Annotated in this window: 68 protein-coding genes and 1 pseudogene; 42 read left to right on the top strand and 27 right to left on the bottom strand. The window is 37.2% G+C overall.

Translation table 11 applies throughout. From position 1 onward, the window contains the following. Positions 1-143 precede the first annotated feature (143 nt). The 6 genes from V7097_RS05145 to V7097_RS05120 all read right to left on the bottom strand — a co-directional run bounded on the left by V7097_RS05145 (position 144) and on the right by V7097_RS05120 (position 2,137). Positions 144-362 (bottom strand): spore germination protein, encoded by a 219-nt coding sequence (locus tag V7097_RS05145; RefSeq protein ID WP_335702530.1) that lies wholly within the window; start codon positions 360-362, stop codon positions 144-146. A gap of 61 nt (positions 363-423) precedes the next feature. After that, entirely contained in the window at positions 424-807 is a 384-nt protein-coding gene (locus tag V7097_RS05140) for a spore germination protein GerPE (RefSeq protein WP_335702529.1), read from the bottom strand. Positions 808-812: 5 nt separating this feature from the next. Further along, on the bottom strand, positions 813-992 hold the full coding sequence (locus V7097_RS05135; protein ID WP_335702528.1) for a spore gernimation protein GerPD: 180 nt from the start codon (positions 990-992) through the stop codon (positions 813-815). A 5-nt stretch (positions 993-997) separates the two neighbouring features. Further along, positions 998-1,615 (bottom strand): spore germination protein GerPC, encoded by a 618-nt coding sequence (gene gerPC / locus V7097_RS05130; RefSeq protein ID WP_335702527.1) that lies wholly within the window; start codon positions 1,613-1,615, stop codon positions 998-1,000. A gap of 67 nt (positions 1,616-1,682) precedes the next feature. Beyond that, positions 1,683-1,901 carry a spore germination protein GerPB gene (locus tag V7097_RS05125; protein WP_335702526.1) on the bottom strand — a complete coding sequence of 73 codons (219 nt, stop codon included), beginning with the start codon at positions 1,899-1,901 and terminating at the stop codon, positions 1,683-1,685. Between the two features lie 14 nt (positions 1,902-1,915). After that, on the bottom strand, positions 1,916-2,137 hold the full coding sequence (locus tag V7097_RS05120) for a spore germination protein (RefSeq protein ID WP_335702525.1): 222 nt from the start codon (positions 2,135-2,137) through the stop codon (positions 1,916-1,918). 209 nt (positions 2,138-2,346) lie between these two features. Here V7097_RS05120 and V7097_RS05115 point away from each other — a divergent pair, with 209 nt between their 5' ends. Continuing rightward, on the top strand, positions 2,347-3,543 hold the full coding sequence (locus tag V7097_RS05115; RefSeq protein WP_335702524.1) for a DUF418 domain-containing protein: 1,197 nt from the start codon (positions 2,347-2,349) through the stop codon (positions 3,541-3,543). Positions 3,544-3,853: 310 nt separating this feature from the next. Here V7097_RS05115 and V7097_RS05110 read toward each other — a convergent pair whose 3' ends face one another. Continuing rightward, positions 3,854-4,021 carry an aspartyl-phosphate phosphatase Spo0E family protein gene (locus V7097_RS05110; RefSeq protein ID WP_335702523.1) on the bottom strand — a complete coding sequence of 56 codons (168 nt, stop codon included), beginning with the start codon at positions 4,019-4,021 and terminating at the stop codon, positions 3,854-3,856. 217 nt (positions 4,022-4,238) lie between these two features. On the opposite strand from V7097_RS05110, the gene V7097_RS05105 reads away from it, so the two are divergent. The 3 genes from V7097_RS05105 to V7097_RS05095 all read left to right on the top strand — a co-directional run bounded on the left by V7097_RS05105 (position 4,239) and on the right by V7097_RS05095 (position 7,337). Further along, positions 4,239-5,144, top strand: a complete 906-nt coding sequence (locus V7097_RS05105) for a fumarylacetoacetate hydrolase family protein (protein ID WP_335702522.1) — start codon at positions 4,239-4,241, stop codon at positions 5,142-5,144. A 260-nt stretch (positions 5,145-5,404) separates the two neighbouring features. Beyond that, a complete protein-coding gene (locus V7097_RS05100) occupies positions 5,405-5,773 on the top strand; it encodes a YisL family protein (RefSeq protein WP_438824199.1) in 369 nt (122 codons plus the stop codon). A 130-nt stretch (positions 5,774-5,903) separates the two neighbouring features. Then, on the top strand, positions 5,904-7,337 hold the full coding sequence (locus V7097_RS05095) for a putative bifunctional diguanylate cyclase/phosphodiesterase (protein WP_335702521.1): 1,434 nt from the start codon (positions 5,904-5,906) through the stop codon (positions 7,335-7,337). Positions 7,338-7,373: 36 nt separating this feature from the next. Here V7097_RS05095 and V7097_RS05090 read toward each other — a convergent pair whose 3' ends face one another. Together V7097_RS05090 and V7097_RS05085 are read right to left on the bottom strand one after the other, a co-directional pair. Next, entirely contained in the window at positions 7,374-7,937 is a 564-nt protein-coding gene (locus V7097_RS05090; RefSeq protein ID WP_335702520.1) for a DUF2777 domain-containing protein, read from the bottom strand. 148 nt (positions 7,938-8,085) lie between these two features. After that, entirely contained in the window at positions 8,086-9,456 is a 1,371-nt protein-coding gene (locus tag V7097_RS05085) for an MATE family efflux transporter (RefSeq protein ID WP_335702519.1), read from the bottom strand. Between the two features lie 333 nt (positions 9,457-9,789). Between V7097_RS05085 and V7097_RS05080 the strand changes: the two genes are divergently transcribed. Then, a complete protein-coding gene (locus V7097_RS05080; protein ID WP_335702518.1) occupies positions 9,790-11,175 on the top strand; it encodes an alpha-amylase family glycosyl hydrolase in 1,386 nt (461 codons plus the stop codon). A gap of 38 nt (positions 11,176-11,213) precedes the next feature. On the opposite strand, the gene V7097_RS05075 is transcribed toward V7097_RS05080, so the two are convergent. After that, complete coding sequence (locus V7097_RS05075; protein ID WP_335702517.1) at positions 11,214-12,080, bottom strand: SDR family oxidoreductase; 867 nt, start codon at positions 12,078-12,080, stop codon at positions 11,214-11,216. 156 nt (positions 12,081-12,236) lie between these two features. Between V7097_RS05075 and V7097_RS05070 the strand changes: the two genes are divergently transcribed. From V7097_RS05070 to V7097_RS05040, 7 genes are all read left to right on the top strand, one after another. Continuing rightward, on the top strand, positions 12,237-12,947 hold the full coding sequence (locus tag V7097_RS05070; protein WP_335702516.1) for a response regulator transcription factor: 711 nt from the start codon (positions 12,237-12,239) through the stop codon (positions 12,945-12,947). Continuing rightward, positions 12,944-14,407, top strand: coding sequence for a HAMP domain-containing sensor histidine kinase (locus tag V7097_RS05065; RefSeq protein ID WP_335702515.1), 1,464 nt, complete (start codon positions 12,944-12,946; stop codon positions 14,405-14,407). The genes V7097_RS05070 and V7097_RS05065 overlap by 4 nt, the downstream gene beginning before the upstream one ends. Before the next feature lie 76 nt (positions 14,408-14,483). Further along, entirely contained in the window at positions 14,484-15,476 is a 993-nt protein-coding gene (locus V7097_RS05060) for a LolA family protein (protein ID WP_335702514.1), read from the top strand. Positions 15,477-15,485: 9 nt separating this feature from the next. Beyond that, positions 15,486-17,201 (top strand): M56 family metallopeptidase, encoded by a 1,716-nt coding sequence (locus V7097_RS05055; RefSeq protein ID WP_335702513.1) that lies wholly within the window; start codon positions 15,486-15,488, stop codon positions 17,199-17,201. Positions 17,202-17,214: 13 nt separating this feature from the next. Continuing rightward, complete coding sequence (locus V7097_RS05050) at positions 17,215-17,361, top strand: hypothetical protein (RefSeq protein ID WP_335702512.1); 147 nt, start codon at positions 17,215-17,217, stop codon at positions 17,359-17,361. A 119-nt stretch (positions 17,362-17,480) separates the two neighbouring features. Beyond that, positions 17,481-17,990: a GNAT family N-acetyltransferase gene (locus V7097_RS05045; RefSeq protein ID WP_335702511.1), complete on the top strand. Its 510-nt coding sequence runs from the start codon at positions 17,481-17,483 to the stop codon at positions 17,988-17,990. A 47-nt stretch (positions 17,991-18,037) separates the two neighbouring features. Further along, a complete protein-coding gene (locus V7097_RS05040) occupies positions 18,038-18,478 on the top strand; it encodes a YtoQ family protein (RefSeq protein WP_335702510.1) in 441 nt (146 codons plus the stop codon). A 36-nt stretch (positions 18,479-18,514) separates the two neighbouring features. Here V7097_RS05040 and V7097_RS05035 read toward each other — a convergent pair whose 3' ends face one another. Then, on the bottom strand, positions 18,515-19,006 hold the full coding sequence (locus V7097_RS05035) for a YajQ family cyclic di-GMP-binding protein (protein ID WP_335702509.1): 492 nt from the start codon (positions 19,004-19,006) through the stop codon (positions 18,515-18,517). Between the two features lie 154 nt (positions 19,007-19,160). Here V7097_RS05035 and V7097_RS05030 point away from each other — a divergent pair, with 154 nt between their 5' ends. Beyond that, positions 19,161-20,021 (top strand): CvfB family protein, encoded by an 861-nt coding sequence (locus tag V7097_RS05030; RefSeq protein ID WP_335702508.1) that lies wholly within the window; start codon positions 19,161-19,163, stop codon positions 20,019-20,021. A 43-nt stretch (positions 20,022-20,064) separates the two neighbouring features. On the opposite strand, the gene V7097_RS05025 is transcribed toward V7097_RS05030, so the two are convergent. Both V7097_RS05025 and V7097_RS05020 read right to left on the bottom strand, forming a co-directional pair. Further along, a complete protein-coding gene (locus tag V7097_RS05025) occupies positions 20,065-20,196 on the bottom strand; it encodes a DUF3941 domain-containing protein (protein ID WP_335702507.1) in 132 nt (43 codons plus the stop codon). Between the two features lie 245 nt (positions 20,197-20,441). After that, complete coding sequence (locus V7097_RS05020; protein ID WP_335702506.1) at positions 20,442-21,305, bottom strand: DegV family protein; 864 nt, start codon at positions 21,303-21,305, stop codon at positions 20,442-20,444. Between the two features lie 159 nt (positions 21,306-21,464). Here V7097_RS05020 and V7097_RS05015 point away from each other — a divergent pair, with 159 nt between their 5' ends. Together V7097_RS05015 and V7097_RS05010 are read left to right on the top strand one after the other, a co-directional pair. Then, positions 21,465-22,307, top strand: coding sequence for a YitT family protein (locus tag V7097_RS05015; RefSeq protein WP_335702505.1), 843 nt, complete (start codon positions 21,465-21,467; stop codon positions 22,305-22,307). Between the two features lie 48 nt (positions 22,308-22,355). Next, complete coding sequence (locus V7097_RS05010; RefSeq protein WP_335702504.1) at positions 22,356-23,231, top strand: BsuPI-related putative proteinase inhibitor; 876 nt, start codon at positions 22,356-22,358, stop codon at positions 23,229-23,231. A gap of 56 nt (positions 23,232-23,287) precedes the next feature. On the opposite strand, the gene V7097_RS05005 is transcribed toward V7097_RS05010, so the two are convergent. The 3 genes from V7097_RS05005 to V7097_RS04995 all read right to left on the bottom strand — a co-directional run bounded on the left by V7097_RS05005 (position 23,288) and on the right by V7097_RS04995 (position 24,647). After that, positions 23,288-23,485: a DUF3813 domain-containing protein gene (locus V7097_RS05005; RefSeq protein WP_335702503.1), complete on the bottom strand. Its 198-nt coding sequence runs from the start codon at positions 23,483-23,485 to the stop codon at positions 23,288-23,290. 1 nt (position 23,486) lies between these two features. Then, entirely contained in the window at positions 23,487-23,636 is a 150-nt protein-coding gene (locus V7097_RS05000) for a competence protein (RefSeq protein ID WP_335702502.1), read from the bottom strand. Positions 23,637-23,825: 189 nt separating this feature from the next. Then, entirely contained in the window at positions 23,826-24,647 is an 822-nt protein-coding gene (locus tag V7097_RS04995) for a Cof-type HAD-IIB family hydrolase (protein ID WP_335702501.1), read from the bottom strand. A 142-nt stretch (positions 24,648-24,789) separates the two neighbouring features. Here V7097_RS04995 and V7097_RS04990 point away from each other — a divergent pair, with 142 nt between their 5' ends. Continuing rightward, a complete protein-coding gene (locus tag V7097_RS04990) occupies positions 24,790-25,557 on the top strand; it encodes a prolyl oligopeptidase family serine peptidase (protein ID WP_335702500.1) in 768 nt (255 codons plus the stop codon). 45 nt (positions 25,558-25,602) lie between these two features. On the opposite strand, the gene V7097_RS04985 is transcribed toward V7097_RS04990, so the two are convergent. The 7 genes from V7097_RS04985 to V7097_RS04955 all read right to left on the bottom strand — a co-directional run bounded on the left by V7097_RS04985 (position 25,603) and on the right by V7097_RS04955 (position 29,267). Beyond that, positions 25,603-25,911: a metal-sulfur cluster assembly factor gene (locus V7097_RS04985; RefSeq protein ID WP_335702499.1), complete on the bottom strand. Its 309-nt coding sequence runs from the start codon at positions 25,909-25,911 to the stop codon at positions 25,603-25,605. Between the two features lie 74 nt (positions 25,912-25,985). Then, positions 25,986-26,285, bottom strand: a complete 300-nt coding sequence (locus V7097_RS04980; RefSeq protein ID WP_335702498.1) for a metal-sulfur cluster assembly factor — start codon at positions 26,283-26,285, stop codon at positions 25,986-25,988. A gap of 14 nt (positions 26,286-26,299) precedes the next feature. After that, positions 26,300-27,541, bottom strand: coding sequence for a hypothetical protein (locus V7097_RS04975; protein ID WP_335702497.1), 1,242 nt, complete (start codon positions 27,539-27,541; stop codon positions 26,300-26,302). 14 nt (positions 27,542-27,555) lie between these two features. Further along, entirely contained in the window at positions 27,556-27,762 is a 207-nt protein-coding gene (locus V7097_RS04970; protein ID WP_335702496.1) for a DUF2249 domain-containing protein, read from the bottom strand. Continuing rightward, the gene (locus V7097_RS04965) at positions 27,762-28,001 is read right to left on the bottom strand and encodes a DUF2249 domain-containing protein (RefSeq protein WP_335702495.1); all 240 of its coding nucleotides are present in this window, start codon (positions 27,999-28,001) and stop codon (positions 27,762-27,764) included. The genes V7097_RS04970 and V7097_RS04965 overlap by 1 nt, the downstream gene beginning before the upstream one ends. Before the next feature lie 132 nt (positions 28,002-28,133). Beyond that, on the bottom strand, positions 28,134-28,823 hold the full coding sequence (locus V7097_RS04960; protein ID WP_335702494.1) for a Crp/Fnr family transcriptional regulator: 690 nt from the start codon (positions 28,821-28,823) through the stop codon (positions 28,134-28,136). A 306-nt stretch (positions 28,824-29,129) separates the two neighbouring features. Next, positions 29,130-29,267, bottom strand: a complete 138-nt coding sequence (locus V7097_RS04955; RefSeq protein ID WP_335702493.1) for a hypothetical protein — start codon at positions 29,265-29,267, stop codon at positions 29,130-29,132. A gap of 202 nt (positions 29,268-29,469) precedes the next feature. Between V7097_RS04955 and V7097_RS04950 the strand changes: the two genes are divergently transcribed. The 4 genes from V7097_RS04950 to V7097_RS04935 all read left to right on the top strand — a co-directional run bounded on the left by V7097_RS04950 (position 29,470) and on the right by V7097_RS04935 (position 32,322). Next, on the top strand, positions 29,470-29,700 hold the full coding sequence (locus V7097_RS04950) for a DUF2249 domain-containing protein (protein WP_335702492.1): 231 nt from the start codon (positions 29,470-29,472) through the stop codon (positions 29,698-29,700). A 148-nt stretch (positions 29,701-29,848) separates the two neighbouring features. Next, positions 29,849-30,454: a molybdenum cofactor guanylyltransferase gene (locus tag V7097_RS04945; RefSeq protein WP_335702491.1), complete on the top strand. Its 606-nt coding sequence runs from the start codon at positions 29,849-29,851 to the stop codon at positions 30,452-30,454. 174 nt (positions 30,455-30,628) lie between these two features. Further along, a complete protein-coding gene (locus V7097_RS04940) occupies positions 30,629-30,922 on the top strand; it encodes a DUF5316 domain-containing protein (protein ID WP_335702490.1) in 294 nt (97 codons plus the stop codon). A 275-nt stretch (positions 30,923-31,197) separates the two neighbouring features. Continuing rightward, positions 31,198-32,322, top strand: a complete 1,125-nt coding sequence (locus tag V7097_RS04935) for a TIGR04053 family radical SAM/SPASM domain-containing protein (RefSeq protein WP_335702489.1) — start codon at positions 31,198-31,200, stop codon at positions 32,320-32,322. Between the two features lie 174 nt (positions 32,323-32,496). Here the strand turns inward: V7097_RS04935 and V7097_RS04930 are convergent, their stop codons facing one another. Beyond that, complete coding sequence (locus V7097_RS04930) at positions 32,497-33,201, bottom strand: Crp/Fnr family transcriptional regulator (RefSeq protein WP_335702488.1); 705 nt, start codon at positions 33,199-33,201, stop codon at positions 32,497-32,499. Positions 33,202-33,535: 334 nt separating this feature from the next. On the opposite strand from V7097_RS04930, the gene V7097_RS04925 reads away from it, so the two are divergent. Genes V7097_RS04925 through V7097_RS04910 form a run of 4 tightly spaced genes read left to right on the top strand, consistent with a single transcriptional unit; the run spans position 33,536 to position 36,809 of the window. Continuing rightward, positions 33,536-34,060, top strand: coding sequence for a cytochrome C oxidase subunit II (locus tag V7097_RS04925; RefSeq protein ID WP_335702487.1), 525 nt, complete (start codon positions 33,536-33,538; stop codon positions 34,058-34,060). A gap of 14 nt (positions 34,061-34,074) precedes the next feature. Further along, positions 34,075-35,556 carry a cbb3-type cytochrome c oxidase subunit I gene (locus V7097_RS04920; RefSeq protein ID WP_335702486.1) on the top strand — a complete coding sequence of 494 codons (1,482 nt, stop codon included), beginning with the start codon at positions 34,075-34,077 and terminating at the stop codon, positions 35,554-35,556. Further along, entirely contained in the window at positions 35,546-36,154 is a 609-nt protein-coding gene (locus V7097_RS04915) for an SCO family protein (RefSeq protein WP_335702485.1), read from the top strand. Before V7097_RS04920 ends, V7097_RS04915 begins: the two co-directional genes overlap by 11 nt. Before the next feature lie 10 nt (positions 36,155-36,164). Continuing rightward, entirely contained in the window at positions 36,165-36,809 is a 645-nt protein-coding gene (locus tag V7097_RS04910) for a hypothetical protein (protein ID WP_335702484.1), read from the top strand. 58 nt (positions 36,810-36,867) lie between these two features. Here the strand turns inward: V7097_RS04910 and ric are convergent, their stop codons facing one another. Beyond that, the gene (ric, locus tag V7097_RS04905) at positions 36,868-37,575 is read right to left on the bottom strand and encodes an iron-sulfur cluster repair di-iron protein (protein ID WP_335702483.1); all 708 of its coding nucleotides are present in this window, start codon (positions 37,573-37,575) and stop codon (positions 36,868-36,870) included. 198 nt (positions 37,576-37,773) lie between these two features. Here ric and V7097_RS04900 point away from each other — a divergent pair, with 198 nt between their 5' ends. The 12 genes and pseudogenes from V7097_RS04900 (at position 37,774) to V7097_RS04845 (ending at position 49,734) form a co-directional block, all read left to right on the top strand. After that, a complete protein-coding gene (locus V7097_RS04900; protein WP_335702482.1) occupies positions 37,774-39,042 on the top strand; it encodes a molybdopterin molybdotransferase MoeA in 1,269 nt (422 codons plus the stop codon). After that, positions 39,027-39,539, top strand: coding sequence for a molybdopterin-guanine dinucleotide biosynthesis protein B (mobB, locus tag V7097_RS04895; RefSeq protein WP_335702481.1), 513 nt, complete (start codon positions 39,027-39,029; stop codon positions 39,537-39,539). The genes V7097_RS04900 and mobB overlap by 16 nt, the downstream gene beginning before the upstream one ends. Positions 39,540-39,704: 165 nt before the next feature. After that, positions 39,705-40,178 carry a molybdenum cofactor biosynthesis protein MoaE gene (locus V7097_RS04890; RefSeq protein WP_335702480.1) on the top strand — a complete coding sequence of 158 codons (474 nt, stop codon included), beginning with the start codon at positions 39,705-39,707 and terminating at the stop codon, positions 40,176-40,178. Beyond that, complete coding sequence (moaD, locus tag V7097_RS04885) at positions 40,175-40,408, top strand: molybdopterin converting factor subunit 1 (protein WP_335702479.1); 234 nt, start codon at positions 40,175-40,177, stop codon at positions 40,406-40,408. The genes V7097_RS04890 and moaD overlap by 4 nt, the downstream gene beginning before the upstream one ends. 137 nt (positions 40,409-40,545) lie before the next feature. Then, positions 40,546-41,586, top strand: coding sequence for an N-acetyl-gamma-glutamyl-phosphate reductase (gene argC, locus V7097_RS04880; RefSeq protein WP_335702478.1), 1,041 nt, complete (start codon positions 40,546-40,548; stop codon positions 41,584-41,586). 28 nt (positions 41,587-41,614) lie between these two features. Next, complete coding sequence (gene argJ, locus V7097_RS04875) at positions 41,615-42,844, top strand: bifunctional ornithine acetyltransferase/N-acetylglutamate synthase (RefSeq protein WP_335702477.1); 1,230 nt, start codon at positions 41,615-41,617, stop codon at positions 42,842-42,844. An 11-nt stretch (positions 42,845-42,855) separates the two neighbouring features. After that, positions 42,856-43,632 (top strand): acetylglutamate kinase, encoded by a 777-nt coding sequence (gene argB / locus V7097_RS04870; RefSeq protein ID WP_335702476.1) that lies wholly within the window; start codon positions 42,856-42,858, stop codon positions 43,630-43,632. Then, positions 43,632-44,783, top strand: a complete 1,152-nt coding sequence (locus V7097_RS04865) for an acetylornithine transaminase (RefSeq protein ID WP_335702475.1) — start codon at positions 43,632-43,634, stop codon at positions 44,781-44,783. Before argB ends, V7097_RS04865 begins: the two co-directional genes overlap by 1 nt. A 94-nt stretch (positions 44,784-44,877) precedes the next feature. Beyond that, positions 44,878-45,273: pseudogene (locus V7097_RS04860) on the top strand (carbamoyl-phosphate synthase domain-containing protein); the annotation flags it as partial. 95 nt (positions 45,274-45,368) lie between these two features. Next, entirely contained in the window at positions 45,369-48,494 is a 3,126-nt protein-coding gene (locus V7097_RS04855) for a carbamoyl phosphate synthase large subunit (RefSeq protein WP_335702474.1), read from the top strand. Continuing rightward, positions 48,491-49,450 (top strand): ornithine carbamoyltransferase, encoded by a 960-nt coding sequence (argF, locus tag V7097_RS04850; protein WP_335702473.1) that lies wholly within the window; start codon positions 48,491-48,493, stop codon positions 49,448-49,450. Before V7097_RS04855 ends, argF begins: the two co-directional genes overlap by 4 nt. 104 nt (positions 49,451-49,554) lie before the next feature. Continuing rightward, complete coding sequence (locus V7097_RS04845) at positions 49,555-49,734, top strand: YjzC family protein (protein WP_335702472.1); 180 nt, start codon at positions 49,555-49,557, stop codon at positions 49,732-49,734. A 36-nt stretch (positions 49,735-49,770) separates the two neighbouring features. On the opposite strand, the gene V7097_RS04840 is transcribed toward V7097_RS04845, so the two are convergent. Next, positions 49,771-49,959 (bottom strand): YjzD family protein, encoded by a 189-nt coding sequence (locus V7097_RS04840; RefSeq protein WP_335702471.1) that lies wholly within the window; start codon positions 49,957-49,959, stop codon positions 49,771-49,773. A 152-nt stretch (positions 49,960-50,111) separates the two neighbouring features. Between V7097_RS04840 and V7097_RS04835 the strand changes: the two genes are divergently transcribed. The 3 genes from V7097_RS04835 (at position 50,112) to V7097_RS04825 (ending at position 52,724) form a co-directional block, all read left to right on the top strand. Beyond that, positions 50,112-50,843, top strand: coding sequence for an alpha/beta hydrolase (locus V7097_RS04835; protein WP_335702470.1), 732 nt, complete (start codon positions 50,112-50,114; stop codon positions 50,841-50,843). Between the two features lie 265 nt (positions 50,844-51,108). Further along, a complete protein-coding gene (locus V7097_RS04830; protein ID WP_335702469.1) occupies positions 51,109-51,669 on the top strand; it encodes a hypothetical protein in 561 nt (186 codons plus the stop codon). A 98-nt stretch (positions 51,670-51,767) separates the two neighbouring features. Further along, positions 51,768-52,724: a BMP family ABC transporter substrate-binding protein gene (locus tag V7097_RS04825; RefSeq protein WP_335702468.1), complete on the top strand. Its 957-nt coding sequence runs from the start codon at positions 51,768-51,770 to the stop codon at positions 52,722-52,724. A gap of 29 nt (positions 52,725-52,753) precedes the next feature. Here V7097_RS04825 and V7097_RS04820 read toward each other — a convergent pair whose 3' ends face one another. Then, on the bottom strand, positions 52,754-53,011 hold the full coding sequence (locus tag V7097_RS04820; RefSeq protein ID WP_335702467.1) for a hypothetical protein: 258 nt from the start codon (positions 53,009-53,011) through the stop codon (positions 52,754-52,756). A gap of 261 nt (positions 53,012-53,272) precedes the next feature. On the opposite strand from V7097_RS04820, the gene V7097_RS04815 reads away from it, so the two are divergent. The 3 genes from V7097_RS04815 to V7097_RS04805 all read left to right on the top strand — a co-directional run bounded on the left by V7097_RS04815 (position 53,273) and on the right by V7097_RS04805 (position 56,381). Next, complete coding sequence (locus V7097_RS04815) at positions 53,273-54,205, top strand: beta-ketoacyl-ACP synthase III (RefSeq protein ID WP_335702466.1); 933 nt, start codon at positions 53,273-53,275, stop codon at positions 54,203-54,205. Positions 54,206-54,283: 78 nt separating this feature from the next. Then, positions 54,284-55,522 carry a beta-ketoacyl-ACP synthase II gene (gene fabF, locus V7097_RS04810; RefSeq protein ID WP_335702465.1) on the top strand — a complete coding sequence of 413 codons (1,239 nt, stop codon included), beginning with the start codon at positions 54,284-54,286 and terminating at the stop codon, positions 55,520-55,522. Positions 55,523-55,742: 220 nt separating this feature from the next. Beyond that, positions 55,743-56,381 (top strand): DUF2268 domain-containing protein, encoded by a 639-nt coding sequence (locus V7097_RS04805; RefSeq protein ID WP_335702464.1) that lies wholly within the window; start codon positions 55,743-55,745, stop codon positions 56,379-56,381. The last annotated feature ends 288 nt before the right edge of the window (positions 56,382-56,669 follow it).

Genomic DNA, 56,669 nt, shown 5'->3' with positions numbered 1-56,669 from the left:
CTCAAGGTTACAGTCAATCCATCGTCCCATTGCGGTATACCATTTATCGTTTAACGAGATGGTGGTATACCCAATAAGCACTTTCTTAGGGATCTAGCCAATCTCATTGGTAGATAAAAAAGCACCTTCTGTTAGTGCTTTTTCTATGCATTCTTCTTTATGAGTTGGTCTGCAAAATCTTCATCATTTGTATTAGTTGCATTCAGGCCATTATTTGTACAGATAAAATCACCTGTATTAAATGAGCCCGACCCAGCATATGTTTTCGCTGAATCCTTTGGAGAAACATAGAAGGAGTCTCCGAAATTTATGACTCCACCACCGACACTGTTTATTTTAATAGGTCCAACTACTGAGGGCATATTTCGTCATCCTTTAAAAATCCATTTTTATATTTATTTTATGAGAAGAATAGGCATTTCGTTACCGATTGAGTTTGGAATTCTCATCAAGCAGCTTTCTGATATGCTTTACTTTAGATTCGGTGTGGATTGTTTCAGTTGAACCAATTTGCATAACGGCGGCCGACGAAACGCCTGTAACCCTTACGGAGTCCACCTTAATAACAGGGTTCTGATTAAATATATTCATATTAACTGTTTCCGTCACTTTCACTTTCGGAAGCTCTCTTGAAAAAATAGGGTATTTTGAAAAATCACCTTCATTTGTAAAAAAGATAGGGACCTCTCTTTGTACCGCAAGAGCCTGAGAAACAGGGGTGATTTTTTGGGAATCCCCAATTTCTAAAATACTACTAAAAGAAACAGAATTGACATAAATAAGATCAACAACAGAAATTCTTTGCATTGGCATCACCCCTGAGGGGCTAATGGAACGTATGGCCCAATAATCAGCGATTCTGGTGGTGTATCAAAGGCAGACGCCATTGATATTGTTTTTGCATCTCCAATAATAAACACAGATGATGTAGATACACCAACTATATCAATATGACCAACATGGATTTCTTTATTTACGACTGTAAAATTCACGTAACCTACCCCTCTTTCATATTTTCTGGAAGATTATTTAGATAAGCTCTTATTGAGTTTTGAATATCCGCTTTAAGTCTATCAACAATGTCTGAAAATATTACATTTTCCCTTGTTGGTTCCTGAAGTTCAGATTGTTTTTGCTCCACGTAATAAATGATTCGTTCATTAATTTGCTTCTGAATATCTTCAACAATAAATTGGACATGCTCGTCTGGAAGTGATTTCCTTTCTTGGGTCAACATAGTTTGAATATTAACGGAACATTCATTGCTTAAGTATGCATCTATATGATCTTGAATTGCGTCAATGAATTTTTTATGTGTCTGTCTAACGTCAGGTACATTCATCTTACTCTGTGAGACTGCAAAATCTTCAATCTGTTCACCGTTCATAGGGTTTAATCCAATGTTTAATGTACCCTCTAACGTCTCAACCTTCAGTTGATCAAATTTATATTCAATCTTTTCAATATGGGTTGTTGGTTTGTTCTTGATTTCTTTAAGCTCTTTTTCGATATTTTGTAGGATTGCCTCTAATTGTGAAATTCGCTGGTTTTGCTGTTGGATATAGTAATGAAGGCTTCGAATATAAGCGGTGATATCATAAGGATATGAGTACAAAGGCATTCACCCTTTCCATAAGCACTGATAATGTACATTATGCAAGTGAATTTAAATGGGTGAATGCCTATGATGGAGAAGGTGCCACTAATGGAACGGCTGGAGCTTCAAGTTTTGATGTTTGACTTCCAATTTGAGGGGCGGCTTCAGTAAATCCCCCTGTATTATGAAGGTGTGCAGATGGCTTGATAAGACCAGCACTACCGATTTGCAAAACAGATGAATTGCTTACACTGCCCACTCGTAAGGTCTGAATACAAATACTTTGATTGATATAAAAGTTCATGTTCATATCCCTCCTTAAGCATTTCCAATAATGACACTGTCAATTTTATCTGTATCATAAGCGTTTGTGACACTTTGATTATTATAGATTCGAAGTCCATCACCTGTATTAAATGAGCCAGCTCCTGCAAATGTCTTGGCTGTACTGGAAGGAGAGATTTGAAAGACATCCCCAATGTTTAGGACACTGCTGTTTCCAACACTATTTACTTTTATTGCTCCTACAATTGCTGGCATACAAAAAACACCCTTTTGCAAAACGATTTTGATGATTTACGAATAGTGATACCAATAGGTTCAATAAGAAACGGTTTTTTTATTCTATGAATAATGCCCAGAAGATGTGATTTATCCACTTTGGTACCAACGAAGTTAAAAATTTCCTAGTGTTTCCAATTTATTTCTCTTATAATCGACAATAGGGAAATTGTTAAGGAGTTGTATAAATGAGTAATAAACAATTAAGTCCAGTAATGGGGACGGAGAGAATTCATTCCATTGATGTTATAAGGGGGCTAGCGATATTTGGTATTTTTTTCGTGAATATGCCTTCATTTTTTTCACCGGTTCTGTATTTAAACCCTCAAGACTGGTGGAGTGGGGAACTCAATCAATGGACATATCGAATCGTCGATATTTTCGCACAAGCCAGCTTTTATACCCTGTTTTCGTTTCTTTTCGGCTTTGGCATGATCCTATTTAAGGAAAGGGCAGTAGCTAAGGGTTATTCATTTTATCCATTAATCACAAGAAGGTTAATTGTGCTTTTAGTGTTTGGATGTATACATGCTTTTTTAGTGTGGCATGGAGATATATTAATTACATATGCTGTTGTCGGGGCAATTTTACTATTATTTCTTAAATCAAAACCGCTCACGTTACTTATTTGGGCATTAGTGCTTATCTTTGTACCCAACCTATTTCTTGGTGGGTTGATGTTTCTAGCCGTGATGTTCGATCCTGGGTTGAGTGCCGTCATGTTTAATGAACAGCTCGCTCAAAAATCTGCTGAGATTTATGCTACAGGCGGATTCTGGGAAATTACCATACAAAGATTTCAAGATTGGTACTATGTAAATAATGCTGCCAGCATCTTTGCATTAGTCGTTACATTGCTGCCGATGTTTCTTCTAGGAGCTTTTATCGCGAAGAAAAAGTGGTTTGAAGGCCGTGATGAGAATATTAAGAAGGTGAAAATCCTTTGGCTGATTTCGCTAGTGATAGGGGTTCCAATGAAATTGCTCCCATACTATACGTCCAAGAATGCTGCAACTGAATATTTACAGGATACGATAGGTGGCCCAGGCACTGCTGTCCTATACGCAACATCAGTTGTCCTGTTAATGAGACTGCCAGTTTGGAAGAAGCTGCTCTCGCCGCTTGCGTTTGTTGGACGCCTTTCATTAAGTAATTATTTGTTCCAATCAATCGTTTGTACGCTGTTGTTTTATGGCTACGGTTTTGGATTGTATGGAAGAGTGGAATTATATACCGGATTCCTTCTCACTATTGCTATTTTCATTGTTCAAATCGTATTAAGCTATTTATGGTTGAAAAAATATAGATTCGGTCCATTCGAATGGATTTGGAGAACATTAACCTATGCCCAAAAGGTGGATATAAGAAAAAAGGCTATTCGCTAGTACGAATAGTCTTTTTAGATGATGTTCAAAAAGTGCGGTGAATATGAAGCATCGAATTTCTGGGAACACTGCGCCAAGTACATGGTGAAAAACTAGGTTATGCGCTTGCGTCTACTAGTTTATTCTCGAAGTCAATTCCTCAGCGCAAGGCTGCAAGGATGTTAACCCAAGCAGTTGCCTCGCTCCGGTACGCAGGAGCTGTACCGCCTTGAAATTTCGACGCACAGGATGTGCAAGTGTCGACAAGACATGCGGCCGTGGCGTTTTTGTCGACGCGGTCCTCTTCATCCACCTTTTTGAACACGTACTATTAGTTCACCATTTTTAATTTTTTCTGTTTGGTTTTTTGATAAATATTCAATAATTGATCTAACTCTTGACTGCACTTTACCGTCTCCCAAGCAGTAAAGCCGTGCCGATCTGCTAAAGCTGTCATTTTACGGCGCTTTAATTCAATTGCAATTTTCAACATGAACATTTTCATTTCTCCATTTTTTTAGTACATTTTCTACATGATCCATTAGACTAAAGTAGTATATACAAGGCTTGTACTTTTATTATACCTGCCTTTACAAAGAATAAAACAAGTTCGCTAAAACCTCTTAAAATGTTACAAAATAATACAAAGTTCTACAACGTGTCGAGGGAGGAAAAATGACAATTAAAATAGAATTAAGATATAAGAGGTGATGATAATGAGGTTTGTAACTGCTGAAAAGAATGGAAAACAATTTATCGGGTTGGTTAACGAAAAGCTAGATCAAGTACTCGATCTAAAAACTGTAGAAATGCAAAAGAACGGGTCATCCATCATACCAGAAACAATGATTGGGGCTATTTCACAAGGTAAGGAATTCCTAGAGAAAGTACGTCATATTAAAGAGTGGGCTTTAAAACATTCAGATGCAGATGGCATATTTCCGATTGGGGATATAACATTAAAAGCACCAATTCCAAAACCAAGTAAAAACATTTTTTGTGTTGGTAAAAACTATGAAGACCATGTGATTGAAATGGGAAGTGCAAAGGATATCCCTGAGCAAGTCATGATGTTCACAAAGGCACCAACGACAGTTATCGGTCCTGATGAACTCGTCATGAATCATAAAAATATTACTGAACAGCTCGATTACGAAGGGGAATTAGCGGTTGTAATCGGTAAAGAAGGTCGTGGTATTAAAGAAAGTGAAGCATTGGAGTATGTATTTGGGTATACGATTGTGAACGATATTACAGCACGTGATATCCAATCAAGACATAAACAATTTTTCCTTGGAAAAAGCTTAGATACCACTTGTCCAATGGGGCCAATGCTTGTGCATAAATCGTTGATTTCAAATCCAAGTCATTTATCTGTTCAAACGAAAGTAAATGGAGAGGTTCGACAGTCAGGTAACACAAGCCAGTTTATCTTCCCAATTGAAAAAATTATTTCAGTGATTTCACAAGGAATGACATTGGAGCCTGGTGATATTATTGCAACAGGTACACCAGCAGGAGTAGGAAAAGGCTTTAATCCACCACGCTTTTTAAAGGCAGGGGACGTTATTGAAATTTCAATTGATAGCCTTGGAACTTTGAGAAATAAAATCGAGGAATAAAATAGAAAAGCACAAGGCGCGCAGCCTTAGGTGACAAGCATAAGACGAGCGCTGACAGAAGGTGTTTTTTACCTTCCGAAGCGATTGGCTTAAACCAGAGAGCTGATGGTGCCTGGAGCTAGACATTAAAGGTCAACTCGACACAAAAACGACATATTTACTATGCAAATAGTGAAAAAGGGTTGATTGAACCTTTTTATTTTCAGAATAAACATGCTATGATAATCGTGAATGAAAAAGAAAAAAGGAGGAAGTAGTACATGACAATGAATACTCATGCACATATTACTTCTTGGGTAGTTGCTATTATTCTATTTGTTATAGCAGCAACAATCCTGAATAAGGCCGGCAAAGAAAAATCTCAAAAAATCGTTAAAATGGTTTTACGTTTATTTTATTTATTCATTATAGCAACAGGTTTACTGCTTTTATTTGGTGGAGTAGTTATTGACGGTGAATACATAGGTAAGGCAATTCTTGGTGTATTAACAATTGGATTCATGGAAATGATTTTAGCACGTTCTAGTAAAGGAAAACAAACTGGTGTTTTTTGGGCATTATTTGTCGTTGTTTTAGTTTTAACAATTGCGCTCGGCGCGAAACTTCCACTTGGTCTATGGCGTTTCTAAAACTTTTGTGAAAAAGCTACCATTTAAGGTAGCTTTTTCTCTTTTTTCTGTGTTTTTCGACAAGAAATTATGCTATCTTAATGAATAGAAACATACTTCATGAGTGATAAAAAGAGTGGTGAACCTCGTAATGAGAACCTATAGCTTTGTATATAAACAGTTGAAAGATATCATTGAATTAATAGAGCAACACCAACTTACTACCGAAAAATATAAAAATATTGAAGCCTTCTATGAAAAAAAGGCCGAGGAAAAAGTTGCTTACTTAGCCTATTTTGATGCAGAAACCGGTTTGCCGAACCGTTTGCATTTTACAAATCAAGTAGAGGATTTTGTTCAGAGGTTTTCAATGAAAAAGAAGCATCGTAAATTAGCGGTGTTATTTATTGATCTTGACCGATTTAAAATGATTAATGATACGGTTGGACATTATGCGGGGGATATTATTCTTAAGGAACTCGCAAAACGAATTCAAGGGCTACTCCCCAAAAGGAGTTTTCTTGCAAGATTTAGTGGTGATAAATTTACGATTCTAATAACCGAGGATGTTGAGGTTGAAAAGATTGTTGACCTTGGACAGACACTTTTGCAAGATATCGCTAAACCTATTATGTATGAAGCTCGTGAATTCTTTTTAACCGGAAGTATTGGAGTTAGTTTTTATCCAAATGATGGGATTACGACTGAGCTATTATTTAAACATGCTGATACGGCGATGAACCTTGCAAAACAGCAGGGTGGCAATAAAATGAAATTTTATTCAACGGAAATGAATCAGCAAGTATTATATAAGCTGGAGCTTGAAGGTTATTTACGAAAAGCACTTGAAAAGAAAGAATTTCATTTATGCTTTCAACCACTGATTGATTTAGAGTCAGGTGAGGTGTATGGCAGCGAAGCCTTAATACGCTGGGAGCACCCAAAGCTTGGGCTTGTATCACCTGGGGAATTTATTCCTTTGGCAGAGGAAACAGGTCTCATTCATGAGATTGGCAAGTGGGTCTTGAAAAAGGCTTGTCATGAGAATAAGAAATGGCATGATATGGGCTATGATTATTTAACAATTTCGGTGAATGTTTCTGCAAACCAATTCCAACAAATTAGCTTTATTGATGTGGTGAAGGAAGTTTTACTTGAAACAGGACTTCCTCCGCAATATTTAACACTTGAGCTTACCGAAGGCGTGATGCTGAGAAACATTACTCATAGTGTCATTGTCATGAAAGAGCTCCAAAAGCTCGGTGTTAAGGTGTCCATTGATGATTTTGGGACAGGCTATTCATCATTAAGCTATTTAAAGGATTTGCCTATTAATACCTTAAAAATCGACCGAACTTTTATTAATAATCTTAAGGTTAATACCACTGATATCGCGATTGTGAAGGCAATCATTACGATGGGGCATGGACTTTCTGTGAAGGTGGTTGCTGAAGGTGTTGAAACAAATGAGCAAATCGCATTACTAAAGGAGCTCCAATGCCATTATGCTCAAGGCTTCTATATTGATCGCCCAATGAAAAGTGAAGAATTTGAAAAAGGATTGGCAAAGCTAAAAGCTTTGTAAAAATGAGGGGGCTGTTCATGGTGAACGCCCCCAATTTTATTTACATATGGTCGAAAGAATCGCTCTTTTTCCATTTGCTAATGTAAATTCAAATCGATCCTTCTTTAGTTTTCCACGTGAAAAATGATGGTGAACAGATAAAAGCATTTCCGTATTATCAAACATGATAAAATTGACACCTTCATTTTCGCCATCCTTATCCTGGTACATTAATTGATTATGGCAATGTAAACAATCATATAATGAGAACGAAAGTTTATTTAAAGTTGATGTAAAACGTAGAAATTGATCCTCCGTAAATCCTTCTAGCCATTCCTTATATGCAAAGGTTAATTTTTTACGAAAGCGAAGGCAATCTCCATTATCGAGCTTATAAAAATAACCGCTCATTTGGATGAGACCATCCTCCACAAAAATGCCATTTTCCCATTTATTTAAAGTGAAAATTTCTACTTCCTTGCCAATCATTTCTTCGAGCATTGATGCTTCATCTGTTTCAGCATCAAAGAAGATCCATTGGTCATTTATGCATTCTGTCGTACCTGTGATAAAAGAGCGCTTTTGTTCAGTTATGCTGCCAAGACGTTGTTGTAAATCCAAGGTAAATCCTCCATCCATAGCTGTTATTTGAAAGTAGTGTTATCCTCTTTTTAGACAAAAATAGAGGAATTTATAACCAGGACTTTTTAGTGAGGTTTTACCCGGGTTTTAGGGAAATTATTGAATCGAAAAAACAGCCTGAACTTTTTCAGGCTGTTACGTTGGCATTTTCTACTGGTGTAACAAATGATTTTTTCTCCCATGCCCTGGAACGCCACCTCCATAGCATGACGAGACCACGGACCCATTCATCCACAATAAAAGAAATCCAAACTCCTACTAAGCCGAGTTCAAAGTGAATGCCAAGCACATACGCAATCGGCACACAAATCCCCCACATCGATAGGATTCCCATGTATACCGGCAACTTAACATCTCCAGTCGCCCTTAATGCATTTATTAGAACAAGGTTAAAAGCTCGACCCGGTTCAAGAATGATGGTTAAAAGGATAAGGACACCACCTGTTTTTATGATGTCTTGATTATCTGTAAAAATAGACAAAAGTGGAACTTTAAAGAATGAAAAAACAATGGCCATTGCTGCTGAAATAATAATGGCGAGCTTTAAGCTTTTTAAAGCTCTTTTATAAGCATCATTAATTTGACGAGCTCCAATCATTTGACCAACTAAAATCTGTGTTCCTTGACTGATTGCGATACTAAAAAGGAATATGAACATCATTAAATTTTGCGTATAAACCTTCGTCGTAAGGGCCTGCGTTCCCATGATCGTAATAAAATAAGTAATTATCATCTGCGAGGAGTTATAGGAAAGCTGTTCTCCTGCAGATGGTATCCCAATTTTAAGCAGATTTTGAAGATGCACTCTCGGTAATCGGAAAATTTTTTTAAATGGTAGACCATGTCTTACTCGTTTTATTAAAAGATAAGTGATGACTAAAAGACCTATCAATCTACTAATGGAGGTTGATATTGCAACCCCTTCAACACCGAGAATTGGCAGACCAAACGGACCGAAGATGGAAATGTAATTCCCGATTACATTGAGGATATTCATTCCGATCGTGACGTACATCGTGTCCCGAGTAAAGCCGTAGCTTCGAATTACGGCACCAATTGTCATGATAAGTGCTTGAAGGAAGGAAAATAGACCTACGATTCTAAGGTAGCTATCTGCTTCATCTAATAGTTCAACGGGCAAATCCATTAAAAGCAGGAGCTTTTTACTCCAAATAAAAACAACAAGACTTAATATAAGACCAAACACAAGGTTTGCGAAAATGGAAATTACCGCCACTTCAGCAGCGCTTTTTTCATTATTAGCACCAAACTGCTGGGCTACCAGAACGGCTGTACCGGTTGCGACGAATCCAAACATGACAATAATTAATGATAAAATCTGGTTAGAGACCCCGACTGCTGCAACTGAATTATCGGAATACATACTCAGCATTAATGTATCTGCATTTCCCATTAGCATATGTAATAACAATTCAATAAAGATTGGCCATGTTAACGCAAACAATGTTAAATTTTTTGTATTAATAGAAGTAGCCAAGCTGTCAACTCCCTCAAATACCTAAATGAAAAACTATATAAGTTTATCACAGAAAGTGGAAATAAAGAATAGTCATTTTTATAGAAAAAGCCATAACCTTATTGGACCTGTAAATATGTACAAAATATGAACAAACACTTGTTATATTTGACTTTTAAGAAGGGATAAGGTTACTTTAAAGTGAGATATTAACTTTGTTCAGCAAAAAGCTGAAAAAGTTACAGCCTCCGGCGGATGCCACAGATTTTCAATGGAAACTTTTCGAGCTTGCTCGAAAAAATCTGGGCGCAAATACGCCAAGGCGCATTTGATTAATAGAATAGGAGTTACGTGATGAAGAAAAAGTTATATATTGTAGCTTTGCTAATTCCAATGTTACTGTTGTCAGCTATTCCTGCGTTGGCTTCTGACAATGTAGCGATAGAGGAAGAAAGCATTTATTACATAGTGGTTGATCGTTTTAATAATGCTGAAAGTACAAATGATTCAGCAGTAGATCTTTCGAATCCTACATCCTATCATGGGGGTGACATCCAAGGAATCATAAGTCGGCTTGATTATGTGAAGGATATGGGATTTACATCAATTTTATTATCGCCTATATTTGAAAATGAAACGGATACTTTTTATCCGTATGTGGTAAAAGACAGAAGCGCAATCAATAAACATTACGGTTCTTTAGTTGATTTAAAGCAGCTTGTTAAAGAGGCTCATGACAAGGGAATAAAAATTATTCTTGACCTCGGATTTAATTCAAATGATACTTTGACTGATGAATTTGTTGAAGAGGCAAAATGGTGGATTCAAGAGGCAGACATTGATGGATATAAAGTTGATCTTGTTGATAGTGTTTCAGCAAATTTTATCACTACATTATCAACCGAACTGAAAGCGGAAAAAGCAGATTTTCTCTTAATTGGACAATCTGTTGGTGTAGATAATCTGCAACAACTTGAAGCTGCAGGACTCGATTCCGTTTTTAACATGATACCTTATGAAGGAATCACAAGCTTTAGTGTTCCAGACCAAACCTTTAAAGATGTCGAAAAAGCATGGGAACAAGCACGAGGATTTGAAAATCCGAATTCCTTAATCAATTTTCTCGATAGTACGAATACGGTTCGATTCACTTACTTGGCTACAGAGGCGAACGAACACCCGGCACCACGCCTTAAGTCTGCATTGACGTATTTGTATACAACACCAGGAATTCCCATCATTTACTATGGAACAGAAATTGCGTTAAATGGAAGTGAGTCACCGGATAACCTCGGTTTAATGGACTTTCGAACAGACAAAGAGCTAGTTGATTATATTACATTGCTCGCTAAGATTAGGTCAGGTGTACCAGCTTTAACAAAAGGTACCATTGAATTGGTCAAAAATGATGCAGGCTTGCTTGTTTTTAAACGAGAGTATGAAGGGCAGACAGCGTTTGTTGCGATTAATAATACAACGAAAACACAAAGTTTTACCTTAACGGCTGACCAGGTTGGGGATGATAAGGAGTTAACAGGACTCATTTCTGAGGATCTTGTTCGTTCAACCGATGGTAAATTTGATGTTGTTGTAAATCGTGATATTTCAGAAGTATTTGTTGTGCGCGATACAACAAAAATTAATTATACATTATTCGTTGCGGTATTTATTGTACCAGTGTTAATGATTGGGTTCATATATCTGAATAAAAAAAGACATGGTAAGAACAAAATCGAATAAAAAGGGAAGCATCATCCGTCGAGGATGATGCTTTATTTTTACCCATTTAAGATTTCCCCACCGTTCACGTGTAGAATTTGACCAGACATATAAGAGGAGTCATCACTAGCAAGGAAAATATAGCTTGGTGCGACCTCCTCAGGTTGTCCAGGTCGTTTCATTGGTGTCGTCGAACCGAATTTTGCCACTTGGTCACTTGTAAAGGTTGATGGAATAAGCGGTGTCCAAATCGGCCCTGGAGCCACTCCATTTACACGAATTCCTTTTCCAACCAATTGCATGGATAGTGACCTTGTGAACGAAACAACGGCTCCTTTTGTTGATGAATAATCAATGAGCTGCTCATTTCCTTTATATGCTGTAACGGATGCCGTATTGATGATCGAACTTCCCTGTTTTAAGTGGGGAAGAGCAGCCTTCGTTAAATAAAAATAAGAAAAAATATTGGTTCGGAATGTTTTTTCAAGTTGTTCAGCTGTGATGTTTGAGATACTTTTTTGTGGATGCTGTTCAGCTGCATTATTAACTAAAATATCTAGCTGTCCAAACGTATCAATTGTTTTCTTCACAATCTCTTTACAAAATTCTTCATTTCCGATATCTCCGGATAGAAGTAAGCATTTTTGTCCTTCTTCTTCGACCTGCCGCTTTGTTTCCTTAGCATCCTCATGCTCCTCCAAATAAACGATGACGACATTTGCGCCTTCTTTCGCATAATGAATCGCAACCGCCTTTCCAATTCCACTATCCCCACCAGTTATGATAGCAACCTTATTTTTAAGCTTATTGCTTCCTTGATAAGAATGGTCCTCGGATACGGGTTTTGGTACCATTTCAGCCTCAGTTCCAGGCTGATGATTTTGATGCTGTGGCGGCAAAATATTCTTTCCTTGATTCTTAGACAAAACAAACACCTCTTTTATGGAATCATTTACGTTACTTACTTTTTTATAAAAGTGGTCTGAATATACCTTTTCCGCCAATTATTAAGTAATTATAAAAATTCATTAAGTCACCAAAACTTCATTTATAATGAAAATAGATAGAAAGAGGGGTTATCCATGGAAAAACCTGAAAAAGTTCTACTTGTTGAAGATGATAAGGAAATCGCCCGAATTGTTTGTGATCATTTACGGAAGGTAGGCTATTCCGTAACATGGGCTTCTACGGGAAAAGAAGGCTGGGAGGATTTTAAAGAAGATCAATTTGACCTTGCTTTAATTGATTTAATGCTCCCTGAAATGGATGGGTATACATTATGTAAAACCATCCGATTAGAAAGTGAAATTCCTCTCCTCATTTTAAGTGCACGAAATGAGGAGGAAAGTAAAATAAGAGGATTGAATCTTGGAGCTGATGATTATATCACAAAGCCATTTAGTCTTGAGGAACTGAGTGCTAGAATTAGCTCTCATTTAAGAAGGTACAGAAGATATAACAATAAGACTTTAAATGAAAACCGCATCAATTATATGAATGAACTTACCATTGATTTTAAGAATGAGCTCATTTTTTTATACGGTAATGTTGTCCAAATGAGCTCCAAGGAAAGGGAATTATTGTTTTTGTTAGCAAAAAACCCATTACAAACCTTTTCTAAAACAGAAATCTATGAGCATATTTGGCAGCAGGAGGATGTAGACGGTAATAATACAGTCACTGTTCATATTAAGAGCTTACGATCAAAATTAGCAGACGAAACACGCTCTGCAAAGTTTATCCAAACTGTTTGGGGTGTTGGCTATCGTTTTATAGGAGAACAAAGTGTATGAAAATTAAACAATGGTTGATGGTCAGCTTTTTTATCGTAATGCTACTTCCAGTTGTTGCGCTTTATTTCTTGTATGTAAGTTTAAGTAATCTCGATGAAAAGCAAGCATTTGTTGAATATGTTGAGATGACCAATAAAATGGAGGAGATTGAGCCGAAGCTTTTAAATCCGGATTTATATAAACTTCAACCGAAAGAACAGTTTGAGGCAGTTCAAGCTTTATCGAATGAATCTATCAAAATCACTTTATACCGATCTGATGGTGTTGTTGTTTTTTCTAGTTTACCTAGTCCGGGTGCATACGGGTTTTCAACGATAAATATTGAACAAGTATATAGAAATCTAAATGATCTTCAAAAGAACTCTCGTACCTATACAATGAAAAAGCCTGTTATAGATAATGGGGATATCGTTGGAATTTATGAAATATCCATCGCTAGAGAGAAGTGGATTGAAGGGGTAACAAATCGCTATATCTATTTAGGTATATATTTCATTATTTTCTTTGTCCTACTCTATGTTAGTGTAGTCATTCTATTAAACCGAAAATTAAATCGACCATTAAGCCACTTGCAGGCGCAAATGACGGCTTTTGCAAATGGAAAGAAACTGTTAAATCAAACTCGTGAATCAAATGATGAAATAGGGGTTTTAATCAAACATTTTTGGAAAATGAAAGCACAGATTGAACAAACTCAAGAGGCTTTAGCAGTTCAACAAAAGGAAAAAGAATTTATTGTAGCCTCATTATCGCATGATTTAAAAACACCATTAACGGTCATACGTGCTTATACTGAAGCCTTGCAGAATGATGAAAAACTTTCAGAACAAGAGAGGATCGAATATAAGGAAATTTTATTTGAGAAGCTCGAGTACATGAAACGAATGCTTGATGATTTAACTATGTACACGGCATTACAATCCTCTAAACAAAGGACTGAACTTGTTGAAGTTGATGGGGAAGAGTATTTTGACATGCTGTTATCTGGCTATGACGAACCTTGTAATCGAAAAGGGATTTCACTACTTGTTAATCAATCTGTAAAAGAAATCTATAAGGTCGATCCAAAGCAAATGGTGAGAGTTGTTGATAACATCATGGGGAATGCCATTCGTCATACTAAAAAAGAAAGTCAGATTTGGCTTGCTGCCATTTCAAATGACTCCAAATTACCAGACTGGTTGTTTAAAGACTTTTATGAAGACGTTGAGGCTTGGAGAAAAGAAGGTACTGTTATTCTAATTCAAAATGAAGGAAAAGGAATCCCACAAGAACAACTGGACAAAGTTTTTCAACCATTTTATCAGGCAGAGGGTGCTAGAAATAATGGGGGAAGTTCCGGGCTAGGACTAAGCATTTCAAAAATGTTAATGGAACAACAAAATGGAAAAATTGGAATCTGGTCAGCGGATAAAGAAGGGACGTTACTTGCTTGCTGGATTAAGGAAGGAAAGGAATAAAATGAAGAAAAAACTAGTTTTGCTAATTGCTTTTTTAATAATGGGGATTTTATCGGGATGTAAGGGGGATATGGCTATGTCGTCTGAAGAAATTGTAACAAAAGTCTTATCAGCAAAGGAAAGTAAGCTTTCATATTATGGGGAGGGTATCATAAAACTTACGACGAATGGAGAAGTCACTGAAGATGCAAGTTTTAAGGAGTACGCAGCAGAGGACGGTAAACGAAAAATCATCACAACCGGCCTTACAAGTGGTCTTGAATCTTATGCGTTAAATGATGGAAAACAGGTAATTTCCTATGAGAAAGGAAGTGAAACGGCATTTAGTATCGGTCTAACGGAAGAGAGTATGCAAGCCTCACCTAAAGAACAGCTCATGACAATGCTAGAAGCGATTAAAAAAACACATGAATATGAAATTGTCGGTGAAGAGAAAATATTGGATTTAAATGTTTACCATATTAAAGCAACGCCGAATACAGCCTCTAATTTATTTGGAGAAGTTGAATTTTGGATCGACCAAAAGACATGGTTTGTAGTGAAATCTATCTCTGTAGTTGGAGAAATGAAATCTGAATTCGAATACAAGTTGCTCGATTTTTCACCAGATTTTAAGGAAGATACCTTCACTTTAGATATACCGGAAAATGTAACCATTACCCCGATTGAGTCTGAGCTTGAGCCAAACTTTGGGTCACTAGAAGATGCTCAAACTGCATTAGACCAGCCATTCCTAGTTTTCAGCGGAGAAGATATTACAGTCGAGAATGTTGAAATTGTGAATATACAGGGTGTAATCAATCGTCCAGAGATTACTGTTTATTATCTAAATAAAGGTGTTCCTTCTGTATTAGTTTCAATTTTTCCGACTCCAGAAGACGCAGGAACGGAAATTAAGCCTGGAGAATGGCAAGTGCATGGTCAGAATGCGGAATATGATGATTTTATTAATGCTCTAAGCTGGGATGAGAATGGCCTACGCTATACAATCATTATTCAAAACCCAGACATTAAAATAGAAGATGTACTCGAAATGACAAAAGACATGGTGCTAAATAATGAAATGTAGGTGTAAGCTTTGCTACCAAGCTGGGAAATAATCTTATTGTATATTTTAGTAGGGTCCGGGATCCAATTAATAGGTTTGATTTTCGAGAAGGTAAATAAAAAATTTGGAACTGCGATTGAAATCATCCTAGCCCTACTTGCAATTGGACTAGTGTTTTATCAATTTTCGTTTATGGATGGATTCATCTATATTGCATTTATTTCAAGTGGATATTTTCTTTCGATCTCTTTGACTACCGGTTATGAGAAACGAATTGAACTCCAAAAGGAATTACGTCAGAGTAAAGTAGAAAAAATCTCTTTAGGACGTGATTTGAAACGGATTACATCTGATATATTAATAACCGGATTTGTTGTAATTGGTGCAATCCTCTTCTACAATTTTGGTCCAGAGTTTAGTCTTTTAAGATATATTATTGTCTTTGGACTTGTGAGCACAGTAACAGAAGTAATAAAGCGAATCGGTATTTATGCAACTGTAAAAGTATTTTATGACAAAGATGACAAACAATTATATATCTTATCTCGCTTTGAGTCTCGTAAAATTCCTATCGTAGATTTGGAGGAAGTGAAACTTGAAACAAATGTAGACCTGTTGAAGCTTCATCCATTATTAACGATGTTTTCGTCAAACGCGGATTTTACAACAAGTTTTCAGAAGGTATTAAGGATTTCTGTACCAGGTGAGACGATTTATATAACGATTCGTGAACCTGAAAAATGGAAAAGAACGTTTGAGGAAATGGTGATGGTCGAGGATAAAGAGATTGACATATCACAGGTTCTACCGATTTGGCACCGGAAGAATATCAAGCGATTGATCGGAAAGCTCTATTTCGCATCAACGGTAAAAGGTGTATCTGCCTATACGGGTTTACTCCTAATTCTCTTTTACTTTGACGTGGCACCATGGATTTTGGTTACTGTCGGATTGGCCTACTGGGGTTTCAATCTTTATATATCTGACAGAGTCTTAAAAGTAGCAATGGATGCAAAGGAAACGAAAAATCCACAATTAATTCAGCTATCTCAACGGGTTTTTGAAAAGGCCGGTGTACCGAATGTTCGTGTGTATGAAACGGAGAGTACGGAGTATAATGGCCTTGCGACAGGTATGAATATCGGCAAATCAATGGTTACCTTAACAACCGCTACTTTAAAGTTACCAACTGAAGCAATAGAAGGAATCCTTGCTCATGAGGCAATCCATGTGAAAAAGCGAGATGTACTATGGGGACAACTATGGAGATTAGGTTATCTTATGATTCTTATTTTGTTTGTCCTATTAATTCAAGAAAATATAACAAATATTGAAGATCATAAGGTCTCAATCTTTTTATCAGTGTTTTTCTTAACGATATTTTACTCTGTTTTTCAATCATTTTATTCACAATGGATGGAGGTTCGAGCTGACCATCTGGGGGCATCCCTTCTTAATGGAGGGAGTTTACAGATGTCAAACAGTTTAATCGTCTTATCACAGAAACAGGACGAAGCGATTAATAAATCACTTTCATATAGTACGGTTCTTAAAGACGAGAAAGAGAAGGAAAAGTCATCGATTGAGCGGGACTCGTTAATATGGAGGTTTATCGAATTTCAATTTATGCCGCATCCCCCAATGTACTGGAGAGTCCAGACCTTAAAAGAAAATGAAGAAGGTTGGGGGAAAAGGATTCGAAATCGTTGGATGGTTGACAGAGTGAAGGAGTCAGTATTGAGGTAGAAGAGGTGAAGTTGTGAAGATCGCGAAGGTATTATTTGTACTTGGGGCATTGGTTTTTCCATTAGGTGTTTATTTATCGTCATATAGCCCGGTTGGTGTGGTTTTAGCGATAGTGGGAGGACTTACGGTTTTCTTAAGTACACCGGCAATACAATCGTAACAATATTTTATGAATTAGAGACTTTTCAATGCTGAGAGGTCTCTTTTTATTTTTTTAAAAGGAAATTTACCTCTTATAAAGAAATAGATAAAGATAATAAATAAGAGATGGAGGTTCCTATGAAAATAAAAATAAGACCTGCTACTAAAAACGATGCTACACAGTTAATTGAACATACAAAAATAGTACTTTCCGAGTCTACATACTTGCTTACTGCACCTGAGGAATTTACGACAACCGTTGAGGAAGAGGAAAAATGGTTAGAGGACCAAGCAAAGCCGGGTAATTTAATCATGGTAGCAGATATGGATGGTAAAATCGTTGGTAATTTAAATTTCCAAACCTCGAAAAGGAAACGACTCTCTCACTTAGGGTACTTTGGTATAAGCATTCAAGAAGCATACTGCAATCACGGGATCGGAAGCAAACTAATGGAATATTTTCTCGAGTGGGCACAGAAAGAGCCGGGACTTGAAAAAGTTTGTCTTGAAGTATTCTCTCATAATAAAAGGGCAATTCACTTATATGAAAAATTTGACTTTCTAGAAGAAGGTAGAAAAGTTAAGTTCGTAAAATTTAGTGATTCCCACTATGAAGATGAAATTATCATGTATAAATTTGTAAAATAAGCATTGACATATGATAGGATAATGTAAAAGGCATTAGGAGGGGTATTGTGGAATTAATAGTGTATTTAGCTGGACAAATTCATGACAATTGGCGAGAAGAAATTCAGGAGAAGGCAGAGGCAAAAAATCTCCCGTTGACCTTTGTAGGTCCACAAACCAACCATGATAAGTCCGATAATATAGGAGAACAAATTTTAGGGGAACAACCTGGAAACAAGTATAAAGATGATGCAGCATCGGACATTAATAATTTCAGAACACAGGTATTGATACAAAAATCAGATGTTGTTATCGCATTATTCGGTGAAAAATACAAGCAATGGAACACGGCAATGGATGCCAGTACAGCGATTACGATGAATAAACCTACAATTATCGTGAGACCAACCTCACTCATTCATCCGTTAAAGGAATTATCGAATAAAGCAAACGTTACGGTCGAAACAGTTGATCAAGCATTAGAAGTGCTTAGTTATATCTTTGAATAGAAAAATGCAGCGGGGTTTTACTCCGCTGCATACTTCTTAACGATAATTAATAAATTGTACATCAATCGGTAAATCTGCTGCACGAATGGCATTGATAATTTGTTGAAGATCATCTCTGCTTTTAGCGGTCACACGGACTTGATCGTCCTGAACCTGACTTTTCACCTTAAGACCACTGTTTTTAATAATCGCATTAATTTTCTTCGCGTTTTCCTTGTCAATGCCTTGAATGAGTTTTGCACGTTGACGAACAGTTCCACCAGATGCATTTTCAATTTTCCCATAATCAATATTACGAGTTGCAACCCCACGCTTAATCATTTTACTGATAAGGACATCCTTCAATTGCTCAAGCTTGTACTCATCGTCAGATACTAAAACAAGTTCTTCTTTATCAAGTGTGATGTCACTTTTACTTCCTTTGAAATCATACCTAGTTTGAATCTCTTTTTTTGCTATACTAATTGCATTTGTTACTTCAGGCAAATCCACCTTTGACACAATATCGAATGAGCTATCCTTTGCCATGGCTAACCTCCAAAAAAAAGTATATTTCCCTTGATTATAGACAAAGTTAGCAATTTGGACAACTTTTTCCAAAACTATACTAGTAAATTGGGGTCTTAAACGTCTATACTATGTAAAGATATAATAAGTAACATAAGAAAGAGGGCTTTAATAAATGAATGCATTAGAACCAGGTACGGTTGTCACATTACGTGTAGATAGAGATGCCCCGTTTGGCTATTTTCTAACAAACGGAGAAGAAGATGTTTTGCTTCATACAAATGAAATTATCGATGGGTTTGATCCTGATGAAGATGTAACTGTTTTTCTTTTTCAAGACCATCAGGGGAGGCTAGCTGCTTCGATGAAAATACCGACTGTTCAAATCGGTTCCTATGATTGGGCAGAAGTAGTCGAAATCAAACATGAGCTAGGGGCCTTCGTCAATATTGGGATTAACAAAGATATTCTTGTTTCAAAGGACGATTTGCATGAAGTTTGGGACCTCTGGCCAGAGCCGGGTGACAAATTGTATGTAACTCTACGAACAGACAAAAACGGTAGATTATTTGGAAAACTAGCAACTGAAGATGTCATTCGTTCGATCTCAAATCCGGCTTCTAGAAAAGATTTTAATAAAAATATAACAGGAACCGTGTATCGACTATTAATGGTCGGCTCCTTTATGATTTCAGAGGAAGGGTTCCTAGGCTTTATTCACGAGAGTCAACGGACAAGAGAACCAAGAGTTGGAGAAAAGGTTCAAGGTCGAATTATTGATGTTAAGGAAGATGGAACTGTAAATATTTCTCTCTTAGGCAGAGGCCATGAAATCATGGGAGATGATGCTAATAAAATTTATCAGTATATGGAAAGTCGTGGAGGCGCAATGCCATATTGTGATAAAAGCTCTCCAGATGACATTTCAGCTAAGTTTGAATTGAGTAAAGCAGCCTTTAAACGTGCACTTGGGAAGCTAATGAAAGAAGGAAAAGTATATCAAGAAGATGGCTGGACCTATTTCAAAAAAGAGTAGTAACTAAAAACGCATCGGTTGTAAATGACCGATGCGTTTCGTTTTATCGATGATCTGTTTTCTTTGAATATTGATGTTTGCCTGCTTGGCGACTTTTTTCTCTCATCATATTTTTTTCATGGCGTAGTGCATTGTTATCTTTAGCTTTTTTATCATTATCACTAGTATTTGGCATAAATAACACTCCCTTCAATCCGTGTAACTTTATTCAGGGTTATCTCCTACTCCCTACGAGATGAATGCAATAAAACTTATCCATTCAGTCGGAATCAAACCACGATTGAATAAAGTTAAGCCTCCGGCGGATGCCACGATTTTTTAAAGGAAAGTTTTCGAGCATGCTCGAAAAAAATCGGGCGCAAATACGCCTTGGCGTATTTGATAATTAGGATATCCAGTCGTTTTTCAAACTATGTAAAATTAGCTGTTCGGCATTTCGTTTAAAAAGAATATCGCAATAGTTCCTGGTCCTGCATGTGAACCAATTGCAGCACCAATTACATTGGAATAAAAAGATTTACATCCGAATTTTTCTTCAAATAACTTTTGTAATTCAAGTACTTCATTTTCCACATCGCCGTGGCTAATACCAATTGTCTGATTTGATAAATCTATGCCGCGTTCTTCCATAAGCTCAACAATTCGTTTATACACTTTCTTTTTTCCCCGAATTTTTTCAAGTGGGATTAGCTTTCCATCTTCTACATTTAATAGAGGCTTAATGTTTAATAATCCTCCAACAAAGGCAGATGCTTTACTAATTCGTCCCCCACGAGCTAAATATTCAAGCTCATCAACGGTGAAAAGATGCTCCATATGAGTGCTATAAAAGTTTGCAAGGCTTACGACATCTTCCTTTGAAGCCCCTTTGGCAGCTGATTCTGCAGCTGCTTTTACTACAAGGCCTTGTCCGAGTGACGCACATTTTGTATCAATAATCGTTAAATCAAGATCTGGGTATTCTTCTTTTACTTCTTCACTCATCATTACGGCTGTTTGGTAGGTTCCCGATAATTGTGATGAAAAGGCAATGTACACTGCAGATTGCTTTTCTTTTGCAATTTCAGTAAAAACCTCTTTAAAACGGTGTGGCGGAACTTGGGATGTTTTTGGAGCACTTCCATTTCGCATCGCTTCAAATACTTTTTCAGGCTCAATCGTCGCAATATCCTCATAATCTTGCCCATCTAGATGAACTCCTAAGGAGAATAATGTTACATTGTTTTCGTTAAAAAATTGAAGTGGTAGGTCACTACCGCTATCAGTAAGAATTCTAACGGTCAAAAGTCTCACCTTCTTTTTTCGTGGTCAAGTTTGATAACAAACATGCATACTGTAAGTGTAGCGAGTATTGGATAAAATTACAACAAGTGTGGGAAAATTTTGTATGACAACTATTTTGCCATTGTGATTCAAGAATGTTGTTCCAGGAGGATTAATTGAATGGTTTATAGAGAAGTGAAAAAAGTAATAATTGTTACCTTTGGTGCATTGCTAAATGCGGCTGCCTTAAATCTATTTTTAATTCCAGCTGATGTTTATTCTTCAGGTTTTACAGGTGTATCGCAGCTATTGTTTAGAATTTTAGGTGATTACACGCCATTCCACATTTCAACAGGTTTAATTTTACTACTATTAAACATACCAGTTGCGATTTTAGGATGGAAAAAGGTAGGAAAGGCATTTACCCTGTATAGCTTTGTTTCTGTTGTACTAACCTCGTTGTTCTTATCGATTATTCCACTAGAACGAATTTCAGACGATATTTTACTTAATGCTGTATTTGGCGCTGTCATTCAAGCAATTGGAATCGGCTTAACGTTGAAGTGGGGTGCCTCAACAGGCGGCCTGGATATTATTGCACTCGTATTATCAAGGTCAAAAGATAAGCCAATTGGTACCTATATATTTACACTAAATGGGCTCATCATTCTTACTGCAGGGTTATTATTTGGCTGGGAAAAGGCCTTGTACACACTTGTCGCTTTATATGTTTTAACAAGGGTTATTGATACGGTCCACACAAGTCATGTAAAGGTTTCGGCGATGATTGTGACGAAAAAAGCAGACGAATTGAAAAGTGCGATCCAATCTGAGTTAGTAAGAGGAATTACGATGATTCCTGCAAAAGGTGCATTTTCGAGCGAACCAAAGGATATGCTTATGATCGTTTTAACAAGATATGAATTATATGACTTAGAGCGTATTATTAAGGAAGTAGACCCTCATGCCTTTACAAATATTGTACAAACAGTCGGCGTATATGGATTATTTCGTAAAGAGTAGTAACTTTTTTAAAGATCCTTCGACAAATATTATAAAGGGGTGACAAACATGAGAAAATGGCTTCTAGTAGCCTTAGTATTCGTAATGAGTTTATTTATCTTGTCAGGATGTGGTACAACTACAACTGAAGATGCTCTTCCAGTGAATTCAGGGGGCGGTGATAAAGTAGATACAGAAACACCACCAGAACAGGAGGGTGAAGAACCTGGAGGTGATGAGAACATGGTTGAAAAACTTCAAACAAACCTATCAATTAAAACAGGGGAAAATGAAGCAACCTTTACTATTTCATTAAAAAACACGAGCAACAATTCGGTAAAAGTGACGATTCCAGGTGGTCAAAAATATGAAATTGTTGTGACTGATGCAAATGGAAAGGAAGTTTACCGCTATTCTATCGATAAAATGTTTATTCAATCCATTGAAGAGATGGAGCTAAATCCAGGTGAAGAGAAGGTCTGGACAGAACCATGGAATTATACATCTAACGATGGAACAAGACTTGCTCCTGGAGAATATAAAGCAAATATTTTCCTTACTGCTTCAGAAGTAAATGGACAAAAAATCGAAAACAATGCATTGCAGGCCGAAAAAAGTTTTACAATCCCTGAGGAAGGGAATACAGCTTTCCGCAATGTTCAAGTACTTGGAGAAAATGGAGAATATACAGTAAATGGAGAAGTGCGAGTGTTTGAAGCGACATTCTTCTATGCAGTTGAGGATGGACATGACTATGTGGTTCCTGAAACGGTCCAAATGGCATCTGAAGGTGCACCAGCATGGGCACCGTTTGAAATCAATATTTCGATTCCGAAAGATAAAATTCCTTCAAATGGAGCATTGATACTTCACTTATATGAGAGAAGTGCAAAGGATGGTTCTATTACAAACCTATATCACGCAAAACTTCAACAGTTCCAGTAAAGGGGAAGGGTCAGACGTGACGTCTGACCCCATTTTTTTTTGAATTAGCCCAAGGTTTATTGAAGTTGGTCTAATTCATTTTGTAATTCGCGGAGTTGTTCTTTTTCGGCTGTTGTAGAGTTAGCATAGGCAGAAGAAAGTGCATTTTTTGCAACCGAAATCGCATTCTGTAAGGATGCATCACTTTGACCCGCACTTGATAACTTCGCAACTTCTACAGTTTCACGAGCCTTTTGGAATAAAAGGTTTCCCATATTATATTCCTCCAAGTGACGAGTTTTCGACATTTTGCTTTTTCTTTTCTTCTGCTTCAGCTAGAGTTGAACGGTAAGGAAAGCGCTGAGAATGTTGTTGAACAGCATCTGCACCTTGATGAACAAATCGTTTTGATTTATTACTACCCATCCGTAAATTCCCCCTTAACAGCTTTAAAAGAAGTGCTTTTTTATAGCACTAATCATATTGTTTGAAGTTTGGAGAGGATTATATAAGGTAATTATTTCTGAATGTTTTAGGATAGGGGACAAATAATAGTTAATAGTTAGGATATAATTCAACCTCAACAGAAAAAAGAACCGACTTTTCCGCCGGTTCTCAATTATTTATTTTCAATTTTAATACGTCCTCTAAATAAAGAGCAACTCCGTCTTCTTCGTTTGTCATTGTCACATGGCTTGCAATATTTTTTAACTCATCAATCCCATTTCCCATAGCAATCCCGTGCCCAGCATATTCAATCATTTCTAAGTCATTATCTTCATCACCAAAGGCAATAATTCTGTCTTTTGGAATCTGATAATAGTTGGCAACCTTTTGAATACCAACCGCTTTATTTAATCCTGATTTAACAATTTCAATGACATGCCAAGGTGCAGCCCATTTTCGGTGATCAACTACTTCAGCATGCATTTCAGAAAGATACTTTCGGATTGGATCTGCAATTTCTTCATCAGGATGAATCAGCAGTGAAGTTGGATCATGCTTTAATATTTCTCGTAAATCACCTGTTTCAATATTCGGTTTCCCCATACCGAAAATATCTAACATCGTTTCATCGTGATAATGAAAATACACGTCATCAATTACTTCAGCTAAAATATTTTTCACCCGGAAGCTATCGGCAACCTCAACAATTTCTTTTACTGTTTTTAAATCAAGTGTGTCGTGATAGACACCCCAGCCTTGATCAAGAGGGTGATGGACAAAAGCTCCATTGAAATTAACAATCGGCGTTGTAAGCCCGAGTTCTTGATAGTACATTGAACTAGAACGGAAAGGTCTTCCTGTCGCAATCATAACCATATGGCCGTCCATTTTTGCCTTTTTGATAGTCTCTTTTGTTCTTTTTGATATGGTTTTATCATCTTTAAGTAAAGTACCATCTAAGTCAAGTGCAATTAAATGTTGTTTTGTCATAACAATCTCCTCTGCTCTCTTTCTTCTACTAAAACAGATAATAAAAAAATCGTCAATTGAAAAGCCAAACTTTTAGCTAAACTCCTAATTAATGATACACTAAAGGATGTCTAAAAGTTTTAAAAGAAGGAGTACAAAAAGAATGGTTATTGTTGAAAAGAAGAAGATTGCAGATATTCCGACATTACATATTGTAAAAAATCTGTTGAAAGATGAAAAAGCTCCGTTAATCATATTTGTTCACGGCTTTGGTAGTGCGAAAGAACATAATTTACATTATGCATATCTTTACGCAGAGGAAGGCTTTCGTGTTGTATTACCTGAAGCAGACTATCATGGCGAAAGAGATGAGGATCTTGAAGGGCTTGAGATGGATTTTAAGTTCTGGGATATTGTCATCAATGAAATCAAAGAGCTTCAAGGTATCAAGGATGAACTAGTCGGAGAAGGCTTAGTTGATGAAACAAGAATTGGGGTAGCGGGAACTTCGATGGGAGGAATTGTTACGCTTGGTGCGTTGACGCAATATCCATGGATTAAGACTGGGGTAAGTCTAATGGGAAGCCCACATTATGAGGAATTCTGCCGTGGACAAATTGAGGAACTGAAACGACATGACATCGAACTTCCTTTCTCAGAGACTGAATTAGAAGAAAAATATGCAGAATTAAGGAAATATGATTTAAGCTTACAACCAGAAAAAGTAAACGGAAGACCATTGTTTTTCTGGCATGGTGAAAAAGACAAAATGGTACCATTCAAATACACGTTTGAATTTTATCAAGAAATTAAACCGCTGTATAAAGGGAAAGAGGAGAATCTATCCTTTATTGCAGATACACGTGCTGATCATAAAGTAACAAGAGATGGTCTACTCGCATCGGTCGAATGGTTTAAAAAACATCTATAGAAAAGAAAAACGTGTCGGAGTTTTAATCGACACGTTTTTTTCAAATCATCTAATACCTAATGCAATTTTTGCGTAACGACTCATCATATCTTTGTTCCAAGGCGGGTTCCAAACGATATTCACATCTACATCCTTGACTTCTGGTAATTCTGTTAAAGCACGTTTTACATCCATTGCAATTGTTCCAGCAAGTGGGCAGCCCATCGATGTTAAAGTCATTGTAACTTGTGCTACGTCTGCGTCATTCATATCCACATCATAAACAAGTCCTAAGTTTACAATATCAATCCCTAGTTCAGGGTCAACAACCTGTTCAAGAGCACCCATCATATTTTCCTTTAAAGCTTCATCCATTTGAAAACTCTCCTTTCGAGAAATAGCTTATTTTAAGTATAACGAAACATCCTAAGAAAGTGAAATGCGATGACTTAACCACGTAATTGTTTCATTGCAGCTTCTGACATGCGCTCTGGGGACCATGCAGGGTGCCAAACCATTAAAACCTCGACATCATTAACCTCTTCAAGATATGCGACTGAATGCTTCACACCGCTTGTAATACTATCATGAAGCGGACAGCCAGGTGTAGTTAGTGTCATTTCGATATACACATTATTATTTTCTTTTATATCAATTTCATATATGAGTCCTAAATCGACTACATTAATATTTAATTCAGGGTCAATCACTTGTTTTAATTGTTCGAGGATTTTCTCTCTTAATTCCATCGTCTTTCTCCCCTCTATTTATATAGTACCTTCATAATGCTGTAGCTGAAAAAAACAGCTGAAGCGACAGCTAAGCTTTGGCCAATCGAAAAGATAAGCAATTGTCCGGTCTCAATGGATACAACGACGATAAGGCAACCTGCAATAAAACCAGAAAAAATCGGAATTGCTATTTTTTCATCAATCATTTGCTTTAATGTAGGAACATCGCTTTTTCCAATAAGCTTGCTGTATCTGTGTGTCCACCAAAGAAAAGGAATAATTTTATATAAATAGCCAAGAATACTGCTGGCAATCCACAAAAAGAGATAAAGAAAAATAAGGACACCATAAATTTCGTAATATCCTGGTAAGAATGAAAGAATCATTCCGAAAAAGTGAATCACTAATCCAAAACCAATTGCAATTAATGAAAATATAAATTGTTTATCAAGCTTTTTCTTTAATCTCACCTTGATGATCGTTGATATGTGGTAAGAAAAAAGAGCGAAGCCTGCGAACAGTATGCTCATACCAGCCTGTAAGAATAGGTTTTTCTCGGTTAAAAAGCTGCTAATTGTCACAATAAGGCCAGTTCCATACAAAATATAGACCCATCTTGCGGGCTTCATTGAAAAGCCATGTGCTAAAGAAAACATTGGGACCATTTTATAGGAAAAACCGAAAATTAAGAATGTAAACCATCCAGCAACCCCAAGTAAAATATGACTTTTCAAAACAGCAAGGTGATCTAAATTCCTTATTCCAGCTCCAAGATTGATGATCAAAAGAATTCCAAGTGTTATTGTAAGCAGTAAGCAAATGAGCGCACTACCAACAAATACAGTTAGAATATTCTTCTTCGCTTGCTTTTTCATCGTCATAAACATTTGGACGAGAAACAGCAAAATCCCAATCACAGCAAGTGAACCTGTAAAAATGGACAAAGTAGGTGAGAAGGAAAGGGTGATTCCAAAACCACCAAAACCAATTGCAGTTACCCAAAATTGTACAAACCCAAATCTTTCACTCCAAATAGGAGTTAAAAAGGCGACTGGCACAAGCTGGTACATCGCACCCATCGCAACCATTAAGGCCCATCCTAGTATCAATAAGTGGGCAGATGATAGGAGGGGAAAGGTTCGAAAATTCCCGTCAATCACCATATGTCCATTGAATAACAGGATCACTTGGGACGCGACTAAGGCAATAACACTAAAGATAATAAAGGAGAGCGGCAGCCTTATATCTGTTTCATTTGATAATTGAGGCATCATTAGCAAGCACTTCCTTATTTCGTAATCTCAATTTGAAAACCGCCATCAGAATGTGGTTCCGTTGTATGTTTGTAACCTAGTTCATCTAGCTGTTCATACAAAAACATTGGTCGGCGATCATTGATAATAGTTAAAGTGTCGCCCTTATTTAAATTTTCGAGAGCTTTCAAAGTCCTCATCATTGGTGTGGGGGGCTCAAGACCTCGATTATCTAATTTCATTAGTTGTCACCTCGTTTAGTAAAGGTGACCTTCCAATGTTTTTTCTCAATTTGCTCCGCTTCATTTGTAAATCCTTTAGCTTTTAATATTGGAAATAAAGGAGTCGGTTTAAAAGGTGCGTGTAAAATGAAGATATCTCCATCCTGTAAAGGTTTAACCGCCTCCATAATCTTTTGAAAAGGCTCGATTTTATTTTTAAGGTCTTCCCTAACATCCACTTCTACTACTTTTGAATCCATTTTTGATTTCCCCCTTATATAACGTTTATAATCTAATGATAATCATTTTCAATGAGAAACGTTGTGACGTGAATCACAAACACCAAAATATTTAAGCAAGATCAAGGACTAAGAACACCACTTCCTGTTGGCCTAGAAAATCTCATCATGGAGCTTCATATGATCCAATAGGTAATACCCATCGGGAGTCATGTCTACAATTTGTTTCTTTTTCAATACTGAAATCGTCCGACTTACAGATTCACGTGTTGTACCAATCATGTTGGCAAGCTCACGATTTGTGAATTGAGTTGTTAGCTTAAAGCGATTGCCGATCTTTTCTCCATTACTTCTGCATAAACGAAGTAAAAGCATAATAATTTGTTCTTGCGTATTTAATAGGATTTGTTCCTCCAGTCGTTTTTGAAGGTCGATGATTTTTTCGCCTAAAACTTTAAAAATTTTGATACAAAGCTCAGGATTCTTTAGTAATATTTCTTCAAATCGATCAATGGGTGTGTAGATAATATTTGAATCCTCGATTACTTCAGCATGTGCAGGATACCCACCTTTTCGGAAAAATCCAGCATGTGGAAACATTTCTCCTGCTTCGAGTACGGACACAATCTGTTCCTTTCCATGCATGTCAGATTTATAAATTTTTACTTTTCCAGATTGAATGAAAAAAACACGATCTAGTGGATCGTCTTGCATAAAGATGAACATTTTTTGTTTATATAATCGTGACTGTGAAATTTCAACAATTGGATCTAGTTCTTCCGGGGTTGTTTCTCGAAACAAGGGAACTCCTCTCAATTGTTCACGAATGGATGGTAGAGCCATTGTTCTCACTCCTTGTTCAAATTAATTACAATTAGGCATCCACATTAAGTGTAGCAATCCTTGTTTTTTAAACTGTGATTTTCATCATAGGTAGTGAGAAACAAAATCAATGTTCAAAAAATAGACAAAAAAAACTAGGAGAAATTCTCCTAGAATCAAATGCACCTTGGCGTATTTGTGCCCGATTTTTAGGCCCACAGGAAGTGGAGTACTTAGTCTTTAATCTTACTGATCGAAAAATTTCCTTTGAAAAATCGTGGCATCCGCCGGAGGCTGTAACTTTATTCAGTCAAGGGGTGAATAAAGTTAGTCAACTTGCTTTTTTTCCGCACAATCAAAGCAAAGTATTCCTTTTTTATCATCTAATACAACACCATTAATAAATCCAACCAAACAATAAATTTCTTTCTCACATTCTTTACATGTATCTACAAATTCCTTCATCTTTTCACCCCGATTACCCTTTTAAACTCCACAATCATGAGGTATAACAAGACTTTTACGTGGGATTTTAAATGTTACTCTAATTATCGCATATTTGTATAGGCATATGATAAAAAACATACGTACATAGTGATAAGTTTCACTACAATAACGGAAGAGACTCGATACAATGGACCCATAAAACAAAAGGAGGAATGATAATATGGTATTTGCAGCGAAAGTAAATGCACCAGATTACGCACCGAGGGAAAAGCACCCTACTATTTTTAGAACGTTTGATGGTTTACAGTCAGGTGAAATCATGGAGCTAACAAATGACCATGATCCACGACCACTCCAATACCAATTCATGATGGAACGCGGTGAAGAATTCACTTGGGAATACCTTGAAGAAGGTCCAGAAATTTGGCGCGTTGCAATCGGTAAAAAATAAAAACTAATCACAAATTCCGATATCTCTCAAGGTGTAGGCAAAGTCATTTAACGGCTTTGCCTACACCTTTTTTATGGATGAAAAAGTTTCGTTTGGAAGACCATTCCAATCGTGCTACTATGAAGAAAAAGTAAAAGGAAGTTTCATAATGTATAAATCAAAAATCGCAGGTGTTCTTCTGGCTGGTGGAGAATCAAGGAGATTTGGAAGCCCTAAAGCGTTTGCCGAACTTCATCAGAAGTACTTTTATGAATATGCAATCGAGGCATTGGAAGGGAATGTGGGCAAACTTCTTATTGTGAGTCATCCCGCATTAGTAGAGCAATTTCGAAACCAAACATCAGTGGAAGTTATTGAGGATTTACCCGAATTTAAAGGAAATGGACCGCTTGCAGGCATATTTTCAGCCATGCAAAAACAAGTTTCAGATTGGTATGTTGTCTTACCTTGTGACACTCCTTTCGTAACTGACGAACTTGTTAAACAGCTACTCACTTTTACAAATGAAGATATGGTCGATGCTGTCGTACCGATTATCAAAGGTAGACAGCAGCCCTTAATCGCTGTTTACCATAAAAGAGTTGCAAAGAAAATAGAACAATTGCTAATGAATCAACATTTTAAAATGAGCCAATTGTTGGACTCTTGCCACGTCAAATTCGTAACTAACCAAGATCTTCAGTTACAAGGCTTAGAATTCGAAAACATTAACAACCAAACTGAATATGAAAAAATAAAACCGGAGCCAGATTGAAGCCCACACGGTGTGAGTCACAAAGACGTTGCCACTCAGACGTGGCGTTCTTAGTCTTTGTTCCTTAAATCAGTCAATTGGCTTCTGTAGTAAAAAACACTCTATATACTCATAATTTTCTGAAAAGTACGATAAAATATTAATACCAGACATTTTGAAAAGGAGGGATTGTGTTTGAGGGTAGGCTTGATTTTAGGTATATTAACCTCTGGAATTCTATTAATCATTGGTTTGTCTACTCATCAATTTGAAACATATTCGGTTATTTCTGGGACACTTGGGATTATTTGTTTCTTGCTTGCAGGAATCGTATCAGATACCTTTATTAGTGGTGACAGGGCAAGAGCGAATTATTACACCGAAAGCAAACGAGACCGAAAAAAAAGAATCCGATATTCCTATTTATTTTTCCTCTTGGGAGCTCCAAACCTACTTGTAGCTGTAGTGTTAACACTCAATTACATTTGAAAATTCTTCAAAACATATTCCTTCAATTCACTTTTCATTTTGCTTTGTGTCTAGCTCCAGCACCTAGCCCCTCGAGGTCATAAGCCAATCCGTCAAGAAGGATAAAAGGCATCCTTCTCGCCGGCTTTTCTTATGCTTGTCGGGTCTGATCGAGGTGCTTGCGCTTTTCTTAATTTGTGAACAATTTCAAACACCTCCCTAATCTGTGATGTACCTCACATAATTCACTTATTTATAGTGTTAAAATGTGGACATTAACAAAGGAGGTTTGCCTCATGTTTGAAAGAGATTATAACAAAGACCCATTTATTGTGATTTGGGAGCTTACAAGAGCTTGCCAATTAAAATGTTTACATTGCCGTGCAGAAGCACAATATACGAGAGACCCTCGAGAACTTTCCTTTGAAGAAGGGAAAAGGCTAATCGACCAAATATATGAGATGAATAATCCAATGCTCGTGTTTACTGGCGGGGATCCATTAATGCGTCCTGACGTTTATGATATTGCTGATTATGCGATTAAAAAAGGTGTACGTGTTTCAATGACACCAAGTGCAACACCTAATGTTACAAAAGAAGCTATTGAAAAGGCTAAGGAAGTTGGCTTGGCGCGTTGGGCTTTTAGTTTAGATGGACCAAATGCAGAAATTCATGACCATTTCCGAGGTACAAAAGGTTCATTCGATTTAACGATGAGAGCTATCAAATATTTACATGAACTTGAAATTCCAGTGCAAATCAATACAGTAATATCGAGATATAATGTTCATGCCTTAGATGAAATGGCAAAATTGGTTGAGGACCTTGATTGTGTATTATGGAGCGTCTTTTTCCTTGTACCAACAGGTCGTGGTAAGGATACGGACATGATTTCCCCTGTTGAACATGAAAAAGTTTTCCGTTGGTTATATGATTTAAGTAAACATGTAAAATTCGATATTAAAACAACAGCAGCACAGCATTATCGTCGAGTCGTCATCCAATCCAAACTGCGTGAAACAAAGGATATTGATAAACAAATTCGCTACGAAGATGCACTTATGAAGGGGAAAACTGGTCAAATTGATGGACTAGGAAGGGCACCACAAGGTGTAAACGATGGTAACGGATTTGTCTTTATTTCTCATATTGGAGATGTGTATCCAAGTGGGTTGCTACCTGTTAAAGCAGGAAATGTACGTGAGACTCCATTAGCTGAAATTTATCGTGAATCACCAATATTCAAGGATTTGCGTAATCCGGACAAATATAAAGGAAAATGTGGAGTATGTGAATTCCGACATGTATGTGGTGGATCACGTTCTCGTGCATATGCGATGACAGGAGATTACATGGAGAGTGAACCATTCTGTATATATATCCCAGAAGCCCTTCGTAAAAAAGAAAAAACACTTAAATAACAGTAGAAAAGTGCAAGGCGCCTGCTTATCGGCGACAAGCACAAGAAAAGCGCTGACAGAAGGCGCTTTTTGCCTTCAGAAGCGATTGGCTTGTGACCTCGAGCCGATGGCGCCTGGAACTAGACAAATTTAAGACCCATGGGGTTTCCCGTGGGTCTTTGTAATGTGCCTGTATTATTCAATACTACAATACTTTGCTGGACAATCCTCACATTGTATTTCCATTTTAATATATGCTAAGTCGTGAATCGTAATATAGCCTTTGTAAACGGAGATTATCCCCTTAGCACGCAATTCATGCAGCATCCGATTTACACTTTCTCTTGTAGTTGCACAAAAATTAGCAAGCTCTTGATTTGTTAAATGCAAGTCTATAAGGATGCCATTATCTGTTTGAACACCATAACTATTGGTCATTCGAACCATGGTTGAATACAAAGCTCCTTTTTTACCTAATAAAACAAGATCTCTAAATTTTGTTTGTGTTTTTCGAAAATGGTCACTCATCCATTTCATAAATTCAAATGCTAAGCTCGTATTTTCAAAGAGTTTTCTCTCTAAATCGTCCTTTTGAATCACAGCAATTTCGCAATCCTCTAAAATTAGACAATCAAATAAATACTTTGGCTGATCGGTGAATAATGTCAGCTCCCCAACGATTTCATTTTGGCTACAAATTCGAAGGGATAATTCACTGCCATCAGAAGTTCCTTTGCTCACCCTTACACGGCCGGAAAGAATGAGGTACAGCTCAGATGCCTTCATACCTTCCCGGAATAAATAGGTTCCTTTTTCCATTTGCATGACGTGATTAGCTGATTTCAAAAGCTCTGTTAATTCATTTGAAATGATTGATTTTTGTAATGTCAATTGACTCATAGGTACCACCTTCCTAAGCAGGAATGCTATACTTGATTTTAAGAAAATAATATAATGTTAGTTACTCATGAGGTGTATAATAAATCACACATATTGTCATAATGCTAGCTGAAGCTCTGTAATATAAGGATTATCCCCAATTATGAACAATTTTTAACAATTGAGAAAATGCCCGCATCAACCTATTTAATTAAATAAAAAACGAAAAAAGATGCATTCTTGACAAGAATGTGTCTTTTTTCATTTTCAGCCCATTTTGTGACAAACTTAACAGATTTAAGGATGCACAATATGTGAGAATTTTCCTGAATAGAGAATTTAGGAGGGGGTTCTTTTGTACCAAACAGCCGCTTGGTATCTTTCTATTATTTTAATGACCTTAATTACAGTTATTTTTATTACCATCGTACTAAAGACTAATAAAAGAAAAGAGTATGAGGCAATTCAGAAAAAATGGTACCGCTTTAGAACTATTTATTTCATTGTTTTACTTGTTGTATTTGGAACTGCAACGTATTTTACACTTCAAGATCTTCCATTTGAAAGACCAGTTTACGGACAGGAAGAAAATCCAGTTATTGTCGATGTAGAAGCTGTTCAATTTGGCTGGAATATGAGCCAAACTGAATTCAAAGTAGGCGTTCCAATCGAATTCGATATCACAAGCTCAGATGTTAACCATGGCTTTGGTATTTATGACAAAGATATGAATTTATTAGCACAAACCCAGGCAATGCCAGATTATACGAACACTGTTTTCTACACATTCTCGGAGCCTGGTACGTATCAAATTTTATGTATGGAATACTGTGGACTTGCTCACCATCTCATGATTGGTGAAATTGTCGTAACAAATTAAGGAGGGGGTTAACAATGTCTACTAATATTGCAATTGGAGGGACAAAAACTTTCCGAAACAGAACAATTGCTATGTATCTACTAACAGGTGGCCTTATTATTCTATCAATGATGGTATTTGGAGTCTTGATGCTTCTTGCACAAGGAAAAATGATTGATGTAGACCCTGGATTTTTTTATGAGATAATGACGGTCCACGGAACAGGCATGATTGGCGCCGCTGCATTAGCTGCAGCTGCTGTAATGTGGTACTTCCTCAGTAAATATGTTCAATTAAGCAAAACGATTCTGATTACTAATTTCATCACCTTCATCATCGGAGTCGTAATGGTGTTGGTAGGTATCTTTGTTTTTGACTTTGCGGGAGCTTGGACTTTTCTTTATCCACTACCAACTATCTCCGCTGGTGGATGGGCAGTAGGGGGAGCAGTGCTTTATTTAGGCGGTATGCTTATACTTGGTGTAGGATTTTTATTACTAAATTTAGATGTTGCTAGAGCGATTATTAAACAATATGGAAGCTTAGGCGGAGGTTTAGGGTGGTCAATTGTATTTGGAAAGGAAAAAGGCTATGGTCCTCCAGCGACTGTAGTGGCTAGTACAATGGTTGCAATTGTAAACACCACTGCATTAATTGCGGGAGCAACAATACTAATTATGAACCTTATAAATCTATTTATTCCATCGATCACAATTGATCCAATGCTTGCAAAAAATCTAACATATGCTTTTGGTCACATCTTTGCGAACTCTATTATTTACATGGGGGTTATTGCAGTTTATGAGATATTAGCAGCCTATACTAATCGTCCATGGAAAGCTAATCGCCCATTCCTGATTGCATGGAACTTTTCAACACTATTTACGATTACGATTTATTCTCACCATTTGTTAATGGACTTTGCAATGCCAAAATGGATGATAATTATTGGACAAGTGCTTTCATATGCAAATGGATTACCAGTATTAGTTGTCACAGCTTATGGCGCGCTAATGATTGTGTATCGTTCAGGTATTAAGTGGGACATTGCCTCATCATTTATGTTTCTATCCATGTTTGGATGGGTAATTGGTGTCGTACCGGCAATTGTTGATGCAACGATTGTTGTAAACCATGTGATGCATAACACAAAATGGGTACCAGGGCATTTCCACATGTATATGGGATTAGGTGCAACAGCTATGCTTTTTGGATTTATGTATTACTTAGCAAAAGTGAATGGAAAAGAAACCTCTCTTGATACGATTAGTTTTTGGGTTTACACAATGTTCTTCATTGGATTATGTGGGTCGTTCCTTTTCTCTGGAAAAGTCGGAGCACCAAGAAGATGGGCAGAGCACTTTCCTGAATGGATTCCATATGACCGTATGGGAGTAATCTTTGGTATCTTTATCTGCCTTGCTGTCTTGACATTTGTCATCCGATTTTGGAATTTCTCAAGATCAATTGATTATAAGTTTCAGGAAAAAATAGGACCTGATCAACATGTGGCGTAAAAGTATTGGAATAATATTTGCACTTGTAGCGGGTGTTACTTTGCTGTGGATAGGTACAGACGGTTTTCGTGCTTTTACAGCAGAGAAGGCAAGAATAATAGATTTAGAAAGGGAGCAGCCAAAGCTCCCTTCCGCTACATTAATCGACTCTAATTCGAAAAACTTTCACTTACAGGAATTAGAGGGAAAATACACACTTCTGACCTTCATGTATACAAGTTGCGGAGATGTATGTCCGGTTTTGGAACGAAATTTTGCTGAAATCTATGAAAACATCCCAAAAGATGTTCTGGGAAAAGAAGTTGTACTAGTAAGTATAAGCTTTGATCCTGAGAACGATACTCCAACTGTTTTAAAATCCTATTCAGACCATTTTGGAGCAGATGGGGAACACTGGAAAATGGCGACGATTCAGGATGAGCAGGAATTACAGAATGTGTTAGATGTACTTGAAGTAATCGTCATACCAAATGAATATGGCGGATTTGAGCATAATTCCGCATTTTATGTGGTCAACCCAGAAGGAAAATTAACAAATATTTTTGATTACCAAACACCACAAACTGTTGTGGAATATTTAGATTCATTTTTATTTTAGAGGTGAAAATATGTACCGTAATCGTGATTTATTTATAGGGATACTTTTACTTCTATTCGTTTCTTTCCCGTATGTAAGAGCATTGTTAGAAGAGAGCATGGTTGGAACGATGTTCATACAATACCCATTGTTAGTAGTCGGTGGTTATTTTCTAGCTAAAGGATTTCGGAGAAAATGGCGAAACTTTTTTCTATATTTCAATGAAAATGGAATTGCAGGGATTATTATTATATTATCTGTTACAGGATTTTGGATGTTACCACGGGCGATGGATGCTGCATTGAATGAACCTTACATGGAAGTTGCAAAATATATAAGTCTACCATTCTTTGTTGGGGTTTTCTTGTACTATAGCTGGCAGCTACTTGGTCCAATTAGCAAATCCTTTATTTGGGCGAATCTTATTTCTAAGATTTTTGTAATGAGCTGGCTTTATTTAGTGTCACCTGCAAGACTATGTAATAATTATTTAGTATCTTCCCAGCAACAGCTTGGAAAAGCCCTGTTTATCTTAGGCTTTGCAATCTGCATCCTATTTATGGGGCGAGTTTTTATTGGGAATCCATTTGCTCAAAACGCTAAGATAGATATACAGCCATTCATTCGTTTAAAAACAAATAGAACTGAGGCGCCTTCTGTTCCAACATTAAAATAAACATATAAAAACCACGATTTCAAATGAAAACCGTGGTTTTTATGCCCCTTTGTATTAATTAGTTCCCGGATGCTGCTCTTGGAAATAGGATATTATTTTCTAAATGAATGTGCTGGAATAGGTCTGCCTCCAGTGCTTCAAGACGTTGGTATACTAGGCGGTATGTTCCACATGCACCAATTGGTGGTTGGAAGTCATTTGTAATGTCACGGATTTCTTTAATTATATTTCCAGCCTCGTCATGATCGCCTTCTAATTCTGCCACATGTTTTTTCACTAATTCGTGATTTTCGGCTGTTGGTTCAGTTTCAAATTTAGCGATGAGAGGAAATGACTCTGCTTCCTCTTTAATTGTATGCTGTTCAAGCTCAACCTTTAATTGATTAAATAGTGAATGCACTCTTGCAAGATGTGGATGATTTCCTCCATGGACTCTTAGCACCTTAGTTACATATGGACTAAGCTGTGGCAGCTCTTCATTTAAATAACGGTGATGTTTATTCACGATATGGTCAATTAATTCAGAATAACTTGCGGCCTTCCAATCCACAGTTTTTTCATTTAATTCCTTCATCTCATGATAAAGTGTATTTAATTTTGATAAAACCTCATCCTTGGAAAGATGTCTTTCCTCAATGGCATCTATTAGTGGGCGGTTACCGCCACAGCAAAAATCAATTCGAAGTTTTTTGAAAAGGTCTCCAGCCTTCGGAAACTCAGTTACAATTTCTCCAATAATATGTTGTTCTGTAAAAGTTTGTTCCATGATTTTACCTCCTAATAAGTAACTACTTATTAGGATAGCTTTAAAAATGGGAGAATGAGGTGATACGTATCACACATTTGTAGAAAAACGTCATAAAATAGGATGTGAGTGATGTATATCACTGCAAGAAAGTAGTGGTTTTTGCTTAAATATACTACAATAGGAAAAAAGTAGATAAAAAAGTGAGTGAAAAATAATATGGTTGAAAGACGGACACCCATACCTGTTCCGGAAGCGGTATCACGGGTAATGGAATTTGCAGGTTCAGGGGAAAAAGAAGTAGTACCAATTGAAGCTAGTTATGGAAGATTTTTAGCGGAGGACGTAATTGCTGATCACGATGTCCCACATTTTGACCGGTCACCATATGATGGCTTTGCTGTTCGTGCAATTGATACAGTTAATGCGGGACAGGATCATTCAGTTGAATTTGAAGTCATTGAAGAGATTGGAGCCGGGTCTGTTGCAATAAAAGAAGTAGGAGCTTTTCAAGCAGTACGAATCATGACAGGTGCTGCGATGCCGGCAGAGTGTGATGCAGTTGTCATGCTTGAATTAACAACTGAAAATGAACGTGATGGTAGGAAATACATGTCAATAAAGCGACCATTTAGGTCTGGCGATAATGTATCGTTTCAAGGTGAAGATACCAAAAAAGGCTCAGTTTTAGTGGAAAAAGGCGTCTTTATTAATCCAGGTGTAAAAGCACTTTTGGCTACCTTTGGCTACCATCGAGTAGAAGTGGCAAAGAAACCTGTCATCGGTATTTATGCTACTGGAACAGAATTGCTTGATGTTCATGAGGAACTTGTACCTGGAAAAATACGAAATAGCAATGCCTATATGATAAGTGCACAAATTGAAAGAGCGGGTGCCGAGCCAAAGTATTTCGGAAAACTTCCAGATGAATTTGATCTTTGCTTTGAGGCAATCAAAAATGCAATTAATGATGTTGATTTCTTAATCACGACAGGTGGAGTATCTGTTGGGGATTATGATTACCTTCCTGCCATTTACGAAAAATTAGGTGCAGAAGTCTTATTTAATAAAATTGCGATGAGACCGGGAAGTGTCACCACAGTTGCCCAACTAAATGGTAAGTTATTGTTTGGATTATCTGGAAATCCATCAGCTTGTTATGTTGGCTTTGAATTATTAGTTAGACCGGTAGTGCGGACAAGATTATTTTCTAATTGTCCACATCTTTTAAAAATGAAAGCAGAGCTCAATGCTGACTTTCCAAAACCAAATCCATTTACAAGATTTGTAAGAAGTAAACTCAGTTTTTCAGAAGGAAAACTTGTAGTGGCTCCAAGTGGTCTTGATAAATCAAATGTCGTAACCTCACTAGCAGGAGCAAATGCATTTATGGTTTTACCCGGTGGAACGCGTGGTTTTGCAAAAGGTGACGAAGTAGATGTGTTGTACCTCGAGGACCAAGAAGGAAGTATATGGCCTTGGAAATAAGGTTTCCACTTTTGCAAATCGTCGGGTATCAAAACAGCGGGAAAACAACTTTAGTTGAAAAAATCGTAAAAAAAGGAACGGATTTTGGGTACCAAATCGCTACCATTAAACATCATGGGCATCATAGTAGCTTAGAAAGTCTTCATCAAGAAAAAGATTCTTCCCGCCACTTTAAAGCTGGAGCGTCGGCAACGATTGTAGAGGGTGGTGGGAGTTTACAGCTTGAAGCGAGGACTTCTGAATGGACGCTCGAGAAGCTAATACAGCTATACGCATTTTTTGAAAATGATATGATAATAATTGAAGGTTATAAAACTGCTGATTATCCTAAAATTGTCTTGATCAAGAAAGAAGAGGATATCGAGCTGCTTTCTTCATTAACAAACATCATTGCAGTTATAGCTTGGATTCCCGTTCAAACCGAGTTTCCCCTTTATCAGATAAAAGATGAGGATAACTATTTACATTGGATATTTAACTTTATTAAGAGTGGATAAATGTAGTAAACCTTAATATTTAAGTCGAGAGGAACGAACTTTTATTGAATAAAGTTAAATACCTCCGGCGGATGCCACAGATTTTTCAAAGGAAGTTTTCGAGCAAGCTCGAAAAAATCTGGGCGCAAATACGCCAAGGCATATTTGATTGAAGGAGGTACAAAAATGAATAACATTGATTTATATAAGATTACGAAAGAGCCGATTCAGGTTGATGAGGTAACGAATAAAGTCATTAGACGTGAAGCTGGAGCTGTTACGACTTTTATCGGTACGGTTCGCGAATTTACCAAGGGGAGGAAAACCCTTTATTTGGAATATGATGCGTATATTTCAATGGCAGAAAAAAAGCTAGCTCAAATTGGTGAAGAAATTTCGGTGAGGTGGCCTGAGGCGAAAACTGCTATAACCCATCGAATAGGTCGCTTGGATATTTCTGAAGCAGCTGTTGTCATCGCAGTCTCCACACCACATCGGAAGGATGCCTATGCAGCAAATGAATATGCAATCGAACGTATTAAACAAATCGTCCCTATCTGGAAAAAAGAACATTGGGAAGACGGGGAAATGTGGATTGGAGATCAGTTAGAAACAAAACAATATGCAACTGGCCAACCTGAAGAGGAGGATTTGAAATGATTACGATTTTATTTTTTGCCCATTTACAGGAAATGGCTGGAACGGATAGAATCAATTTAAATGCGGATAAGATAACCGTATCATCTCTAAAACAGAAGCTTGCAAACGATCATGATATAAAAAATCTTGATCAAATCATGTTTGCCATAAATGAAGAGTATGCAGTCGATGACGATATTGTAAGAGCAGGAGATACTGTTGCTTTGATACCACCAGTAAGTGGAGGTTGATTTTTAATCACCTTCTCTCTGGTGGTTTTTTTTGCGTAAAAAATCTGATTTTTTATAAAAATACAATTGATTTTATTTTTATACAGACTTATAATGATACATATTCTACATTAATTAAAAACAATGAGGTGGATATATTGAAAGCGGCAATTATAGGGGTTACTGGCTATGGCGGAATTGAATTATTGAGATTGTTGGCAAACCACCCATCTATAGAAGTGCATTCCATTCATACTTCGTCACAGACAGGGATGAGGCTTTCAGAGGTCTACCCCCATGTTATAAATCTTGTAAATGATTCATTAGAAGAAATCGATATTCCGAAGATTGCAAATGAGGTGGACGTTGTTTTTCTTTCAACACCATCAGGAGTTTCAACAACAATTGTCCCTGAGCTATTGAAAGAAAATGTGAAGATTATTGATCTTTCAGGAGATTATCGGTTAAAAAATCCTTATTTTTATGAACAATGGTATAAAAATCCAGCTGCTTTACAGGAAGACTTAAACAAAGCTACATATGGATTACCAGAATGGTATAAAGAAGAAATTCAGAATAGTAGTTTTATTTCAAATCCGGGCTGCTATCCAACTGCAACTGTTCTTGGGTTAGTACCAATAATTAAAAATAAACTAATTGATGAAAAATCAATTGTAATAGACGCAAAGTCTGGTATTTCTGGAGCGGGAAAAAGTCCATCAAGAACAACACATTTTGCTGAAAGTAATGATAATTTTTCAATCTATAAGGTTAATCAGCATCAACATATTCCAGAAATTGAACAGGTGTTACAAGGCTGGGATGCCTCAATTCCATATGTGACATTTAGTACACATTTAGTGCCAATGACAAGAGGAATCATGTCCACGATGTACATCAACAGTGCAGTAGATTCACTTACATTGGATCAGCTATATGAACTATATAAGGAAGGTTATCATGATTCTCCATTTGTGAGAATCCGAGAAAAGGGTACATTCCCTGCCACAAAAGAGGTCTATGGCACAAATTATTGTGATATCGGCCTTGCATTTGATGAAAGAACAAATCGGATAACAGTAGTTTCAGTTATTGATAACTTAGTGAAGGGCGCTGCAGGCCAGGCGATCCAAAATGCTAATCTAATGTTTGGGTTAGAAGAAAATTCAGGATTAAAGCATGTCCCATTATTCCCATAAGAGATTCAAAGAAAAGGAGTGACTTTGCATGATAGATACGAAGGAAATTCAAATTTTAAAATTAGAAGAGGGGTCTGTTATAACCCCAAAAGGATTTAAAACAGCAGGAGTTCATGCCGGATTACGTTATTCAAAGAAGGATCTAGGGGCAATTGTTTGTGATGTTCCTGCGAACTGTGCGGCCGTTTATACGCAAAGTCATTTTCAAGCCCCTCCTTTAAAAGTTACAAAAGAAAGTATTGCAGCCCGGAATAAACTACAAGCGGTTGTGATTAATAGTGCTTGTGCGAATGCATGTACGGGTGAACAAGGATTACTAGATGCATATGAAATGAGATCTGAAACAGCTGCTCATTTTGGAATGGAGGACCACTTAGTAGCAGTTGCTTCAACGGGTGTAATCGGTGAGCTCCTGCAGATGGATAAAATTAAAGCAGGCATAAAACTACTTGAGCCGACTAATACAAATAAGGCTGCCGATGACTTTCAAACAGCGATTTTAACGACTGATTTAGTGATGAAAAAAGCATGCTATCAAACAACAATTGATGGAAAGACCATTACGATTGGTGGAGCTGCAAAGGGCTCAGGGATGATCCATCCGAACATGGCGACGATGCTTGGCTTTGTAACAACAGATGCAAATATTGATTCAGAATCCCTTCAAACAGCGATGAAAGCTGTGACAGATGTGACATTTAACCAAATCACGGTAGATGGTGAAACCTCAACAAATGATATGGTATTGATCATGGCAAGTGGTTTGGCAGAAAATAATCAGCTTTCACCAGAGCATCCTGAATGGGACTACTTTGTGTCAGCGCTTCAATCCACTTTTGAAGATCTTGCAAAGCAAATTGCAAAGGATGGAGAAGGAGCTACAAAACTAGTAGAGGTCAATGTATCAGGCGCTATTTCTGATGTCGATGCCCGCATCATCGCGAAAAAGATTGTAGGGTCAAACCTTGTTAAAACAGCAATCTACGGAGCAGATGCGAACTGGGGAAGAATTATTGGCGCGATTGGCCATAGTACAGCTACTGTGAATCCAGATATTGTGGATATCTCAATCGGATCTATTCTAATGCTAAAAGGGAGTCAACCAGTGGCTTTCTCAGAAGAACTTGCAAAACAGTATCTTGAAGGAACTGACATAGTCATTCACGTTGACCTCCATTTAGGAAATGGTACAGGAACGGCTTGGGGCTGTGACTTAACCTATGATTATGTCAAAATCAATGCAAGCTATCGTACGTGAGGAGACTTGAAATGCAGACAATTGTTATCAAATGTGGAGGTAGCATCCTAGCTAAGCTTTCAGACTCATTTTTTAATAGTATAAAAGAATTAAAAGAAAGCGGATATAGAGTCGTTGTTGTTCATGGAGGTGGCCCTGAGATTGGCCAGACACTCACTTCGTTAAACATAGAAAGTGAATTTGTGAATGGACTGAGAAAGACAACAAAGGAAGTCCTAGATGTTGTTGAAATGGTACTATCCGGTACGGTCAATAAAAAAGTTGTCGTCGAACTCGAAAAAGCTGGAATCCCTTCAGTTGGATTATCTGGCTGTGATGCAAAACTAATTTCAGCAAAGCCTGTAAATCTAGATCAATTAGGCTATGTTGGTGAGATTGCACAAGTTAATATTTCGTTTCTAGAATTTCTTTTATCTCAAAATTACGTTCCTGTTATTTCTCCAATTGGGATTGACGAGAATTTTACAAAGTATAATATCAATGCGGATACAGCAGCAGCAAGTGTTGCTATCGCTCTAAAGGCTGAGCATTTATTATTCGTCACAGACGTAGATGGAATTAAAAAAGATGGTGAAGTTCTACCTTCACTCTCCACGGATTCTGTTCTTACACTCATCGAAGAAGGAACCATCTACGGGGGGATGATACCAAAGGTAAGAGCAGCTCTCTCGGCACTAAATGATGGCGGACTTAACGAAATTACAATAATTAATGGAAAGGATTCTCTACTTTCCATGGACGGAACATTAAAAGGGACAAAAATCGTAAAAGAACTAGAGGTGGTTTAATGGATGCACTATTTCCAACCTATGCGAGATGGGATTTGACGGTTGAATCAGCAGAGGGTGCAATCATTGTTGACAATACAGGAAAAAAATATTTAGATTTTGTTTCTGGAATCGCAGTATGTAATCTCGGACATCGCCACCCGGCTGTAATCGAAGCGGTGGAAGAACAGCTGAAAAAATATTGGCATGTATCGAATTTATTTAAATCTGATATTCAACAAGAAGTAGCCCGGAAGCTTGTCGCAAATACAGATCTAGATGCAGTTTTCTTCTGTAATAGCGGTGCTGAGGCAAATGAAGCAGCATTAAAGCTTGCTCGAAAATATACTCAAAAGTCAAAGGTTATTACGTTTCAACAATCCTTCCATGGGAGAACATTTGGAACGATGGCTGCAACGGGACAGGATAAAATCCATTCAGGGTTTGGACCTCTTTTACAAGAATTTGTATATCTTCCTTACAATGATTGTGATGCGTTAGAGGAAGCTATGGATGATTCAGTAGCAGCAGTTATGGTTGAAGTTGTTCAAGGTGAAGGTGGAGTCGTTCCTGGATCGGAAGGGTTTCTAAAAAAGATTGAAGAGCTTTGCGTGAAGAATGGTTCACTTTTTATAATTGATGAAGTTCAAACCGGAATTGGCCGAACAGGAAAAGCATTTGCTCACCAACATTTCAATCTATCACCAGACATTATAACAATAGCAAAAGGTTTAGGTAGTGGACTTCCTGTTGGTGCCATGCTTGGAAAGGAAAAGCTGAAGGAAGCATTTGGACCTGGCTCACATGGTTCAACATTTGGCGGTAACCCAATTTCATTAGCAGCAGCTAAAGCAACTTTATCGATCATTTTTCAAGATGAGTTTTTGGCAGAGGTTGAGAAAAAAGGTGCTTATTTAAAGGAAGAGCTTAAAAAAACACTACCTGATCAAGACATTGTAACAGAGGTTCGCGGAAGTGGATTAATGTTAGGTATTGCTTGTAAAGCTGAAGTTGCAACAAGCATTACAAAACTACGTGAAAACGGATTGTTAGTTCTTCAAGCTGGACCAAATGTCATTCGACTTTTACCACCATTAACTGTAACCTACGAAGAAATCGATGAAGCCGTTAAACTAATAAGGGATAGTCTTGTGGCCGAGTATATTTCTTAAGAGAAGGTTTCGAACTACCAGTCATACAATGAATTTTTTTTGAATAACTTTGTATAAAAATACGTCTACTCAAATAAAAATACGAGGTGAAACCATGAAGGGATATCTACACTTAGAGAATGGTGAAAGCTTTGAAGGAAATATTTACGAGAATAGCTCAAGCACAACGGCTGAGCGCGAAATCGTATTCAATACAGGAATGACTGGCTACCAGGACGTTATAACCGATCCTTCCAATAAAAATCAAATCATTGTTTTCACTTACCCCCTCATCGGTAATTGCGGAATTAATGAGCTCGAGTTTAACACGAAGCCCCAGGTTGCGGGAGTCATTCTATATGAAACAAAGGATACCCACTCTCATTATGATGGCAAATACTCGCTAAGTCAGTATTTAAAGAAGTGGAACATTCCATTACTCTCACATGTGGATACACGTGCAGTTGTGAAAAGAATACGTGACAAAAAGACAGAAAAAGCAATCATTAGTAAGCAACCTGCTCTGGCTGGGGTATTGTATTAAGTTAATTACCTGTGAATGCTACAGATTTTCGTACAAACGTAAAGGTTAGGAGAGAAAAATTTATGCCTAAAGATCATTCAATTCAATCAATACTAGTAATTGGTTCAGGGCCTATCGTAATCGGGCAGGCTGCAGAATTTGATTATTCTGGTACACAAGGCTGTAGGGCATTGCGTGAAGAAGGTTATAAAGTTATTTTAGTGAATAACAATCCTGCAACCATCATGACTGATGAAGTCAATGCCGATGTTGTGTATTTTGAACCACTTACAGTTGAAAGCATCGAGAAAATCATTGCAAAAGAACGTCCAGATGGATTACTTGCAACCCTGGGTGGTCAAACAGGCTTAAATTTAGCTTTTAGCCTAAGTGAACATGGAATTTTAGATAAATATAATGTAAAGGTTATTGGAACATCGATTGACTCCATTAAAAAGGGAGAGGATCGAGAGGCTTTTCGAAGCTTAATGAATGAATTAAATGAGCCTGTTCCTGACAGTGAAATTGTTACAACTGTTGAAGAAGCAATTGCTTTTGTTGAAAGGATAGGATTTCCAGTCATTATTCGTCCAGCATACACATTGGGGGGAACAGGAGGAGGCATTGCGCACGAGCAGCAGCAATTGATTAGTCTTACAAAAAATGGCTTGTCCGAAAGCCCAATTACTCAATGTTTGATCGAAAAAAGCATTGCTGGATATAAAGAAATTGAATATGAGGTTATGCGTGACCAAAAAGGAACCTGTATAACGATTTGTAATATGGAAAACATCGACCCAGTTGGCATTCATACGGGAGATTCAATCGTCGTCGCTCCATCACAAACCTTAACAGATGATGAATATAAAATGCTACAAGCTTCATCGGCAAAAATTATCTCTGCATTAGGAATTGTTGGTGGATGTAATATTCAATTTGCATTGGATCCTTATAGCAAAAACTATTATCTAATTGAGGTAAATCCGCGTGTTAGTCGTTCTTCAGCACTTGCATCAAAAGCGACCGGCTACCCAATCGCAAAAATAACAGCAAAGCTTGCAGTTGGCTATACATTAGATGAACTAATCAACCCGATAACAGGTAACACATTTGCTAGCTCAGAGCCTACATTAGATTATGTGGTTGTAAAATTTCCGCGCTTCCCATTTGATAAGTTCACAGATGTTCCAAATGTACTTGGAACACAAATGAAAGCAACTGGAGAGGTCATGTCACTTGACGTGAACCTAGAAGGTGCCATTCAAAAGGCAGTTCATTCCTTAGAAGGAGAAAATGAAAGCTTACGCTTACCTAAATTAACAAATCTTTTATCTGCCGAGCTTAATCAACTTGTTGAAAAGGGAAGTGAAAATCGTTTTTTTGCGGTACTTGAACTTTTTAGAAGAGGAACTACCGTGGATGAAATACATGCGGTCTCAAAAATTGATTCATTTTTTCTACACATTTTCAAATCGTTAGTGGACTATGAGGATAAGATTAGCAAAACATCCGTCGATAAGTTCTCAAGCGAATTCATGCAAGAGATAAAAGAAAAAGGTTTTACTGACCAATATATTGCTTACCTCAGTGGTGAGGATGAAAAGACGATTCGTGCAAAACGTAAGGAACTTGGTATTATTCCTAGCTTTAAAAGTGTAGATACATGTGCTGGTGCAATTGCATCCCAGTCGTCTTATTATTACTCCAGCTATTTTGGTGAAAATGAAGCACAAGGTTCTACGAAACAAAAGGTTTTAATTCTGGGCTCTGGACCCATTCGAATCGGTCAAGGAATTGAGTTTGATTATAGCTCTGTACATGGAATTTTCGCTTTACAAGAAGAAGGCTATGAAACGCTCTTACTGAATAACAATCCTGAAACAGTAAGTACTGATTATGAAATTGCGGATAAATTGTTTTTTGAGCCATTAACATTTGAACATGTGTTAAATGTAATCGAAGCTGAAAAAGTGGAACAGGTAATCGTGCAATTTGGTGGTCAAACAGCCATTAATCTTGCACAAGGATTAGAGGCAGCAGGAGTAACTATTGTGGGAATTACTAACGACGTCATTGACCAGCTTGAAGACCGTGACCGTTTTTATAAGTTGTTAGAAAAGAAAAATATTCCACATATTCCTGGTGAGATTGCAGATAACACGGAAGAATTAGTGGTAAAGGCATCCGAAATCGGCTATCCTGTATTAATTCGACCTTCCTATGTAATTGGTGGGAAAGGGATGGTTGTTATTTATAAAGAGGGAGAGCTTTCATCCTATATAAAAGAGGTTCCAAATGATTCATTTCCACTCTTAATCGATGCATATGTACCTGGTTTAGAAATTGAAGTCGATTTACTTTCTGATGGGAACGATATTCTCATTCCTACCATTGTTGAACACATTGAAAAAGCGGGCGTTCACTCAGGTGATAGTCACGCGATTATGCCAGCTATTTCATTATCTGAAGAAAACAAGAAAACAGTCACAGACTATGCAGAAAGAATAGTTCGTGAACTACAATTTAAAGGGATCATGAATATCCAATTTGTTGTTAGTGACAATCAAATTTACGTCCTTGAAGTGAATCCACGTGCTAGTCGTACAGTTCCAGTTATAAGTAAAATTACAGGAATTCCGATGGCGCAGTTAGCTTCGAAACTTGTCCTTGGAAAGTCATTACAAGAGGTTTCATCTCAAACTGGCTTATTACCTGATTTACCTTACTTTACGGTAAAATATCCAGTCTTCTCAACCTATAAACTACTCGGTGATCCGACGGTAGGACCGGAAATGAAATCAACTGGTGAAGGAATTAGTATTGCAGATACGATAGATGAGGCTTTAACAAAAGTGTTCCATAGCTATATTTTATCGAAAAAAGGTGCCGACGAAATTGTATTCGAAACTGAACTTATTCCCGTTGAAATAAAGCAATTAGCTGAGGAAATGGGATTAAAAATATATACCGTAAATGACATTTCAGAATGGAGCAAAAGCGATAAGGCTTTAGCATTTGTGAGTCTAACGAATGATGAAAAATCGAAAAAGAATAAAATAGAGGCAAGTCAAAAGCGAATTCATGTATTTACGGAAATTGAGACATTACAAGCATTTTTAAAAGCATTCAGTGATTCTCATTTTTCAGTTATGTCAATTCAAGAACGCAGAGGTACATTCAAAAATGAGAAAGAAGTGATTAATAAATGACAACAACTTTAAAACATAATGTAAGTAAGGCGTTAAAAGGAAAGGATTTACTGAATCTTATTGATTTAACGCAAGAAGATATTATCGCTTTATTAGATTCAGCTATTGAAATCAAGCAAAAACATAAAAATGGGGAAGAAACTCCCTATTTAAAAGGAAAAACATTAGCGATGATTTTTGAAAAGCACTCAACCCGCACAAGAGTTTCATTTGAAGCTGGAATGCTTCAATTGGGAGGAAATGCAATCTACCTAAATAGTAATGATATGCAGCTAGGTAGAGGAGAATCAATTGCAGATACAGCAATGGTTTTATCTGAGTATGTGGATGCCATCATGATTCGTACATTTGAACATGAGAAAATTGAGGAGCTTGCGAAGTTCGCAAGTATCCCAGTCATCAATGGCTTGACCGAGGATTTTCACCCATGCCAAGCGTTAGCTGATTTACTAACGATTTATGAACATAAGAAAACCTTTAAAGGCAGTAAACTTGTCTATGTTGGTGATGGCAATAATGTAGCCCATTCCTTAATGATTGCTGCAGCAAAAGTTGGCTTAGACTGTACGGTTGTTTGTCCACCTCAATATGCTCCGAAAGCTTTTATTGTAGAGAAAGCAAAAGAAATTGCGAAAGAGACAAATGCAGTCATTGAGGTTAGCCATGACCCAGTCGGCGGTTTAAAAGGTGCTGATTTTATTTACACAGACGTTTGGGCAAGTATGGGCCAAGAACAGGAACAGCAAGAAAGAATGCAAGCGTTCATGCCTTATCAAGTTAATTCAAAGCTTGTGAGTGCAGCTAATGAAGATTATCTTTTCTTACACTGTTTACCAGCACATCGTGGTGAAGAAGTAACAGCTGAAGTGATTGATGGACCACATTCTGTTGTTTTTGAACAAGCAGGAAATCGTCTACACGCTCAAAAAGCCGTATTAAAAGCAATTATGGAATAAAAAACCTTTAAGTCTCGGCCTTCAATGGTACCGAGGCTTTTTTCATGATTTTGAACATGAGTGGGAATAGTAATCATGTATTACTATTCAAAAGGAGGATTATGATGGGGCAAAGTCATGAATTTCGTGCAGGGCAAAAAGCACCGAATAATGGGATTTATGTAGAAATCGGCGAAACAGGAGATATGGTTAAAAATCCGAAAAGTGTAAAATTAAGTGCTGGTGACGCATTCCCTGAAAACTCTAACGACAACCGCAAATGGACATATAAAAGAAAGCCGTGACAAACAAAAAAGACCCGATGGGGTCTTTTTTGCATATTAATGATTAGGTTCCTCTACAGGCTCATTTGGAATAACAGAACCTAAAATAACGATTAGGGCTGTAACAATAACAGCTACGATTGAAGCCGTCTGAAATGAATATGTAGCCCCCTGCATTGATCCAATAACATATGAAGCCATTTGGATTAAGAGGAATGTCCAAAAAAATGTCCAAAAATAACGCAATGTCTTCACCTCATTAAACAATATCTGTAATTAGTTTACCACAATTGTCATCTGATAGAAAAGACATTTGTAGGCATTTCCCCCTTTCATCTTTTTTTCCATAACATACACTAATAGCAAAGGACGAAAAAACATTGTAGGAGAAGAGTGCAATGGTACAAAACAAAACATTTTTCAAGCTCGATTCGGAGTGGTCTGCTCTTCATTTGCCAAAACGTCCAAATGGTTTCGCTGTTTTAATAATCGGGGATAAAACAAATTTTGTAGATGAGAATTCGAGCTTTTGGATCCAAAACTACGCAAGGTCTCAAATTCTCGAATATCTAAAGGATGAAGGATATACAGTATTTTATTCAAACTTATACGGTGCAAATTGGGGAAATCCAGCTTCCGTCAAATTAGCAACACAGCTCTATCACATCATTATGAAACAAGAAATTCTAAATAAACGCATACACATTCTGGCGGAGGGGATGGGTGCATTAACAGCAATGGAGCTAAGCAAAATGCTAAAGGAAGAAATTCGCTCTATGGCTTTCTTAAATCCATGCATTGATCTAGTGGCACATATCGATAATGAAAGAAAAAATAAATTTTATTATAAAAAGCTGATAAAAGAAATTGCTCGGGCTTATCAACTTGACGAAAGGCAAGTTGAACCGAATATTCAAAAATTAGCACCAAGTAATAAATTACTTTTTTCAAATATCCCAATCAAAATTTGGCATAGCACAAATGAAAAGACATACACTCCTGAAATTCACAGTAAGAAATACCAAGGCAAAAATGAGATGGTTACATTAAGCTATCACATTAGTGAAAACACGTATGCATTTAGTCGCTCAATTGGTAGCTATTACAAAGCGAATGAAAAAGACCTATAAAAAGTCCCCTTTCTTTTTTACGAATAGGGACTTTTTATTTGCCCACTCGCATACGATACTGTAACTTTATTCAGCAGACGTAGCAAATTTAACTTGCCGGATTTATGTAGTTTAGTCTTTTGTTGAGGTTCAAACTATGGCTGAATAAAGTTAAGCCTCCGGCGGATGCCACGATTTTTCAAAGGAAATTTTTCGGGGCAAGCCCGAAAAAAATCGGGCACAAATACGCCAAGGCGTATTTCATTATGAATAGGGGATGTTACAAGTGAAAAAGGTCATACTATTCGATGCTTTCTCGTTTGTAGGATATGGACTCTGCTGTAGAATGATAGACAATGAAATTCATGTGTTTGGAGTAGATGCAAAACCAAAGGAAGATAGTCCTGAAGAGGATAAAATGCTTCGTATTGGCCGTAATGCCTTTTTTGAATTTATTGAGTACCCGAAAGCAATGATGAACCAAGAGATGTTCGTACAAACAGATTCCGTGATTTACCCGTGGTATAGCCCAAACTTTTCGGAACGCAATGAAGAAAAAAGAAATACGCTTCAATCAGTGCTAGAATATTGTAATGATACAAATACAAAGCTAATTCTAGTTTCGGCGCATTCGTTAGACAGGAATACAATGGATGATTTAAACGACGAGCTTAATGAGAGCTGGTATTCCAAGATTAATATTGATAATAGTTTATGTGAGCATCGAAAAGTTCGAACTAAAAATATAGAATTTTTGTTTACATTTATCGATTTTTCAAATAAAGAGTTGGAGGAAGGAATCAAAATAAAGAGTGATCATGAAGAGTGGATTTCTCAAAATTTTTAAGCCGAAAGCCTTCTTTTGCTTTCCAATTCCTAAAAAGTACAATAAAATATAGGTAAGATTGGGCGATTTTGTTTTTTGATTTTGAAGGAGTTGGAGTAATGCAAAAGTTGTTTAGGTGGGTGACGCTCTTATTTCTCTTAATCACCCTCGTATCTTGTGGACAAACAGATGCTAGTACCGGGTTGAAAAAAGTGGGCTTATTAGTCCCGGATACGATCGATGATCAAGTATGGGGTACTGAAGGATATAAGGGGTTATTGCAGATAAAATCAAAATTTCAGGTCGATGTCTTTTACAAAGAAGGAATTATTTCGGAAGCTGCGACGCGAACAGCAGTGAATGAATTTGTGGATAAAGGCGTCAATTTAATATTTGGTCATGGAAGTGAATATGCTGAAATTTTTAATGAGATTGCAGATGAATACCCTGATGTCCATTTCATTTTTTTTAATGGAAATACGAGAAAAGAGAATGTAACAAGCCTAAACTTCGATGGGCATGCCATGGGCTTTTTCGGTGGTATGGTCGCTGGAAAAATGACGGAAGCGAACAAAGTCGGAATTATCGCTGCATTTGAATGGCAACCGGAGATCAATGGATTTTATGAAGGTGTTTTATTTCAAAATGAAGAAGTTGATGTAGATATTGGCTATGTTCAAAACTGGGATGACGATGAAAAGGCAATATTAATTGCAGAAAAAATGATAGCTGAAGGTATAGATATTCTTTATCCAACCGGGAATGGGTACAATGTCCCTGTAATAGAAAGACTGAAAGAAGAGGGCCTTTATGCAATTGGTTATGTTTCAGACCAATCCGACTTAGGGAAAGAAACTGTGTACACAAGCACGGTGCAGCATGTAGATCAACTCTACCTTTTAGTTGCAAGTAATTTTAATGAGGGCGAACTCGCATCTGGAACCCTTTATTTTGATTTTCAGGACGATGTTATTTCAATGGGTACCTTTAGCCCGAAAGTAGATAATGAATTTATTAAGGAATTAAACGGCTACATTAAAGAATATAAGGAAACAGGGGACCTTCCTTCAAAATAGAAGAGGCTATCACATAGGGTGATAGCTTCTTATTTTTTTCGAAAATATTTAAGGAGTGGGGAAAGATCTTTTAATGCCGGCTTGATTTTATCGATTGAAGTCATAATATCATCTAATTGGTTCATTAGTTGATTGAAATCAACTCCCTCTTCTTTCTTTACTTCTTGAGCTTTATTTTCAACTTTCCTACCTCTTTGACCAAACATAAGTCGATCAAACCGATCCATCCTAGAAGATTCACGCTCTCCCTCTTGCTTACCATCAATATTCTCTTGCTCATTGCTCATCTTTTTTCACCAACTTACAATTTGAAATTTCTACAGTAAATTTTTAATATTATTATATGTATCACTGCACAAAATGAAATAGGCCATCATCACGCATAACACTAGGAAAATGTGGAAACTTAGAAAAAATAAAACCAAAGAGTTGATAACAATTAAAAAATGAATTAAAATTAGTACCAAGTCATAAGAATTGATAATAAGAAAAGTGCGGAATACTAAAAGCTATAAATTTATGTTTTCTCATAAAAGGGAGATGTTTGTATGGGCGTAGGAATAATCGGAATCAATCGATTCGTACCAGAAAAGGTGGTTACAAACCAGGATCTTGAAAAAATTATAGATACATCAGATGAATGGATTCGAACAAGAACAGGAATAGAAGAACGTAGAATTGCCGATGATGATACAAATACATCTGATATGGCGTATGAGGCAGCGCGTAAAGCAATTGATGATGCAGGAATCACTCCAGATCAAATAGATATGATCATCGTAGCAACAGTGACGCCTGACCATCCATTTCCATCTGTAGCATGCATGATTCAAGAACGTTTAGGTGCAAAAAAAGCAGCTGCAATGGATATAAGTGCTGCTTGTGCTGGATTTATGTACGGAATCATTACAGGTAAACAATTCATCGAAACGGGTACTTATAAGCACATATTAGTAGTAGGTGTTGAAAAACTTTCAAAAATCGTTGACTGGAGCGATAGAAATACAGCCGTGCTATTTGGAGACGGAGCTGGTGCAGCTGTCCTTGGTGAAGTTTCAGAAGGCAGAGGTATCCTATCTTTTGAATTAGGTGCAGACGGTACAGGTGCTAAACATCTTTACCAGGACGAACACATTATCATGAACGGTCGCGAAGTTTTCAAATTTGCAGTAAGACAAATGGGTGAATCAAGTGTAAATGTTCTTGAAAAGGCTGGACTAACACGAGAAGATGTAGATTACTTAATTCCACACCAAGCAAATATTCGAATCATGGAAGCTTCTAGGGAAAGACTTGAGCTACCTGTTGAAAAAATGTCGAAAACAGTGAATCAGTTCGGAAATACATCTGCAGCCTCAATCCCAATTTCAATTGTTGAGGATATCCAAGCAGGAAAAATTAAAGACGATGACGTAATAGTAATGGTAGGATTTGGTGGAGGTTTAACCTGGGGTGCTATCTGTATCAAATGGGGTCGCTAAGGAACAATCTTTACTTGGAAATCAATACTTATGCAATAAAGGATAGAAATTTTCAATGAGGTTGGAAGGAGAATAATTATGGAAAAGAAGCGTGTAGTAGTTACTGGATTAGGCACGGTTTCGCCGCTAGGCAATGATGTGAAGACGACTTGGGAAAACGCAAAAAATGGTGTCTCTGGGGTCGGTCCATTAACAAGAATTAACATCGAGGGCTTACCTGCAAAAGTAGCAGCAGAATTAAAGGATTTTAATCCTGAAAATTATATGGATAAAAAAGAAGTACGTCGTATGGACCGCTTCACACAATATGCAATGGCTGCTTCTTTTATGGCTGTCGAAGATGCAAATCTAACCATCACTGATGAAATTGCTCCACGAGTTGGAGTTTGGATTGGTTCAGGTATTGGTGGTATGGAAACACATGAAGAACAGCACAAAATTTTCTTAGAAAAAGGCTATCGACGTGTAAGTCCTTTTTATGTACCAATGATGATTCCGGATATGGCAGCTGGCCAAGTGTCCATCGCTATTGGAGCAAAAGGAATTAACACATGTACCGTAACAGCATGTGCGACAGGTACGAACTCAATTGGGGATGCTTTTAAAGTTATCCAGCGTGGAGACGCGGACGTCATGATCACAGGTGGAACAGAAGCACCATTAACAAATATGTCATTTGCAGGATTCGTTTCAGCAAGAGCATTATCGTTAAATCCTGATCCAAAAACAGCAAGCCGTCCATTTGATCAAAACCGCGATGGATTTGTAATGGGTGAGGGCGCTGGAATTCTTGTTCTTGAAGAACTAGAACATGCGTTAGCACGTGGTGCACATATTTACGCAGAAATCGTTGGCTATGGTGCAACAGGAGATGCACACCATATTACAGCTCCAGCACCAGGTGGCGAAGGTGGAGCTCGCGCAATGCGACAAGCTATTGCTGATGCAGGGCTTTCTCCTAGTGAAGTGGATTACATCAATGCTCACGGAACTAGCACAGATTACAACGATAAGTTTGAAACCGCAGCAATCAAAGAAGTTTTTGGTGAACATGCTCATAAGGTAGCAATTAGTTCAACAAAATCCATGACAGGACATTTGCTCGGAGCTGCAGGCGGTGTGGAAGCAATCTTCTCTGTTCTAGCAATTGAAGAAGGAATCATACCACCAACGATCAATTATGAAACACCAGATCCGGAATGTGACCTAGACTATGTCCCTAATAAAGCAAGAGAACAGGAAGTAAATGTTGCCCTAAGTAACTCACTTGGTTTCGGTGGACACAACGCAACCATTTTATTTAAAAAATATCAATAATATTTACGTAAAGAGTCAGGCCAAATGGTCTGGCTCTTTTTTTGTCAATTTGAATACGATATATTGCTGTGAAAGGAAGTGATGAAATGGGGTAATACGTACGGACCAATGGATAAAGGAAACACCTGCAAATCCTATTGAGCTCTGTAAAAAACTAACTAGCTATTTTCCAAAGGGAGCCGGAGCACACGATATTTACCAACAATTAAAAATGCACGGAATGTACAGGTCAGCCTCTAAACCTATACTTGAAAATCTACCGAAAAACGTATGGGTAAAAGTGGAAAAAGAATATGGGGCCTTGCAAAAACAATGGGACGGTCCTCAAGTTCCTATTTTCATTTTCCCAGCTGATGATACAAACTCCAAAATCAAAAGAGAGTTTAATGGAAAATCAGGCGTTGCCTTTAAGGATAAATTATTTCTATTCTTCTCACCGCATAATACACATTCAGAAATTAAAGCTGTTTTAACCCACGAATACAATCATGTGTGTCGCTTAAGAAAACACAAAAAAAATGAAGCCGAGTATACGTTTTTGGATAATGTCATATTAGAAGGGCTTGCAGAAAATGCGGTCCGTGAACAATGTGGGAGTGAGAACTTGGCAGGTTGGACGAAATATTACTCCAATCAGGAACTCCAAAAAATAGTCGAGCAACTCATCATCCCTAATCGAAATCTTAAAAGATATGAAAGAAAACATAGCGATCTATTATACGGAAAGAGATTTTATCCGAAAATGGCAGGCTACTGTGCAGGCTATTATCTTGTCCGAAACTATTTGGAATCCAACAAACTTCAAACGAAAGCAATCTTAGGAATGGATTCAAAGGAGTTTGTGAAGGAGTATCTTTGATTTTAAAACCGTAGGAAGGGAGGGATTCCTGCGGTTTATTGTGGTTTAACTTTAGCTTTTGGTTATTAAAGAAAAAAACCTTAACAAAAGTGATGGATATGATGGGATTTTGGATAAAGTAGGAAAAAGCCATATTATAAGTGATGGATAAGATAACACATTTGGATAAAGTAGGAAAAAGTCATAGTGTAAGTGATAGATAAGATAACTCTTTTGGATAAAACAGGAAAAAGCCATAGTATAAGTGCCGGATAAGATAACACATTTGGGTAAAACAGGAAAAAGTCA

Origin of the sequence: Bacillus sp. JJ1562 (assembly GCF_036962705.1) — a bacterium.
Lineage (GTDB): Bacteria > Bacillota > Bacilli > Bacillales > Bacillaceae_L > Ferdinandcohnia.
Note: the sequence above shows the minus strand (reverse complement) of the source record. Positions and strands in the feature narration are given on the sequence as shown.

Coding starts and splice junctions, on each gene's coding strand:
- V7097_RS05145 (WP_335702530.1), bottom strand. CDS start 362: ATGCCCTCAGTAGTTGGACCTATTAAAATAAACAGTGTCGGTGGTGGA.
- V7097_RS05140 (WP_335702529.1), bottom strand. CDS start 807: ATGCAAAGAATTTCTGTTGTTGATCTTATTTATGTCAATTCTGTTTCT.
- V7097_RS05125 (WP_335702526.1), bottom strand. CDS start 1,901: ATGAACTTTTATATCAATCAAAGTATTTGTATTCAGACCTTACGAGTG.
- V7097_RS05120 (WP_335702525.1), bottom strand. CDS start 2,137: ATGCCAGCAATTGTAGGAGCAATAAAAGTAAATAGTGTTGGAAACAGC.
- V7097_RS05115 (WP_335702524.1), top strand. CDS start 2,347: ATGAGTAATAAACAATTAAGTCCAGTAATGGGGACGGAGAGAATTCAT.
- V7097_RS05110 (WP_335702523.1), bottom strand. CDS start 4,021: ATGTTCATGTTGAAAATTGCAATTGAATTAAAGCGCCGTAAAATGACA.
- V7097_RS05105 (WP_335702522.1), top strand. CDS start 4,239: ATGAGGTTTGTAACTGCTGAAAAGAATGGAAAACAATTTATCGGGTTG.
- V7097_RS05100 (WP_438824199.1), top strand. CDS start 5,405: ATGACAATGAATACTCATGCACATATTACTTCTTGGGTAGTTGCTATT.
- V7097_RS05095 (WP_335702521.1), top strand. CDS start 5,904: ATGAGAACCTATAGCTTTGTATATAAACAGTTGAAAGATATCATTGAA.
- V7097_RS05080 (WP_335702518.1), top strand. CDS start 9,790: ATGAAGAAAAAGTTATATATTGTAGCTTTGCTAATTCCAATGTTACTG.
- V7097_RS05070 (WP_335702516.1), top strand. CDS start 12,237: ATGGAAAAACCTGAAAAAGTTCTACTTGTTGAAGATGATAAGGAAATC.
- V7097_RS05065 (WP_335702515.1), top strand. CDS start 12,944: ATGAAAATTAAACAATGGTTGATGGTCAGCTTTTTTATCGTAATGCTA.
- V7097_RS05060 (WP_335702514.1), top strand. CDS start 14,484: ATGTCGTCTGAAGAAATTGTAACAAAAGTCTTATCAGCAAAGGAAAGT.
- V7097_RS05045 (WP_335702511.1), top strand. CDS start 17,481: ATGAAAATAAAAATAAGACCTGCTACTAAAAACGATGCTACACAGTTA.
- V7097_RS05035 (WP_335702509.1), bottom strand. CDS start 19,006: ATGGCAAAGGATAGCTCATTCGATATTGTGTCAAAGGTGGATTTGCCT.
- V7097_RS05030 (WP_335702508.1), top strand. CDS start 19,161: ATGAATGCATTAGAACCAGGTACGGTTGTCACATTACGTGTAGATAGA.
- V7097_RS05025 (WP_335702507.1), bottom strand. CDS start 20,196: ATGCCAAATACTAGTGATAATGATAAAAAAGCTAAAGATAACAATGCA.
- V7097_RS05015 (WP_335702505.1), top strand. CDS start 21,465: ATGGTTTATAGAGAAGTGAAAAAAGTAATAATTGTTACCTTTGGTGCA.
- V7097_RS05010 (WP_335702504.1), top strand. CDS start 22,356: ATGAGAAAATGGCTTCTAGTAGCCTTAGTATTCGTAATGAGTTTATTT.
- V7097_RS05005 (WP_335702503.1), bottom strand. CDS start 23,485: ATGGGAAACCTTTTATTCCAAAAGGCTCGTGAAACTGTAGAAGTTGCG.
- V7097_RS05000 (WP_335702502.1), bottom strand. CDS start 23,636: ATGGGTAGTAATAAATCAAAACGATTTGTTCATCAAGGTGCAGATGCT.
- V7097_RS04995 (WP_335702501.1), bottom strand. CDS start 24,647: ATGACAAAACAACATTTAATTGCACTTGACTTAGATGGTACTTTACTT.
- V7097_RS04990 (WP_335702500.1), top strand. CDS start 24,790: ATGGTTATTGTTGAAAAGAAGAAGATTGCAGATATTCCGACATTACAT.
- V7097_RS04985 (WP_335702499.1), bottom strand. CDS start 25,911: ATGGATGAAGCTTTAAAGGAAAATATGATGGGTGCTCTTGAACAGGTT.
- V7097_RS04980 (WP_335702498.1), bottom strand. CDS start 26,285: ATGGAATTAAGAGAGAAAATCCTCGAACAATTAAAACAAGTGATTGAC.
- V7097_RS04975 (WP_335702497.1), bottom strand. CDS start 27,541: ATGATGCCTCAATTATCAAATGAAACAGATATAAGGCTGCCGCTCTCC.
- V7097_RS04970 (WP_335702496.1), bottom strand. CDS start 27,762: ATGAAATTAGATAATCGAGGTCTTGAGCCCCCCACACCAATGATGAGG.
- V7097_RS04965 (WP_335702495.1), bottom strand. CDS start 28,001: ATGGATTCAAAAGTAGTAGAAGTGGATGTTAGGGAAGACCTTAAAAAT.
- V7097_RS04960 (WP_335702494.1), bottom strand. CDS start 28,823: ATGGCTCTACCATCCATTCGTGAACAATTGAGAGGAGTTCCCTTGTTT.
- V7097_RS04955 (WP_335702493.1), bottom strand. CDS start 29,267: ATGAAGGAATTTGTAGATACATGTAAAGAATGTGAGAAAGAAATTTAT.
- V7097_RS04950 (WP_335702492.1), top strand. CDS start 29,470: ATGGTATTTGCAGCGAAAGTAAATGCACCAGATTACGCACCGAGGGAA.
- V7097_RS04945 (WP_335702491.1), top strand. CDS start 29,849: ATGTATAAATCAAAAATCGCAGGTGTTCTTCTGGCTGGTGGAGAATCA.
- V7097_RS04935 (WP_335702489.1), top strand. CDS start 31,198: ATGTTTGAAAGAGATTATAACAAAGACCCATTTATTGTGATTTGGGAG.
- V7097_RS04930 (WP_335702488.1), bottom strand. CDS start 33,201: ATGAGTCAATTGACATTACAAAAATCAATCATTTCAAATGAATTAACA.
- V7097_RS04920 (WP_335702486.1), top strand. CDS start 34,075: ATGTCTACTAATATTGCAATTGGAGGGACAAAAACTTTCCGAAACAGA.
- V7097_RS04915 (WP_335702485.1), top strand. CDS start 35,546: ATGTGGCGTAAAAGTATTGGAATAATATTTGCACTTGTAGCGGGTGTT.
- V7097_RS04910 (WP_335702484.1), top strand. CDS start 36,165: ATGTACCGTAATCGTGATTTATTTATAGGGATACTTTTACTTCTATTC.
- ric (WP_335702483.1), bottom strand. CDS start 37,575: ATGGAACAAACTTTTACAGAACAACATATTATTGGAGAAATTGTAACT.
- V7097_RS04900 (WP_335702482.1), top strand. CDS start 37,774: ATGGTTGAAAGACGGACACCCATACCTGTTCCGGAAGCGGTATCACGG.
- mobB (WP_335702481.1), top strand. CDS start 39,027: ATGGCCTTGGAAATAAGGTTTCCACTTTTGCAAATCGTCGGGTATCAA.
- V7097_RS04890 (WP_335702480.1), top strand. CDS start 39,705: ATGAATAACATTGATTTATATAAGATTACGAAAGAGCCGATTCAGGTT.
- moaD (WP_335702479.1), top strand. CDS start 40,175: ATGATTACGATTTTATTTTTTGCCCATTTACAGGAAATGGCTGGAACG.
- argJ (WP_335702477.1), top strand. CDS start 41,615: ATGATAGATACGAAGGAAATTCAAATTTTAAAATTAGAAGAGGGGTCT.
- argB (WP_335702476.1), top strand. CDS start 42,856: ATGCAGACAATTGTTATCAAATGTGGAGGTAGCATCCTAGCTAAGCTT.
- V7097_RS04865 (WP_335702475.1), top strand. CDS start 43,632: ATGGATGCACTATTTCCAACCTATGCGAGATGGGATTTGACGGTTGAA.
- V7097_RS04855 (WP_335702474.1), top strand. CDS start 45,369: ATGCCTAAAGATCATTCAATTCAATCAATACTAGTAATTGGTTCAGGG.
- argF (WP_335702473.1), top strand. CDS start 48,491: ATGACAACAACTTTAAAACATAATGTAAGTAAGGCGTTAAAAGGAAAG.
- V7097_RS04845 (WP_335702472.1), top strand. CDS start 49,555: ATGGGGCAAAGTCATGAATTTCGTGCAGGGCAAAAAGCACCGAATAAT.
- V7097_RS04835 (WP_335702470.1), top strand. CDS start 50,112: ATGGTACAAAACAAAACATTTTTCAAGCTCGATTCGGAGTGGTCTGCT.
- V7097_RS04825 (WP_335702468.1), top strand. CDS start 51,768: ATGCAAAAGTTGTTTAGGTGGGTGACGCTCTTATTTCTCTTAATCACC.
- V7097_RS04820 (WP_335702467.1), bottom strand. CDS start 53,011: ATGAGCAATGAGCAAGAGAATATTGATGGTAAGCAAGAGGGAGAGCGT.
- V7097_RS04815 (WP_335702466.1), top strand. CDS start 53,273: ATGGGCGTAGGAATAATCGGAATCAATCGATTCGTACCAGAAAAGGTG.
- fabF (WP_335702465.1), top strand. CDS start 54,284: ATGGAAAAGAAGCGTGTAGTAGTTACTGGATTAGGCACGGTTTCGCCG.
- V7097_RS04805 (WP_335702464.1), top strand. CDS start 55,743: ATGTACAGGTCAGCCTCTAAACCTATACTTGAAAATCTACCGAAAAAC.